This is a genomic window from Bradyrhizobium sp. 482_C4_N1_8, assembly GCF_052075965.1.
Lineage (GTDB): Bacteria > Pseudomonadota > Alphaproteobacteria > Rhizobiales > Xanthobacteraceae > Bradyrhizobium > Bradyrhizobium barranii.
On record NZ_CP197231.1, the window covers coordinates 8559474 to 8615735 of the forward strand.

Sequence of the window (56262 nt, forward strand, 5' to 3'; positions counted from 1 at the left end):
ACGGCCTGCGCGTGGTCGACGAACGCACCTATCAGATCGTGCCCGGCAACAGGCCGGAGCCGGTCTGGCTGCATGAGATGACGATCGAGACCAGCGACGGCCAGCCGATCGAGATCAACCCGGAATTCAGCCATCGCCTGGAAGCCTCGATCATGGCGGTGGTCACAGATCGCGCCGAATCCGACGGATACAACGCCCTGATCCTGCGCACCGCGCTGGGCTGGCGCGAGGTCTCGACGATCCGGGCGCTGTCGCGCTATCTGCACCAGATCCGCGCTCCGTTCACCCAGGATTACATGTGGGAGACCTTGCGCAAGAACGCCGCGATCACGGCCACCCTCGTCGCACTGTTCCAGACCCGCCTCGATCCACGCCTCGTGCTTACCGATCGCGAGCGTTCGGCGCGCGAGACGGCACTCCTTGCCGAGATCGAGGAGCAGCTCAAATCCGTCGCCTCGCTCGATGAAGACCGCATCCTGCGCCGCTTCACCAATCTGGTGCAGTCAACCATCCGCACCAATCTCTGGCAGATCGGCGACGATGGACATCCGCGTCCGGTCATCTCCTTCAAGTTCGACGCGCGGCGGATCGACGATTTGCCGGCGCCGCGGCCTCTCTACGAGATCTTCGTCTCCTCGCCGCGGGTCGAAGGCATTCACCTGCGCTTCGGCAAGGTCGCGCGCGGCGGCTTGCGCTGGTCCGACCGGCCGCAGGATTTCCGCACCGAGATCCTGGGTCTCGTGAAGGCGCAGCAGGTCAAGAACGCCGTGATCGTGCCGGTCGGCGCCAAGGGCGGTTTCGTGCCCAAGCGCCTGCCGCCACCGTCCAATCGCGACGCCTGGCTCGCGGAAGGCACCGCGGCCTATCGCATCTTCGTGCGCTCGCTGCTCGAGCTCACCGACAATCTCGACGGCGACGCCGTCGTGCCGCCCGATTCCACCGTGCGCCATGACGGCGACGACCCCTACCTCGTGGTCGCCGCCGACAAGGGCACCGCCACCTTCTCCGATGTCGCCAACGCGATCTCGGCCGAGAAGAACCATTGGCTCGGCGACGCCTTCGCCTCCGGCGGCAGCCAGGGCTACGACCACAAGAAGATGGGGATCACGGCGCGCGGCGCCTGGGAGGCGGTCAAGCGCCACTTCCGTGAGCTCGGCACCGACATTCAGACCATGCCGTTCACGGCTGCCGGCGTCGGCGACATGTCCGGCGACGTCTTCGGCAACGGCATGCTGCTCTCGCCGGCGACAAGGCTCGTGGCCGCGTTCGATCATCGCGACATCTTCATCGATCCCTCCCCCGACCCTTCGACCAGCTTCGCCGAGCGCAAGCGTCTGTTCGACCTGCCGCGATCGAGCTGGCAGGACTACAACAAGTCGCTGATCTCGCAGGGCGGCGGCGTGTTCTCGCGCACGCTCAAGGCGATCCCGCTCGCACCGGAAGTCCGCAGCCTGCTCGATCTCGACAAGGAGCAGGCCACGCCGTTCGAGGTGATGACGGCGATCCTGAAAGCGCGCACGGACCTGTTGTGGTTCGGCGGCATCGGCACCTATATCCGCGCATCGGCAGAGAGCGACGATCAGGCCGGCGACCGCGCCAACGATCCGATCCGCATCGCAGGCACTGACGTTCGCGCCCGGGTGATCGGCGAAGGCGCCAATCTCGGCGTCACCCAGCGCGGCCGCATCGAAGCGGCACAGAAGGGCGTCAAGCTCAACACCGACGCCATCGACAATTCGGCCGGCGTCAACACCTCCGACGTCGAGGTCAATATCAAGGTCGCGCTGGCGCGCCCCGAACGCGAGGGACGCCTCAGCTTCGCCGATCGCAACAGCCTGCTGGCCGCGATGACCGACGAGGTCGGCACGCTGGTGCTGCGCAACAACTATCTGCAGACGCTGGCGCTCTCGCTGGCCGAGCGCAAGGGCGTGGCCGAGACCGGCTTCCTCACCCGCCTGATGCAGTCGCTCGAGCAGCGCGGCCTGCTCAGCCGCGCCGTGGAGTTCTTGCCCGACGACGCAGCGCTCACCGAGCGGACACGGCGCGGCCAGGCCCTGACACGGCCCGAGCTTGCCGTGCTGCTCGCCTACGCCAAGCTGACGCTCTACGAGGACCTGCTCCTCACCAGCGTGCCTGATGATCCTTACCTCGCTCGCAGACTGTCCCTGTATTTTCCGCGCGAGGTTCCCGATAAATTCCCGGCCGCGGTCGAGCTCCATCGCCTGCGACGCGAGATCATCGCGACCAGTCTCGTCAATGCCGTGATCAACCGCGGCGGCCCGGCGTGTGTCGTCCGCCTGACCGACGAGACCGACGCCGATATCTCCACCATCGTCATGGCGCAGGTGGCGGTGGACGCGATCTACGAGCTCAGGCGGCTCAATGACGCGATCGACGCGCTCGACACCCGGATCGACGGGCAGGTGCAGCTCGGCCTCTGCGCGACGGTCCAGGACCTCCTGATTTCCCGCATGGTCTGGTACGTGCGCAATGTCGATTTCAAGGACGGCCTCGAGGCGGTCATCGGGCGTTTTGGCCCGGGTATCCGCGAGATCGCGGCCTCCCTCGACACCACACTGCCGCCGGACCTGCAGGCCGCGCGCGGCAAGCGGCGCCAGGAACTCACCGATGCCGGCGTCCCGGCCGGCCTCGCCGGCGAGCTCGCCGATCTCGACCCTCTGATTGCGGCACCCGATATCGTGACGGTCGCCGAGCGCACCTCCCGCGCCATCGGCGATGCTGCCGCAACCTTCTTCGCTGCGGAAGCCAATTTCCGTCTCGACCGCATCATCGCCGCCGCGCGCAGCGTGCCGGCAAATGATTATTTCGAACGCATGGCGGTCGATCGCGCCGTCGAGCAGATCGCCAGCGCCGAGAGAAGACTGGCCGCGGATATGCTGGCAACCGGCCAGTCCGGCCAGCAGGCCGTCGAGACGTGGCTTGCGGCTCACCCCGAAGCGGCGCGTATCCGCCGCTCGGTCGAGGAGATTGCGGCCAGCGGCCTGACGCTTGCCAAGCTGACGGTGGCGGCGAACCTGCTGGGGGACCTGGTCAAAGTCTGAGAGCGTGCGAGGCAGCGATGTGAAACTGAGCCGGCGAACGGAGGAACCCCATGATCCACGCCACTTGCCACACCGCCGATAATGTCCGCTGCATCGAGTTCGATGCCACACCGTGGTTCAGCGAGGCTGACGCTCCGAGCATTGTCGATCTGGCCCGACGAGGCTGGACCAGCACGGCGATTGCAGAGTCCCTCGAACACCGGCGAGGCTACGAAGGCTTGCACGACCTCGTCGAATATGCGGCGAAGCGATTGCAATCGGAATCCCTGGAGGACCCGACCTGGGAAACCTTCGCGTGCGTCGTCGATGGACCCGAGGCCGTCGCGTGGCTCAGGGAGAACCGGCCCAACGTTGTGGCAAGGATCCCGTAGGACACGAGAAGCGCAGCAAAAGCCACAATCGATCGGCGGCAAACGAAGCGGAAAGGCGCGCCCGGAACGATCTGAACCCCCGACTCGATTGCCGCATTCGAGCGCGAGGCCTATGCTGGCATCCGGCAATCACGCGGCCGCCCATCGTGCGGCGGGGCAGCCTCACGATGGATGGCTCGCATATCCATCCGAAAGGCTACGCCATGACCATTGCCCCCACGCTCCACCGATACCTGGCTGCCGAGAACATCCAGTATGTCGAGATCCCGCACGTTTTCACCATGTCATCCGCGCGCACGGCGCAGGCCTGCCACGTCTCGGGCGATCGTTTCGCCAAGGCCGTCGTGCTGCGCCATGACGGCGGCTATATGCTCGCGATCGTTCCGGCATCGCACCGTCTCAACTTGCCGGACTTGAAGGAGAAGCTCGGCGCGGATCTCGTGATGGCGAACGAAACCGAGATCAACAGGCTGTTCGCGGACTGCGCGCATGGAGCCGTTCCGGCGGTAGGCCGATGCTACGGGCTCGATCTCATCGTCGATGACAGCATCCGGGCGCAGCCCGAGATCTATATCGAAGCCGGCGACCATGAGACGCTGCTTCACCTGACGCATGCACAGTTTGAACGGCTGACGGCCAATGCGCCGCATGGACGCTTCAGCACGCACGGTTGACGCAGCATGGCGGCGGGATGATTTTTCCTGCGCCTTCGTCGCGGCGCGCGTGCGGTCGCGCCCGGTTCGTAGTATAATCACGTCACGGGGGCTGCGTTCGCAACGGAGGTCCTCCATGAAGGTCAAGGACGTGATGCACAAGGGTGTCGATTGGGTCAGCCCGGACACCCCGATCACCGAGATCGCGAAGTTGATGCAAGGGCACGACATCGGCTGCATTCCGATCGGCGATGACGACCATCTGATCGGGATGGTGACCGATCGCGACATCGTCTGCAAAGGCCTCGCGAGCAAGAACTTCAACGCCGCGCGCATGACGGCGCGGGACGTGATGACCGAAGGCATCCATTGCTGCCGGGAAGACGACGATCTGGCGAAAGCCGTGCATCACATGGAGACGCTGAAAATCCGCAGGCTGCCCGTGATCAACAAGAGCAGGCGGATGGTCGGCATGATCAGCCTGGGCGATGTCAGCCAATTCGCCAGCGTTGATCTGTTGACCCAATGCGTCAAGGGCGTGTCGGCCCATCATTGATGGCGACCGCCACCCGGCGCCCGGAACTTCGTCGCATCGCTCGCAGGACCCCGCTGCCGGCGAACGCGCAGGCTATGATACGCGACCTGCCAAGAAGCTGCTCCGCCGTCTTCTCGTCCCCATTGTCACCTGCGCAGCTAATTCTTCAATTCGTTCCGCAGCTCATTCTTGGCGTTCCGCATCTTGCTCGCTCCCCTGAGCGGGGGCTTCGGCGGCGGAGTCGGATTCGCCCAACCTGCCATCTGCAGGCAGGTGAGTAGATCGACATAGCTTTCTATTCCCCCTGCCGCAGCCTCGCCTTCGCAACTAGCGCGCGCGGGGCCCGGAACAGTCAGCCAGGTCGAGCTCAGCTGTTGCTGCGCAATTGTCTCGTCACGCACGCACTCGCCGGCGTCCTGCGCCAGGGTGAGCCCTGAGGCCTTGTCGTCGGCGGAAACGTCCCGGCAAAGGGCTTCCACATTGAAGATGGGCACACGGTCTGAAATCGGAATCGTGGGCTGGCCAAGAAGCGACAGGACCAAGAGCGCTGCTTTCATAAAATCCTCCCTTGAATCGGGTTGGACGGGAAAGCTCCCGGGAGGTTAGGCCCGGTTTGTTTCCGGCCGGCTTCACCCGGCCTGCAAAGGGTTTCGTCCCTGCCCGGCAGCGCATTGTGGCTTCCCGACGGACGCCGGTCGCGGCGCGTCACGGCCGATGACGAAGCTTACCCGGGTCTTCGCACGTAGAGCGAGATAAACCGGTCGATCATCGGGTTGATCTGCTCCGGCACTTCCAGCGACAGGAAATGCCCGGAGCCGACGGCCTTGGCCGTGACCAGTTGCGGACACAGCTCCGCAAAACGATCCAGATCCGCGAGCCGATGGGCCGCTTCGATGTAGAGCACCGGGACCCGGCACGCCTGGGCGCATTCACGCGCCCGATGCACATCCCAGGGAAACAGACTTGTAAACGTGGACACCAGCACGTGCTGTGGCGTCGCCAGAAAGGTCTGTTCAACATGGGCGCGGCATCGGTCGGTCGGCAGACAGGAGTCCGCCACGATCTTCCGTACCTCGTCCGCAAAATTCGCGCCCCTTAAGCCCTCCAGATACCCGGCGAACACCGTCCCTGCCGAGGCAGGGAAGAGCACCCCTGAGTCGAGCAGCACCAGGCCTGCAGGAAAGTCCGGATAGCGGGCGGCGATTTCGAGCGCCATGTTGCCACCCATGCTCTGACCCACGATGATCGGCTTTGTGATCTGCTGTCGGTTGCACAGAAAGACGAGATCATCGGCGAAGCCTTCGATCGAATACGCCTGTTGCGGCTTGTCGCTCTCACCATGCCCCCGCAGCTCGGCATTCAATGCCCGACCTTGACGGGCGAAATACTCCATCTGCGGCGCAAAATGCGTGCGATCCCCGCCGAGGCCATGGACGAACAGGAATTGAAGCGGTCCCGCGCCGGCAATGTCGAAGGACAGCTGGATTCCGTTATGCGCGAGCTTCATGGGTCATCTCCGTATTCACCGAAATGTCCAGGCGTCTCTGGCCGGTCCTCAATCTAACCGGCGCCACACGGCCGATAAAGATGGGCACTGCCGCTTCGCCGCGGTGCAACTGCCGGAGTGAGCCAGGCGCGAGTAGCGCGCTCCGGCAGCCGCTCGCGACGTAACCGGATTGCGACCCGAGGTGATTTCAGCCGAGGCGGGCCACGATGGCTGCAACGGCCATCATTGCAGCCCCGACTATCACCGTGGCGATGCCGCCATAGGCAACGCCGATCGACCGCCAATGATACTCTGTCTGGAACGTGGCCAGAAGATTCTTCTGGAACGCGAACTCATTCGTTTCGTGCTGAAACAGCAGATTGCAGCCGAAATAGATCACACCGAGTCCCACGACAATCAGCATGATCTGCGAAAAAAGCTTCATTGGTGGAAATCCCGGCCACGCGAAATTTTAGTCACATCAGAAAGCATTTGCAACCATAAGCTACACCATATCTATAATGCGCCCCGCATTGGTTTTTTTGCGCAGTCGATCGAGCAGCTCTGTTGACTGCGTCCGCCGCTGGTCGGGACACGCGAGAGGGGCACCGCGAATGACTGCATTCATCCTGTCTGCCACCATAGCATTCGCGCTGTTCGAGTTGATTGCATTCACGCAATGGCCGCCACAGGGAAGCTTCATAGAATTCAGCGAGGAAACCCTGGGTCTGCAAGGGCCTGCTGCACGGGCGTTGCGCAGGATGGTCCAATTTCTGATTGTCCTTGTAATCCTGCTTGGTGTCCTGACCATCCATGAGGTCTCATCACCATTCAGCACACTCGCGAGGTATGAGGTCAACGTCATCATTGGCTTCATCTTCGGCCCGCTGTTTGCGATCTGGATCAACAGTGTCGTCGTTCACCGCGCCAATGAGGACTTGACCCGCGGCCAGATGTTCGCAGGGGCGGGCTTGGCACTCCTGTTCCTCCTGGGAGTCCTCGGTGGCGAGGGGTCGGGCCTGATCAAGCAGTACGCAAGAAGCTTGTCATCCGTGAAGCTCGGCGTCGCCGAATTGTCGTTTGCATCCAAGGAGCAGGGCAGCCGGGATCGGCTCGCATCGACGACCATTCCGAGCGCCAGCAAGGAAACATATGCGGCCGGGGGACCGAACGGCCTGCAAAATCTCGCGAGGCTTCACCTCATCATCAGACGCGACAAGGACTATTTGACCGAGATATTCACCCGAAGGCCGCAGGATAGGCCGGTTTCGGATATGCCGGTCGACGACTTGCGCAGCAGCGAGACGTTCACGCAGTCCACCATCGCACTTCCGTTGCAGTGTCTGTCCGCCTGGTTCGAGCAATCCGCGGATTCCGGTCCTGTCGAAAGATATCTCGCAAGCTACAGCAACGTATTCCGCCGACTTGAAGCACTCGATCGCCGAGCGGCCGCCCGCGGCCCGGCAATCGACCCGAGGGAGTTCGAAGCCGGATTGAAGCAGGTCAGCTCGGACTTCGTTCATAACGGCCTTCGCATGGCGGTGGATATCGCCTTGTCATCGACGTCTCCAAAAACCTTCGAGGCCTGCAAGCCATGGTATGATATCTATTGCCCTCCTAACGAAAAACCGGCGTCAATCGACGACGACACGTATGCCGGTCGGTGCCTGCGCGAAACGCTGTCCGAGTTCACCCGGTCGGATGGCGCAGCCAGGTCGGACAATGTCCAGGACCGGCTCGACTATGTTTTCCGAAATCTGGAGAAGATGATCACACCACAGCCAGCCAACCGGCGCGGGCTGGAGACGCTGCCTTACTTCGCGATCGGTCGTGCTAGCCTGATGACGCAAGCTGGACAACACGAGGCTGCAGCCGCCGTTCTGGACAACTGGCTCCGAGAACGACGGGAGACAAATTCAAGCGACGAACAACAGCGAAGATATGCGGCCAATCCAATGCTGCAGGTCAGGGACGAATGGTTCGCCCTGCGCATACGCGCGATGCTCGTAACCTATGTGGAAGAATGGCTGGAAGACCAGAACTCACAAGCAGCCACCATCGTCCGGACGGAGCACCTGCAAAATCTCCAGGAGACAATCGACGGCCTCAAGAGCCGGTTGTTGAAGGTCGATTTCTTCCAGGCGTTGAATAAGCAGTGTCCCACGACATGCCCGCTCACCTTCAAGCGGCCGGCAACATGCGAATCGGATGAATCGCAAACACGGATGAAGCTTTGGGGGGGCCTGTACACGTCCTACGTGACCATGGAGTACACCTATATCCACCGGGCACTGGAGCATCCAGACTACGCCGCGAAACTTGCCGAAGCGGTGAACGACGCCGCCCATCGACTCGCCAATTTCGACATGTCGTGCGGCACCAAATTTCCGGAGCGGGAGGTGATCTATGGGCAATCGCTGCTCGGGTTCGCCGAGAACGCCGTTGCCTATACCATGCTGCGCGCCAAGTTGGATGACCAGGTCGCCCAGCAAAAGCGGCTCGACGAAGCCGAGCGCGCCGTCAAACTCGGAATGCAAGTCGTCGATGATCTGGCCAGGATCGATCGCGAACGATCGCATCGGCCATATCTGGAGCGAATCGCACCGAGCCTCGCCGTCTCGGTTCAGGAGTTGCTAAGGCAGCAGCTTTTGAAGATTGAGAAGGCACGAGCCGACCTGAGCGGATAGGCTCACCTGTTCGCGTGGTCCGATCAAGGGCGCAGGCTTACGGAGGCGTCACGGTCGCCAACGCCGGCGACAGAGCAGCCAGCGTCAGAAGCATCCCAAAAGCATAAATTCCGAAGAGGCGCAGCATGGCCCACTCCATTTCCGTAGGCGCACAATATAGGAACGATGCCTTGAACGGCAAATGAATAACGGGCCATTAGAAACTAGGGGGTTCCTGCAGTGGAACAAGACTGCAAATGGCGCGCCCGGAACGATTCGAACGTCCGACCCTCAGATTCGTAGTCTGATGCTCTATCCAGCTGAGCTACGGGCGCGTTTTTCGCAAACAGTGCGGGCTAGGCCCGCAGGCAGCCTCCGGACAGCGCCGGAGGGGTGCGAAAGAGCGCTCTGACTAACCGCTCTTGCCTCGATTGGCAAGGTCTGGATTGGGGAGATTTTGTAGGGAGATGAGGGTTTCGGTGTCATTCCGGGATGGCCCAAAGGGCCAGGCCCGGAATCCATAACCCCGGCTGGTGGTTATGGATTCTCAGGTGCGCAATAGCGCACCATAGCTCGCGACTTCGTCGCGCCCCGGAATGACGGATAGATGAGTGCTCGATACCCGGAATGACGAAAGAGGCTCGGTCGCTGGCCGACTACGCCCTCTGCCGCTCGTTGCGGATGGAGAGGAGTTCCACGGGGCGGTCGGGGATGACGATCCGGAAGGTGGCGCCGATGGTGCCCTCGACCAGATGGATCTCGCCGCCATGGGCACGGACCAGCTCGGCGGCGATCGCCAAGCCAAGCCCGCTGCCGCCGGGGCGGCCGGAGGTCTGGAACGCCTCGAACAGATGGTCCCGGGTCTTCTGCGGGACGCCGGGGCCGGTGTCGGAGACCTCCAGGATGGCGACGGCACCTTCGCGCTTTCCCGTGATCCGGATCTGCTGGGCGCCGCCGTCGCCCGACGAATGGCTTTCCAGCGCCTGGGCGGCGTTGCGGACGAGGTTGAGCAGCACGCGGAAGAGCTGGTCGGGATCGGCATCGACCGCAAGCCCGCGCTCGATCGCGGCGACCCAGGCGATCGAGGCGTCGCTGGCGAGGCCCGCGGTTTCGCGCACCTCCAGCACCACGGGCTCGATCATGATCATGCGGCGGTCGGGGGCCGCTTCCTGGGCGCGGCCGTAGGACAGCGTCGACTGGCAGAAGGCGATGGCGCGCTCGAGCGAGCGCACCAGCTTCGGCGCAAAGCGCTGCACCCGCGGATCGGGCACGCTGGCGAGCTGGTCGGACAGGAGCTGGGCCGACGCGAGCAGATTGCGCAGATCGTGGTTGATCTTGGAGACGGCGAGGCCGAGGGCGGCGAGCCGGCTCTTCTGGTGCAGCATCGACATCAGATCGCGCTGCATGTCCGACAATTCGCGCTCGGCGACGCCTATTTCATCGCTGCGCTGGCTTGGCACGATGATCCGCGCCGAGCTTTCGGGGTTTTCGTGGAAGCCGACCAGGCTCGCGGTCAGCCGCCGCATCGGGCGCACGAAGAGATAATGCAGCACGAGATAGACGAGGCCCGCGGTCAGCACCGCGATGATCAGCGCGACCACCACGACGTTGCGGGAGAAGCGATACATCTGCTGCCGCAGCGGCAGCTCATCGGTCACGATCTCGATGAACTGGGCATTGCCGACGCCGGGCCCGACGATGCGGATGGCCTGGTTGCCGGTCTCCAGCATCATCCGGAACGAGCCGGTGATCGCCTCCCACACCGTCATGTCGCGCAGGTCGATGTCATGCTCGATGGCCGTGGGAAGGTTGTCGCTGGCGAGCAGCCGTCGCTGCTGCCCCATCTTGATGGCGACGGCACGCGCATTGATGCTTTTCAGGATCTCGCGCGACAGCGACTCGGGGACCATGCCGAGCGGGGCGGCGTCGAGCACCAGCGCGGCGGTGTTAGCCGCCGCGACGCGGTCATTGAGCCGGTTGACCCAGAAGTTGGCGATGGCGGGCACGTAGAGCAGGACAGCGGCGATCATCACCAGGGGGACGGTGAGCAGCAGCAGCTTGCCGGATAGCCCGAGCCCGCTGGGCCCACGCGGCCGCATCGCCGGCTGGCCCGGCTGATCCGTATCATGGACCGGCTGGAGGTCTGTCGCTGCCACGAAATTCGCCCCTGTTGGCTTTGTAATAGAGCCTGGCTGATGAAGGATGCGACCCGGCCGGGGGCCGGTCAAATTACGGATCGCTAATCTCTCAAGGTGGGATGTAAGCTCTGATATCGCGAGTCGCCACCTCAAGGGTTAAAAACCCCGCACAAACAGTGATATTCACCGGAACAGCGCGCTCTTGCGACGTTGACGAAAAGAAGACGCTCGCATATAAGCCGCGCAAATTGTCCGCGATGACCCGGTGCGCACGCCGGGAGCGGCTCTCTTGGGGCCGAAAAGGGCCCGTTTTGGGCCGCATCTTCCGGACTTTATCATCAATTCTACAGGCAAATTGCCCGGTCAGCGGAGAAAAACCCGTGAAGCGGACTTATCAACCCAGCAAACTGGTGCGCAAGCGCCGTCACGGCTTCCGTGCCCGTCTCGCCACTGCCGGCGGCCGCAAGGTTCTCGCCGCCCGCCGCGCCCGCGGCCGCAAGCGTCTGAGCGCCTGAGCCGGACCCCCATTTTTGGGATTTCATCATGGATCGGCTGAGGCAGCGAGCGGATTTCCTCGCCGTTGCCAATGGCGCGCGGGCGAATAGTCCCGCGTTCGTCCTGCAAAGCCGCCGCCGCGACGACAGCGGCCCGATCCGGATCGGCTTCACCGTTACCAAAAAGAACGGCAACGCCCCCCAGCGCAATCGCATCCGGCGCCGGCTTCGCGAATTGGTGAAGCGGCTCGACCCGGTGTCGATGCAGCCCCATCATGACTATGTACTGGTCGGCCGAAGGGACGCGCTCTCGCGCGACTTCGCCACCATGCTCGACGATCTGCGCATAGCGTTCACGAAGCCTGCGCGGCATACGCACAAGGGACGCGGCTCAAGAACCGACGGCTCAAGGCCCGGCCCCGCTCCTGCGACCAGCCGCAAACCGGATTGATGACGAGACAATAGTGATGACCGACAATCGCAATACCATCCTCGCCGTCATTCTGTCGGGCCTCGTCCTGATCGCCTGGCAATATTTCTACAATGTGCCGGCGATGGAGAAGCAGCGCGCCCAGCAGCAGGCGCAGGCCGAGCTCCAGAAGAACACGCCGCAGCCGACGGCCTCCGCAACGCCGGGCGCCGCGCCGCAGCCCGGCAGCGCGGCCCAGCCGGCAACACCGGCCGCGAACCAGGCCCAGCCGGTCGTTTCCCGCGAAAGCGCGATTGCAGCCAGCCCGCGCGTGAAGATCGACACGCCGCGGATTGCCGGCAGCATCTCGCTGAAGGGCGGCCGCATCGACGACATTGCGCTGGTGCAATACCGCGAGACGGTCGACCCGAAGTCGCCGCCGATCGTGCTCTATTCGCCCTCGGGCACCGCAGAACCCTATTACGCCGAGTTCGGCTGGGTGCCGGCGACGGGCGTGACGGCCAAGCTGCCGGACGCCCAGACCCTCTGGCAGCAGGACGGCAGCGGCAGCCTGACGCCGACGACGCCGGTGGTGCTGAAATGGGACAATGGCGAGGGCCTCACCTTCCGCCGCACCATCGCGGTCGACGACCATTATCTCTTCACGCTCAAGGACGAGGTGAGCAATGTCGGCAACGCGCCTGTTACGCTCTACCCGTTCGCGCTGATCTCGCGCCACGGCACGCCGCAGGTCTCCGGCTATTACATCCTGCATGAAGGCCTGATCGGCTATCTCGATGGCTTGCAGGAATACGCCTACAAGAAGATCGACGAAGCCAAGGCGGTGAACTTCAAGGCCACCAATGGCTGGCTCGGCATCACCGACAAGTACTGGGCTTCGGCGCTGCTGCCGGACACCAGTGCGCAGCTCCAGGCGCGTTTCTCGTCGAACCCGGTCGGCAACGTCCACACCTACCAGACCGACTATCTGCTCGACCCCGTCACCGTCGCGATCGGCGGCACCGCGACTGCGAACGCGCGGCTGTTCGCCGGCGCCAAGGAAGCCGGCGTGGTCGGCGTGTTCCCGTTCGCCGGCCTCGGCGGCTACAACAAGGAGCTCGGCCTCAACCATTTCGATCTGTTGATCGACTGGGGCTGGTTCTACTTCATCACCAAGCCGATGTTCCTCGGCCTCGACTTCTTCTACCGCTTCTTCGGCAATTTCGGCATCTCGATCCTGCTCGTCACCGTGATCGTCAAGCTGCTGTTCTTCCCGCTGGCCAACAAGTCCTACGCCTCGATGGCGAAGATGAAGTCGGTCCAGCCGCAGCTCCAGGCGCTGAAGGAGCGCTTTCCCGACGACAAGGTGAAGCAGCAGCAGGAGATGATGGAGATCTACCGCAAGGAGAAGATCAATCCGGTCGCCGGCTGTCTTCCCGTGGTGATCCAGATCCCGGTGTTCTTCTCGCTCTACAAGGTGCTGTTCGTCACCATCGAGATGCGGCACGCGCCGTTCTTCGGCTGGATCAAGGATCTCTCCGCGCCCGATCCGACCAACCTCTTCACCTTGTTCGGCCTGATCCCGTTCGATCCGACGACGATTCCGGTGTTCGGCCACTACCTCGCGCTCGGCATCTGGCCGATCATCATGGGCATCACGATGTGGTTCCAGATGAAGCTGAACCCGACGCCGCCGGATCCGACCCAGCAGCTGATCTTCAACTGGATGCCGCTGATCTTCACCTTCATGCTGGCGGGCTTCCCGGCCGGTCTCGTGATCTACTGGGCCTGGAACAACACGCTCTCGGTGCTCCAGCAGAGCTTCATCATGCGCCGCAACGGCGTGAAGGTGGAGCTGTTCGACAATCTCAAGGCGACGTTCGCGAAGAAGGCGACGTAGCGCAGTCATTGTTGGGCGCAAATGCCTCCACATCGTCATGCCCGGGCTTGTCCCGGGCATCCACGTTTTGGAGGGTACCGTGTGGACAGACGTGGATGGCCGGGACAAGCCCGGCCATGACGAGAGGTGAGATCTTCGCATGACCGACGACAAAGATGCGAAGCTGATCGAAACCGGGCGAAAGCTGTTCACCCGCGACTGGCAGTTCATCTGGGCCTCGCCCTCGATTGCGACGCTGCCGCCGATGGACGGGCTGGAGATCGCCTTTGCCGGCCGCTCCAATGTCGGCAAGTCCAGCCTGATCAACGCGCTGACCGGCCGCAACGCGCTTGCGCGCACCTCGCACACGCCGGGCCGCACCCAGGAGCTGATCTTCTTCGAGGTCCCCGGCAAGAAGGACCTGCGCCTCGTCGACATGCCCGGCTACGGCTACGCCAAGGCGCCGAAGACGCAAGTCGCGTCCTGGACCGAGCTGATCCACAAATTCCTGCTGGGGCGCGCCTCACTCGCACGCGTCTACGTGCTGATCGACGCGCGGCATGGCCTCAAGGACGTCGACCTCGAAATCCTGGGGACGCTCGACCGTTCCGCGGTGAGCTACCAGATCGTGCTGACCAAGGCCGACCAGGTGAAGGCGTCCGAGCTTGAGTCCCGCATCACCGAGACCGAGGCCGCGCTGGCAAAACATCCGGCGGCGTTTCCGAACGTGCTCGCGACCTCGTCACGGAGCTCGACCGGCATGGCCGAACTGCGCGCCGCGATGGCGAAGCTGCTGGAAGAGCGAACCTCGTGACGCCTGCATTCCACCTGCTGATTGGGCTTGCCGGTTTGATGGGCGCCGCCGGCGTCGCGCTGGCCGCCGCCTCGGCCCACGGCGCCGACGCCAGCCGGCTCGCCTCCGCCAGCGCCATGCTGCTGTTTCACGCAACTGCCATACTCGCAGGTGTCGCCCTGCTCGCGCGCGGCCTTCTGCACGGCGGAATTGGCCTCATCGCGGCGTTCGGCTTCGTGATCGGCGCCGCGCTGTTCGCGGGCGATCTCACCTTGCGGCAATATGCGGGGCACTCGCTGTTTCCGTATGCCGCGCCGACGGGTGGAACGGTGATGATCCTGAGCTGGCTGGCGGTGACGCTCGCAGCGGTGGTGGCAAAGCGCTGACCTGTAGCCCGGATGGAGCGCAGCGTAATCCGGGGCCGGTGCCTGCGGTAAGAATCCCGGATTACGCTGCACTCCATCCGGGCTACGAGGCTCCGTCCGGGGACACGAGAGCGACATGCCAGTCACACTTTGCGCCGCGCCCGCCAATCGGATAGAACGCGCACCGACAGTCCCGCCAGCGAGATCCGCCTCATGACCGACATCTCCCCGCTCGACCAGGCCCGCATCCTGTCCGAAGCGCTGCCGCACATGCAGCAGTATGACGAGGAAACCATCGTCATCAAATATGGCGGCCATGCCATGGGCGACGAGGAGACCGCGAAGAACTTTGCCCGCGACATCGTGCTGCTCGAGCAGACCGCGATCAACCCGGTGGTGGTGCATGGCGGCGGGCCGCAGATCGCCACCATGCTCAAGCGCCTCGGCATCCAGTCGGAGTTCGCAGCGGGCCTGCGCATCACCGATGCCGCGACCATCGAGATCGTCGAGATGGTGCTGGCCGGCTCCGTCAACAAGCAGATCGTCGGCTACATCAACGAAGCCGGCGGCAAGGCCGTGGGGCTGTCGGGCAAGGACGCCAACATGGTGAAGGCGTCGAAGACGACGCGCACCATCGTCGATCCGGGTTCGAACATCGAGAAGGCGATCGATCTCGGCTTCGTCGGCGACCCCGAGAAGGTCGACCTCACGCTGCTCAACCAGCTGATCGGCTACGAGCTGATCCCGGTGCTGGCGCCGCTCGCGACCTCCAAGGACGGCCAGACGCTCAACGTCAACGCCGACACCTTTGCCGGCGCGGTCGCCGGCGCGCTGAAGGCGAAGCGCCTGCTGCTGCTCACCGATGTGCCTGGCGTGCTCGACAAGTCGAAGAAGCTGATCCCGCAGCTTTCGGTGAAGGACGCGCGAAAGCTGATCGCCGACGGCACCATTTCCGGCGGCATGATTCCGAAGGTCGAGACCTGCATCTACGCGCTCGAACAGGGCGTGGAGGGCGTCGTCATCATCGACGGCAAGATGCAGCACGCGGTGCTGCTCGAGCTCTTCACCAACACGGGCACGGGAACGCTGATCCATAAGTGATGATGAGCGGGCCAAAGCAAGCCGTCATGGCCGGGCTTGTCCCGGCCATCCACGACCTTTCGTCTCGCGCCAAGAACGTGGATGCCCGGCACAAGGCCGGGCATGTCGAGCGAGCGCGTCGTCCCCGCCGCTCGACCCTGACCCGCTTGCTGATGACGCTGCCCGCGGCAGCCGTCTCGTTCTTCTTCTCCTCCGCGCCCGCCCTGGCCGACCTGAAAATCTGCAACCGCATGTCCTATGTTGTCGAGGCCGCGATCGGCATCGACGACAAGGCGGCGACCGCGACGCGCGGCTGGTTCAGGATCGATCCCGCCACCTGCCGCGTCGTGGTGCAGGGCACGCTGACCGCCGACCGCATCCTGCTCAACGCCCGCGCGCTCGGCGTTTACGGCGCCTCGCCAATCCCGCAGAACGGCAGCGACATGCTGTGCGTGGCACAGGACAATTTCGTTATCGCGGCTGCGCGGCAATGCCGCAGCGGCCAGACCCAGGCCGCGTTCACCCAGATCACGCCGACGCAAGCCGCGGACGGCAATTTCACGGCCTATCTCGCCGAGGATTCCGAATATGACGACGAGCAGGCCCGCCTCGCCGGCATCCAGCGGCTGCTGGTGATCGCGGGCTACGACGCGGCGCCGATCGACGGCGTCGACGGGCCGAAGACGCAAGCAGCACTTGCCGCCTTCCTGAAGAGCCGCGGACTGGCGGCGGACATCATGTCGTCGCCGAACTTCTTCAAGACCATGGTCGATGCGGTGCAGACGCCTTCTGCAACCGGCCTCACCTGGTGCAACGACACGCCGCACAAGGTGATGGCGGCGGTCGCCACCGACGACGGCAAGTCCGTGACCAGCCGCGGCTGGTATCGCATCGATCCCAAGACGTGCCTGCACCCCGATGTGACCGGGCAGCCGAAGCAGATCTTCAGCTTCGCGGAGGCCATCGATGCTGACAACCGCGTCATCAAGCTGAAAGACAAGCCGCTGAACTGGGGCGGCGACAAACAGCTGTGCACGCGCGAGACCAAGTTCGAGACCAACGAGCAGGCCGATTGCGGCGCGCGCGGATTCGCGGCGACGGGTTTTGGCGTGGTGGATATGTCGAGCGGCGGCAAGACGCTGCGCTTTGCGATGCCGTGATGGGTCAGACCGCGCCACAAACTCCGCTGTCGTCCCCGCGAACGCGGGGACCCATAACCACAGGCCGCAGTTGTTGGGCACGATGTAACTACGATCCCGCAAACGATTCCTCCCTGTGGTTATGGGTCCCGGATCTGCGCTTACGCTTGTCCGGGACGACAGCGGAGAGTGGGGCGGCGCTTGCACCCAACCGATAGAGATTTGATATGACCTCCTCGCGCACCTTTGCCCATGTCGACACCTGGGTGTTCGACCTCGACAACACGCTCTACCCGCATCACGTCAATCTGTGGCAGCAGGTCGACGCGCGGATCGGGGAGTTCGTCTGCAACTGGCTGAACGTCGGCCCGGAGGAAGCGCGCAAGATCCAGAAGGATTATTATCAGCGCTTCGGCACCACCATGCGCGGCATGATGACCCTGCACGGCGTGCACGCCGACGACTACCTCGCCTACGTCCACAAGATCGACCACTCGCCGCTGGAGCCGAACCCGGCGCTCGGCGAAGCCATAGCAAAACTGTCGGGGCGCAAGCTGATCCTGACCAACGGCTCGGTCGACCATGTCGATGCCGTGCTGGCGCGGCTCGGCCTGGCAACGCATTTCGACGGCGTGTTCGACATCATCGCCGCCGGGTTCGAGCCGAAGCCGTCGCCGCAGACCTATCAAAAATTCCTCGCCGACCATGCGGTCGATCCGACCAAAGCCGCGATGTTCGAAGACCTCGCCCGCAACCTCACCGTCCCGCACGCGCTCGGCATGACCACCGTGCTGGTGGTGCCTGATGGCACCAAGGAAGTGGTGCGGGAGGACTGGGAACTGGAGGGCCGGGACGCGCCCCATGTCGACCACGTCACGGATGACCTGACGGGGTTTTTGGGCAAGCTGTCGCCCAAATAGCCGCCGTCGTCCCGAGGCGCGAAGCGAGCCCGGGACCCATAACCACAGGGAGCGGTTGTGGCGCGAGATCGATTACTCCGAATCCTCGCCAAATGACTGCCCGTGGCTATGGGTCCCGGGCTCGCGCTTCGCGCGCCCCGGGACGACGGCGGAGTATGCCTTGACTCCTCCCCGCCAAATCCCGAAAAAGCGCCCCAATCCGCCAAAATTCTCATTCCCCAGAGGAAATCCCGATGTCCCTGTCCGCCCTCGAATCCACCATCAACAGCGCCTTCGACGCGCGTGACGGCATCTCGACCTCGACCAAGGGCGAGGTGCGCGAGGCCGTGGACCAGGCGCTGGAGATCCTGGACAAGGGCGAGGCACGGGTCGCCGAGCGCGGGGCCGATGGCAAGTGGAAGGTCAATCAATGGCTGAAGAAGGCCGTGCTGCTGTCCTTCCGCCTCAACGACATGGGTGTCATTCCCGGCGGTTCCGGCAAGGCGACCTGGTGGGACAAGGTGCCCTCGAAGTTCGAGGGCTGGGGCGAGAACCGTTTTCGCGATGCCGGCTTTCGCGCGGTGCCGGGTTCGGTGGTGCGCCGCTCGGCCTTCATTGCCAAGAACGTCGTGCTGATGCCGTCCTTCGTCAATCTCGGCGCCTATGTCGATGAGAGCACCATGGTCGACACCTGGGCGACCGTCGGCTCCTGCGCGCAGATCGGCAAGCGCGTGCACATCTCCGGCGGCGCCGGCATCGGCGGCGTGCTCGAGCCGCTGCAGGCCGAGCCCGTCATCATCGAGGACGACTGCTTCATCGGCGCGCGCAGCGAAGTCGCCGAAGGCGTGATCGTGCGCAAGGGCGCGGTGCTGGCGATGGGCGTGTTCCTGGGCGCCTCGACCAAGATCGTCGACCGCGAGACCGGCGAGATCTTCATCGGCGAGGTGCCGGAATATTCGGTGGTGGTGCCCGGCGCGCTGCCCGGCAAGCCGATGAAGAACGGCCAGATCGGCCCGAGCACGGCCTGCGCCGTGATCGTCAAGCGCGTCGACGAGCGCACGCGCTCGAAGACCAGCATCAACGAGCTGCTGCGGGATTGATCGGCGCCACCAGCGCCATTCCCTTACCGTCACCCTGAGGTGGCCGCCCCTTCGGCGGCCCTCGAAGGGCGACGGCCCGGCTGCCGCCACATCCCGGCCGCCCATCCTTCGAGGCTCCCGGCGCGATGCTTTGCATCGCGCCACTCGCACCTCCAGCGACAGCGGCTTCGCCGCTGCGCGGGGATGACGGGTTTGCTACCGTATCGAACCCTCCTTCTCCCCATCGCGACCAATCACCGGACGGCCTCCGCTGCCCGGAACCTTCGCCATGGACTGGACCTGGTATCTTTTTCGCTTCGACGGCCGCATCAATCGCGCCTTGCTGTGGCAGGCGCTGCTGATCGTCGCGTTGCTGGCGGCCCTGCTCGGGGTGATCGGTCAGGTGATCCACCTCATCAACGCCGAGGGGGCGTTGAAGCTATCCCTGAAACTCGATTTCGACTTCGGCCTCGACGACCTCTTCAAGCTGGTCGATCCCCGGGCCTATCGCTCGCTGGCGCCCGTTGATCGCACCAACCTGATCCTGAAGGCGTTCGGCTTGTCGCTGTTCCTCTGGATCTATCTCGCGACGGCGATCAAGCGGCTGCATGATCGCGACAGGAGTGGCTGGTGGCTCGTTCCGTTCTTCTTCCTGCCCGGCCTGTACAACCAGTTCTCGGACCTGCTGCCGAACTCCACCTGGATGCTTCCGTTCTGGCTGGTCGCGTCCATCCCGTGGCTGTGGGGGTTTGTCGAGATGTTCATCGTATCAGGCAGCGTCGGCGATAACCGGTTCGGTCCTGATCCATTGGCCAAGACCGAGGACGGCTCGTCCCCTGCAAAAAGCTGGGACCAGCAAAGCGAGCTCGAATTGGTGCCGCCCAGCGCTAGCCCACCCGGCGGCATGCATGTTAAGCGGGGCGCATGACCGATGCTCTCTCGATTGCCCGCGATCTCATCCGCTGCCCCTCGGTAACCCCGGCCGATGCCGGTGCGCTGGGCGTGCTTGAGAAAGCCCTCAACGCTGCCGGCTTCACTTGCCACCGCGTGACCTTCAGCGAAGCAGGCACAGCCGACGTCGACAATCTCTATGCGCGGATCGGCACTGAGGGCCCGCACATCACCTTCGCCGGCCACACCGACGTGGTGCCGCCCGGCGACGAGAACGCCTGGAGCGTCGGCGCATTCTCGGGCGAGGTGAAGGACGGCTTTTTGCACGGCCGCGGCGCGGTCGACATGAAGGGCGGCATCGCCTGCTCGGTGGCAGCCGTGCTCGAGCATCTCGCCGCCAATGGCGGCGCGCCGCGCGCCGATGGAAAGGGCTCGATCTCGTTCCTGATCACGGGCGACGAGGAAGACGTCTCGGTCAACGGCACCATCAAGCTGTTGAAATGGGCCGCGGAGCGCGGCGAAAAATTCGACCATTGCGTGCTCGGCGAGCCCTCCAATGTCGAGACGCTCGGCGACACCATCAAGGTCGGCCGGCGCGGCTCGCAATCGGGCACGCTGTTCGTCGACGGCGTGCAAGGCCATGTCGCCTACCCGCACCGCGCCGCCAATCCGGTGCCTGACATTTCGCGGCTGATCGTGGCGATCAGTGACGAGCCGCTCGACCATGGCAGTGCGCAGTTCCAGGCCTCCAATCTCGAATTCACCTCGGTGGACGTCGGCAACAAGGCCAACAACGTCATCCCCGGCGAGGCGCGCGCAAAATTCAACATCCGCTACAATGACAACCACACCCAGGCATCCTTGCGCGAGCTGGTCGAGACGCGCCTGACGAAAGCCTGCGGCAACCGCATCAAGGCTCGCATCGTCTGGGAGCCCTCGAACTCGAATGTGTTCGTGACCAAGCCCGGCCCGTTCACCGATCTTGCGGTGTCGGCGATCGAAGAGGTGACGGGGCGCAAGCCGGAACTATCGACCTCAGGCGGCACCTCGGACGCGCGCTTCATCTCGAGCTATTGCCCGGTGATCGAGTTCGGCCTGGTCGGCCAGACCATGCACCAAGTCGACGAGCGCGTGCCGGTGGTGGATCTGGAGAAGCTGACGCAGGTGTATCGGGGGATTTTGGCGCGGTATTTTGGGTAGGGCGCTAATCGCCGCCCAACCCACCGCCGTCATGCCCGGGCTTGTCCCGGGCATCCACGTTCTTCGGCGCTCCTGACAAGAAAGATCGTGGATGGCCGGGACGAGCCCGGCCATGACGATGTGGCGAGAGCTCGGCACGACTTATTGAACAATCGTCTCGTACAGATCCTTCCATTCGGGATTATCCCTGAGGATCAACCTCACCTTCCACGTCCGCGACCAATGCTTGATGTTGTGCTCGCGCTGGATAGCGGTTTGGATATCCTCATAGCGCTCGAAATAGACCAGCAGCTTGACGCCGTACTTCTTGGTGAAGCCGGGAACGAGTCCGTTTCGATGCTCATAGATGCGGCGAATAATGTCGCTCGTCACACCGACATACAAAATGCCGTTTGGCGCGCTCGCCAGGATGTAGACCCATCCACCATGCATGGTTGCATGTTGGCGCACGTGGATGGCCGGGACAAGCCCGGCCATGACGTCTGTGGCGGCAGCGGGCGCTAGTAATCCACCTTCATCAGATACAGCCCGTCAGGCGGCGCGACGATGCCGCACGCCGCGCGGTTGCGGGCTTCGAGCGCTGCGGTGAGATCGTCCGCGGTCCAGCGGCCCTCGCCGACCCAGACCAGCGATCCCACCATCGAGCGCACCTGGCTGTGCAGGAACGAGCGCGCCGAGGTGAGAATCGTGATCTCGCGGCCGTCGCGGTGCACGTCGAGCTGGTCGAGCGTTTTCTCCGGCGACTTGGCCTGGCACTCGGTGTCGCGAAACGTCGTGAAATCGTGCTTGCCAAGCAGGCGTTGTGCCGCCGCATGCATCGCATCGGCATCGAGCCGGCGCGGCACGCGCCAGGCGTGACCGATATCAAGCGCGAGATTGGCGCGGGTGTTGACGACACGGTAGCGGTAGTGCCGCTTCACGGCCGAGAAGCGTGCCTCGAAGGTGTCAAGGACGATCTCGGCCTCCAGCACCGCGATCGGATGCGGGCGCAGATGCGCGTTCAGTCCGTCGCGAAACCGGCCCGGCGGAAACTGCTTGTCGATGTCGACATGCGCGACCTGGCCGCGCGCATGCACGCCGGCATCGGTGCGGCCCGCACCGTGCACGCGCAGATCCGCGCCGGTCATCGCCTTCACCGCCGCTTCGAGCGCGCCCTGCACGGAAGGCAGCGTGTCCTGCACCTGCCAGCCGAAGAACGGCGCGCCGTCATATTCGATGGTGAGCTTGTAGCGGGGCATCAGGCCAGCCGCATCGGCGGCTTCACAGGCACGCCGCGCAGGAAGTCCGTGGCCTGCATCCGCGCCTTGCCCTCGCGCTGAAGCTCGAGGATGCGGATCGCGCCCTCACCGCAGGCAATCGTGAGCTGGTCGTCGAGCACCTCTCCGGGTGCACCGGAGCCCTTCGCCAGCTCGCAGCGCAGGATTTTTACGCGCGCATTCTCAAGCTCTGCCCAGGCGCCGGGAAACGGCGACAGGCCGTGGATGTGGCGCAGCACAGCGCGCGCCGGCCTGGACCAGTCGATCCGCGCTTCGGCCTTGTCGATCTTGGCGGCGTAGGTGACGCCATCCTCGCTCTGCTTCTTGAGCTGGAGCCCGCCGCGGGCGAGCGCGGCCATCGCGCGCACCATCAGATCGGCACCGATCCGGGAGAGGCGGTCATGCAGATCGACCGCGGTCATGTTGTCGGGAATCGCGATGCGCTCGGCCATGGCGACGTCACCGGTGTCGAGACCGACATCCATCTTCATCACCATGACGCCGCTCTCCGCATCGCCTTCCATGATCGCGCGGTTGATCGGCGCGGCGCCGCGCCAGCGCGGCAGCAGCGAAGCGTGCAGATTGTAACAGCCGAGCTTTGGCGCATCGAGGATCGCCTGCGGCAGGATCATGCCGTAGGCGACGACGACGGCGGCATCCGCATCAAAGGCACGAAACTCGTCGAGCGCTTCGGGCGGCTTCAACGACTTCGGCGTCAGCACGGGCACGCCGAGCTTTCGCGCGGCTTCCTCGACCGGAGTCGGCTGCAATTGCAGGCCGCGCCGTCCGCCGGGCTTGGGCGCGCGGGTATAGACCGCCGCGATCTCGTGGCCGTGCGAGACCAGCTCGAGCAGCGTCGGCACGGAGAAATCGGGCGTACCCATGAAGATCAGGCGGAGAGACATATGACGAGACAATCCTCGGGAACGAGCAAGTTACTCGTCATGGCCGGGCTTGTCCCGGCCATCCACGTTCTCGCTGCTCGCGGCGGCAAAGAACGTGGATGCCCGGCACAAGGCCGGGCATGACGGCGGAGGACGTGGCTACTCCGCGCGCTTGGCGGCTTTCTCGAACTTCTTGATCACGCGGTCGCGCTTGAGTTTTGACAGATAGTCGACGAACAGCACGCCGTTGAGATGGTCGATCTCGTGCTGGATGCAGGTGGCGTAGAGGCCTTCGGCGTCCTCCTCGTGCACCTTGCCGTCGAGGTCGGTGAAGCGCACCCGCACCTTCGCGGGCCTTTCGACCTCCTCGTAATATTCGGGAATCGAGAGGCAGCCTTCCTCGTAGACCGACAGATCCTCGGAGGATGCGATGATTTCAGGGTTGATGAAGACACGCGGCTCCGGCTTTGTCTCGCCGTCCGGGTCAGGCTTGGCGAGGTCCATGGTGATCAGCCGCAAGGGCTGCGCGATCTGGATCGCCGCGAGCCCGATGCCGGGCGCGTCGTACATGGTCTCGAACATGTCGTCAGCAAGCTTGCGGATCTCCGTCGTGACCTTCTCGATCGGCTTGGAGACCAGACGCAGCTGCTTGTCGGGCAGGATGATGATTTCTCTGAGGGCCATGGCCGCGATTTAAGCCGCATGCCGGATGCGGTCAATGCGGCGAGGAACTCCGTTAACCCTCCGCTAACCATAAAACTTCAGGTTTCGTTAACCATAAAAATTAGGGGGCTATTAACCATAAGCGTTCGCTATTCGTTCGCGGAGGGTGTCGAATCGGCTACAAGGGCCGCCATGAACGAGATCATTTTCCTGGCTGGCGACTGGCCGGTCCGCACGATCGATGCGCTGATCGGCTTCGGCGCCCTCGTCGTCATCCTGCTGCTGGTGATCGCGGTCGTGATCGCGCGATCCGGGCGGCGCGGCGCGGAACTCGCCATGGCCAATGCCATCCGCGCGGACGAGCTCGAGGAGCGCCTCAGCCAGGTGCTGCACGCCCAGAGCGAGGCTGCCGGCCGAGCCGACGCCATGACCCAGGCGCTGGCCGGCCGCCAGGCTGACATGGCGCGCGCGGTCAACGAGCGGCTGGATTCGGTGACCCATCGGGTCGGCCAATCCATGGAACACTCGACCCGCAACACCATGGAGAGCCTGCGCGCCCTGCACGAGCGGCTCGGCATCATCGACAACGCGCACAAGAACCTCACCGACCTCACCACGCAGGTGACGACCCTGCGCGACGTGCTCGCCAACAAGCAGTCGCGCGGCGCCTTCGGCCAGGCAAGGATGGAGGCGATCGTCCAGGACGGCTTGCCGAAGGGCGCCTACGAGTTCCAGTTCACGCTCTCGACGGGAAAGCGGCCGGACTGCGTGGTGTTCCTGCCCGACCAGCGCCCGCTCTGCATCGACGCAAAATTTCCGCTGGAGGCGATGACCGCGCTGCACGACGCCCGCACCGACGAGGAGAAGCGCATCGCCACGCAGCGGCTGCGCGGCGACGTGATGAAGCATGTCAGCGACATTGCCGACAAATATCTCGTCGCCGGCGAGACCCAGGAGATGGCGCTGATGTTCGTGCCGTCGGAATCGGTCTACGCCGAGATCCATGACGGTTTCGACGACGTGATCCAGAAGGCCTATCGCGCCCGCGTCGTGCTGGTGTCGCCTTCGCTGCTGATGCTCGCGATCCAGGTGATGCAGCAGATCATGAAAGACGCGCGCATGCGCGACGCCGCCGACCAGATCCGCACCGAGGTGATCAAGCTCGGCGACGATTTGGGACGCCTGCGCGACCGCGTGCTGAAATTGCAGAAGCATTTTGCCGACGCCAACGAGGACGTGCGGCAGGTGCTGATCTCCGCCGACAAGATCGAGAAGCGCGCCGGGCGAATCGAGGAGCTCGATTTCAGCAAGACCGATGCGCCGGAGGGGCCGCATCTGGTGGCAACCGGTGCCGCGGAGCTGTTCCCGAGGAAGCTCCAGGCGGGGGAGTGAGTTTTGAGGCACACTGTCGTCGCCCGGCTTGACCGGGCGACGACACCTCACTTGTGGCAGCCAGAATCTGCTAACACCTCCCCATGACCGCACCCGACGCGACCTCCCCTGCCAGCCCCGACACGGCCCCCACGTCCTGGCGCGATGGCCTGGCCGTGTACCTGCAACCGCGGGTGCTGATCGTGCTGTTCCTCGGCTTCTCGTCCGGGCTGCCGCTGGCGCTGTCGGGCTCGACGCTGCTGGTGTGGATGCGCGAGGCCGGGGTCGACCTCAAGACCATCGGGCTGTTTGCGCTGGTCGGCACGCCCTACACGCTGAAATTCCTGTGGGCGCCGCTGGTGGATGCGCTGCATGTGCCGCTGTTCACTCGCGCGTTCGGGCGGCGGCGCGGTTGGCTGCTGTTCTCGCAATTGCTGCTGATCATCGCGATCCTGCTGCTGGCGCTTACCGATCCCGCGCGCTCGCCGTTCTACGTCGCGCTCGGCGCGCTGCTGGTCGCGACGACGTCCTCGACGCAGGACATCGTGGTCGACGCGTTCCGCGTCGAGAGCCTGCCGGAGAGCGAGCAGGCTGCCGGAATGGCTTCCTACGTCGCGGCCTACCGCATCGGCATGCTGGTCTCGACCGCGGGCGCGCTGTTCATCGTGTCCGGCTTCGAGGGCACCGGCATTCCGCGCGCGTCGGCCTGGATGTGGGGCTACGTGGTGATGGCGGCGATGGTGCTGATCGGCACGATCACCGCGCTGGCCGCGACAGAGCCCGAGCAATCGGTGCGGGCGGAAGCCGCGACACAAACCGAGACGGCGTTCGCGCGCGTGCTGCACGCGGCGATCGGAGCCTTCTCGGAATTCCTGTCGCGCAAGGATGCGCTCGCCGCGCTCGCCTTCGTCGTGCTGTTCAAGTTCACCGACGCCTTCTCCGGCACCATGACCGCGCCGTTCGTGATCGACCTCGGCTTTTCCCGCAACGATTATGCGGCGATCGTGAAGGGCGTTGGTCTCGCGGCAACGCTGATCGGCGGCTTTGCCGGCGGCTTCCTCGCGCGGCGCTATTCGCTCGCGACCAGCCTGTGGATCGGCGGCGTGGTGCAGGCGCTCGCCAATCTCTCCTTCTCCTGGCTGGCATTCGTCGGCACCAGCCAATGGGCGCTGGCCTTTGCCATCACCTGCGAGAACTTTACCAGCGCCATCGGCACCGTGATCTTCGTCGCCTATCTCTCCGCGCTGTGTCAGAATCCGCTGCACACGGCGACGCAATACGCGCTGCTCACCGCGCTCGCCGCGGTCGGGCGCACATATCTGTCAGCGAGTGCGGGCTTCGTGGCGGACACGACGGGCTGGCCGCTGTTCTTCGTGATCTGCGTGCTGGTGGCGATCCCGAGCCTGGTGCTACTGGCCTGGCTGCAGAAGCGCGGGCACTTTGAGGCGCTGGGGCCGGTGAGGGTTTAAACTCGGCACGCGCCACGCCCGCGATGCCGTAGGGTGGGCAAAGCGAAGCGTGCCCACCACCTGAATCGTCGCCGGGAGAATGGTGGGCACGGCGCTTTGCGCCTTTGCCCACCCTACGGTAGCTCGGCTGGAGCCGCGCCCCCTACTGCTTCTTGATCAGGCTCCACTTCGTGATCACGGCTTCGCTCATCTGGCCGGGATCGCTGGCGCAGGCGACTTCGTCGACCTTGACCGAGATCGCCTTGCCGACGAAGGATTTCAGCTGCGTGGCCTGCGCGTCGCTCGAAGTGACGAGCTGGAACGTCTCAGGACCGGTCTCGAGATTGCACAGCCCGTTCGGCGCCGGCAGTCGACGCGGCTCCGAGGTGATCTGGTACATCGCAATCCGCTTGCCGGCATTTTTGATGTCGCGCACCTTCATTGCGTTCAATTCGCCCGAGAGCACCTCGCCGGCACTGATCGGCTTGCCGGGCTTCGGCGGCGGCGGCGCCCCGTCGTCCTGCTGCGCGGAGATGGCCGGGGTCGCCAGCATTATCATCGTCGCGACCAAAGCCGATCGTGTGGCGAAAAGTTTCGTCATGTCGTCCGTTCCGTAAGTCTGGATGGCTAGAACAGGGTCCGCTGCCGCATCGCGGCCGATAGCGTACCTTCGTCGAGATAATCAAGCTCGCCACCGACCGGCACACCATGGGCCAGGCGGGTTACTTTTACGTTGGCGTCCTGAAGCAGGTCGGTGATGTAGTGCGCCGTGGTCTGGCCGTCGACCGTCGCGTTCAGCGCCAGGATGATCTCATGCACCTCGGCAGCATGCGCGCGCGCCACCAGCGCGTCGATGGTGAGGTCCTGCGGCCCGACGCCGTCGAGCGGCGACAAGGTCGCGCCGAGCACATGATAGCGCCCCTGGGTCGCATTGGCCCGTTCCAGCGCCCAGAGATCGGCGACATCGGCGACGACGACGATGATTGCATCATCGCGCTTCGGATCGGTACAGACCGTGCAGGGATTTTGCGTGTCGATGTTGCCGCAGGTCTTGCAGACCTGGACCTTGTCGAGCGCGACCTGCAGGGCCGAGGACAGCGGCATCATCAGCGCTTCGCGCTTCTTGATCAGATGCAGCGCCGCACGCCGCGCGGAGCGCGGGCCCAAGCCCGGCAGCCGTGCGAGGAGCTGGACCAGCCGCTCGATTTCGGGACCTGCAACCGAACCCATCTTATTGGCCGAACATACCCGGCGGCAGGCTGAGCCCGCCCGTGAGCGCCTGCATCTTCTCCTGCACGGCCGTCTCGGCCTTGCGGCGGGCATCGCCGAGGGCGGTGACGAGCAGGTCCTCGAGCACCTCGCGCTCTTCCGGCTTCATCAGCGAAGGATCGATCTTGATGCCCTTCACGTCCATCTTCGCGGTCATGCGCACGGCGACGAGACCGCCGCCGGAGATGCCTTCGACCTCGACGTTGGAGAGCTGATCCTGCATCTCCTGCATCTTGGATTGCAGCTGCTGCGCCTGCTTCATCATGCCGAAAATATCGACCATCGGTGCTGTCCTTGGTTGGCGCGATGACTCGTCATCGCGCCTTAACTTTTGGTTTGAGCCTGATCTAATCGGAAAACCGCTTCACACTTTGCGCTACGCGGCCCTTCGGGTCCGGATCATGCTCTAGAGATCGTCGCCGTCGGAACCATCGGGCGGATCGTCACTGCCATAGTCCGCATTCATATTGGTTTCCGGCGCCTCGGGGGCAAGCCTGCGGACCTCGACGACCTTCGCACCGGGAAAACGCGACAGCACCTCCTGCACGCGCGGATCGGCTTCGGCGGAGCGCGCATGTTCCTGCTTCGCCGCGTGGTTCACCGAACGCAGCGTCGGCTGGCCCTGCTCGTTGGAGACGATCACGGTCCAGCGCCGGCCGGTCCAGAGCTCGAATTTTCGCGCGAGCTCGGAGATCATGGTTTTGGAGGCGTTGGGCTCGAGCGCGACTTCCAGCCGGCCCTCCTCGAAACGAACGAGGCGCATGTCGCCTTCGAGCGCGGCCTTGGTCATGAGATCGCGCTTCTGCCCGGCGACTGCGACGAGCTGGGTGAAGCTCGTGATGCGCAGCTGGGGCGCGGCCCCTTGCGGATCCGGCGCGGGCGCCGCCATCTGCGGCCGGGCGGCGCCGCCGCCGAACGCGGACGGTGACGAGGTCGGTGCGCGCATGGGTGCAGCCGAAGCAATCGGCGCCGCGGAGGCCACCGGCGCACCCGGCGTGCCGCTGCGCGCGGCGCTTTCGCCGCCCACGACCGGCGAGCCGCCGCCGTTCTGCTCCAGCATCCTGAGCGCTTCGTCCGGCGTCGGCAGGTCGGCGACATAGGCGATGCGCACCAGCACCATCTCGGCGGCCGCTGCCGGGCGCGTCGCGGCCTGCACCTCGGTGATGCCCTTGAGCAGCATCTGCCACATCCGCGACAGTACGCGCATCGAGATCTTCGAGGCAAAATCCCGCGCGCGCACGCGCTCGGTCTCGCCATAGGCGACGTTGTCGGCGGTCGCCGGCACGATCTTCACGCGGGTGACGAAATTGACGAACTCGGCAAGGTCCGACAGCACGACGATCGGATCGGCGCCGACGTCGTACTGGTCGCGGAACTCCTTGAAAGCGGCAGCGATGTCGCCGCGCGCCAGCGAATCGAAGAGGTCTATGACGCGGGTGCGATCGGCGAGCCCCAGCATCTGCCTGACCGCATCCGCCTTCACGGTGCCCGCCGCGTGCGCGATCGCCTGGTCGAGCAGCGACAGAGAGTCGCGCACCGAGCCTTCCGCGGCGCGCGCGATGATGCCGAGCGCCTCGGGCTCGATCTCGACGTTCTCCTTGGCCGCGATATTGGCGAGGTGCTTCATCAGCACGTCGGCCTCGACCCGGCGCAGGTCAAAACGCTGGCAGCGCGACAGCACGGTGACCGGAACCTTGCGGATCTCGGTGGTCGCGAACACGAATTTGGCGTGCTCCGGCGGTTCCTCCAGCGTCTTCAGGAAGGCGTTGAACGCCGCCGTCGACAGCATGTGGACTTCGTCGATAATGTAGACCTTGTAGCGGGCGCTGGCCGGCGCGTAGCGCACGCTGTCATTGATCTGGCGGACGTCGTCGACGCCGGTGTGCGAGGCCGCGTCCATCTCCAGCACGTCCATGTGCCGGCTTTCCATGATCGCCTGGCAATGCACCCCTAACGTCGGCATGTGGATGGTCGGGCCCTTCACCGATCCATCCGGCATCTCATAGTTGAGCGCACGGGCCAGAATACGCGCGGTGGTGGTCTTGCCGACGCCGCGGACGCCGGTGAGGATCCAGGCCTGCGGAATGCGCCCGGTCTCGAACGCGTTCGAGACGGTGCGGACCACAGCCTCCTGGCCGATCAGGTCGTCAAAGCTGGAGGGCCGGTATTTGCGCGCCAGCACCCGGTAGGGCGTGGTGGCCTGGCCGGCGCTGTCGGGGTTGGGAGGGGCGCCAGCGTCGGTCATCGGTCGATCCGCAATGGAATGTCTTTCGCCCGGCTTTTGCGGAAAGGAGCGCGCTGGCGGGAAGCCCGCCGGCGCAATTCGCTCGGAAAAACAGGTAGGAGACTGACGAGCGACCCGATCCGGACCTCGTTAGGGCTGCTTCCTTCCGGACCTGACCCGGTTGGCGAGTGGCTCGTCCACCGCCAATCTCCCGGTCCCTATTTGGGGCCAAAAGGTCGGGAAAGCAAGCGGGTATCCGTGGGTCCCGCACACCCCGCTGGGCGGCCCCCGCCGGCCCATTTGGACGCGGAAGCCGGCTCAGTGCTGGCGAGCTGGAACCTCCGTGATTCGCGCAAACCGCTTGCGATACTCGGCGGGCGTCACGCCGACGTGACGATTGAACGCGCGACGCAGCGTATCGGCGTCCGCGAAGCCACAATGAAGCGCGACCTGCTTCGGGGCTTCATTGCCAAACTCGAGCAGCCGCCTCGCCGCATTGACGCGGGCTTCCTCGACCCAGGTCGCAGGCGTGACGCCCACCTCGGCGCGGAACAGCCGTGCAAAGTGCCTCGGGCTGAGCTCCATGCGCGTCGCCAGGCTCGCAACGCTGTGGTCGAGCCCGGGATTGGCGGCGACCCAGCGCTGCAGCTCCTGCAGCGCGGCGCGGCCGGCGGGAACAGCCTCGCCCTTGCGGGTGAACTGCATCTGCCCACCCGGACGCTTGAAGAACATCACGAGCTGGCTTGCGACCTTCATGGCCGTATCGCGCCCGAGATCTTCCTCGACCAGTGCCAGCGCCAGATCGAGCCCTGCGGTCACGCCGGCGGCCGTGCGGAGCTTGCCGTCGGTGACGTAGATGGCATCCTTGTCCACGGTGACCGACGGGAATTTGCTGGCCAGCATGTCTGCGACCGCCCAATGCGTCGTGACCCGCCTGCCATCAAGGAGACCGGCGGCGGCAAGGAAGAAGGCCCCGCTGCACACCGAGCCGAATCTGCGGGTCCGCGAAGCCCGCCGCCGCAGCCAGTCGATCACGCTCCCATCCGCCGGGACTTCGGCCGCGTTCGGGCATCCCGCCACCAGCAAGGTGTCGATCGGCTCCTGGAAGTCGCGGTCGACGATTCGGTCGGGCATCAGCTGGATACCTGAGGAACTGCGGATCGGCCCCGGCTCCGCGCCCGCCACGAACAAGGCATAGGCGGGATAGCCGGCCTGGTTGTTCGCCTCAGCGAACACATCGAGCGGCCCTGCGACATCGAGCAGCTGCACGCCTGGCAGTGCCACGATCACAACCGTCCTTGGTTTCGGCTTTGCGCCCATGTCCGCCTCGATCCGGATTTGTCCGTTTTTGACGTGTTACGTTGATTTAAGACAACGTAGCTCGGATTTACAGTAAACGCGATCCAAAATTTCAGGAGCTGCTCATGTCAGAAATCACCGAGGCCGCCGTCATTCCCGACAGCAAGCTGGCGCGTGCCATCACCGAATACATCCGCGACACCGAAACGGATTTGCTCTTCAACCATTCCAGCCGCGTCTACCAGTTCGGCACGATGGCCGGCGTCCGCCGCGGGCTGACATTCGACCGCGAGCTGCTTTACGCCGGCGCCATGTTTCACGACATCGGCCTGATGCCGGGCCATGGCAGCCAGCACGAGCGGTTCGAGGTCGACGGCGCGCACGCCGCGCGCGACTTCCTGCGCAGCCACGGCATTTCGGAAGCCGACGCCTACACGGTCTGGACCGCGATCGCCCTGCACACCACGCCGGGCGTTCCCCAGCACATGCACCCCGTCGTCGCGCTGGTGACCGCGGGCGTCGAGATGGACGTGCTCGGGCTCACCTACGACGAATATTCCGACGCGGAGCGCGAGGCGGTCGTGAAGGCGTTTCCGCGCACGCCGCACTTCAAGGAAGACATCATCCAGGCCTTCTACGACGGCATCAAGCATCGGCCCGATACGACGTTCGGCAACGTCAAGGCCGACGTCATCGCCGACAAGGAGCCGCATTTCCATCGCGGCAATTTCTGCAGCGTCATCCGCAACTCGCATTGGCACGGCTGACCGGCGTTCGCGCAAGGACAGTGCGATCTCGAAATCGACTGCTGTGGACCCATGCGAGCCTGAGATTTCGCACGCGGGCCGCAATAGCCAATGACCCCATATTCAGGAGCATCCCATGGCCGATGAGCCGAAACGTTTGACCCATGCGACGGGCGCGCCCGTCAGCGATAACCTCAACATCATGACCGCGGGCCGCCGCGGGCCCGCATTGTTGCAGGATGTCTGGCTGATCGAGAAGCTGGCTCACTTCGATCGCGAGGTGATTCCCGAGCGACGCATGCACGCCAAGGGATCCGGCGCCTTCGGGACCTTCACGGTCACCCATGACATCTCCCGCTACAGCAAGGCCAGGATCTTCTCGGAGATCGGCAAGGTCACGCCGATGTTCGCGCGCATCTCGACGGTGGCCGGCGAGCGCGGCGCAGCCGACGCCGAACGCGACATCCGCGGCTTTGCGCTGAAGTTCTACACCGAGGAAGGCAATTGGGACATGGTGGGCAACAACACGCCCGTGTTCTTCTTCCGCGATCCCTTGCGCTTTCCCGACCTCAATCATGCGATCAAGCGCGATCCCCGAACCGGAATGCGCAGCGCCGACAACAATTGGGATTTCTGGACGTTGTTGCCGGAGGCTCTGCACCAGGTCACCATCGTGATGAGCGAGCGCGGCCTTCCCAGAAGCTTCAGGCACATGCATGGCTTCGGCAGCCATACCTACAGCTTCATCAATGCCGCCAACGAGCGGACCTGGGTGAAGTTTCACTTCCGGACGCAGCAGGGCATCGAAAACCTGACCGACGCCGAGGCCGAAGCCCTCATCGGCAAGGACCGCGAGACTCACCAGCGCGACCTGTTCGAGAGCATCGAATGCGGCGATTTCCCGCGCTGGACGATGTTCTTGCAGACCATGACCGACGATCAGGCCAAGGCGTTTGCCTTCAACCCGTTCGACCTGACCAAGATCTGGCCGAAGGCGGACTTTCCACTGATCGAGGTCGGCTATTTCGAGCTGAACCGCAATCCGGAAAACGTCTTCGCCGAGGTCGAACAGGCATCCTTCTCGCCGGCCCATGTCGTTCCCGGCATCGGCTTCTCGCCCGACAAGATGCTGCAGGCGAGGCTGTTCTCCTACGGGGACGCGGCGCGCTATCGCCTCGGCGTCAACCATCATCTGATCCCGGTCAACGCGCCGAAATGCCCGTATCACAGCTACCATCGCGATGGCGCAATGCGGACCGACGGCAATCTCGGGAGGACGCCGACCTATTTCCCGAACAGCCGTGGCGAGTGGACGGACCAGCCCGATCTCAACGAGCCGCCGCTCGAGATCGATGGTGCAGCCGCACATTGGGATCACCGCATCGACGACGATCACTATCGGCAGCCCGGCGACCTCTTTCGCAAGATGAACGCAGCCCAGCGGCAGGCCTTGTTCGACAACACGGCGCGTGCTGTCGGCGCCGCTGCCATCCCGATCCAGGAACGGCACATCGCCAACTGCGCCAAGGCCGATCCCGCCTATGGCGCGGGCGTCCGCGACGCGCTGACGCGCCTCGCGACCGTTCGTGCCAAGGGAACGGAAAAGGCCGCAGAATAGGGTCGGTCGATCCGCACCGAGCTCTCGCCGTCTTCGGCGAACGGCGCCGACAGGGCGCCGTTCGCATTTTTAAAGCGAACCGCCGAAACCTATCAATTTTCTCGCGAAAATAGCTCGAGCCGACGCGCCCGCCGGCCGGTGCTGTAGCGCATCGCCGCGGCATTTTTGCCGCGAAGCACAGACGCCGCAATTCGCCTCCGAATGCGTCAAGCCGATAGGCTCCCTGCCTATCTTCGAGGCCCCGCACATCCCTGAGGCAATCGAGTCTTGACAGGGCCCGCCCGGCAGCGCCTTTCTATGAAATCCTGCCGGAACCGAAACAAAGGGTGCGCGAAAATCCGATCCTGAGCATTCTTCAGCCGGCTGACGCCGATTGATGGGCGAATTTTTCGCGCGAGATCAACCACACACCTTCATCCAACCAGAAAAGCGATTCCTCAAAATGGTTACACGTCGTGATGTCGCATCGATTGTCGGACTTGGCGCGATGGCTGCGGCCACGCTGGCCTCACCGGCCGTGGCGCAGACCGCAGCGGATCCCAGCGAATCGACCTTTGCCCGCATTCGCCGCACCAAGAAGATGCGGATCGGCGCGGTCGGCGGCGGCGCGCCCTATTACATGAAGGACCTCGCCAGCGGCCAGTGGAAGGGCTTCTATGTCGACATCGCCAAGGCGCTCGCCGACGACATGGAGGCTGAACTCGAGATCACCGAGACCACCTGGGGCAATTCGGTGCTCGATCTGCAGTCCAACAAGATCGACATCTTCTTCGGCCTCAACCCGACCCCGAAGCGCGCGCTGGTGGTCGACTTCTCGGTGCCGGTCTTCAACAACGCCTTCGGCATCCTCTGCAAGAAGGACTTCAAGCCGAAGAGCTGGGCCGAGCTGAACTCGCCCGACGTCAAGATCGCCGTCGACCAGGGCTCGTCCCACGACCAGGTCGTCAGCCGCCTGACGCCGAAGGCGCAGATCTCGCGACTGAAGACCGCCGACGATGCCACCGCCGCGCTGCAAACCGGCCGCGTCGACGCACAGTGCCTGATCACCATGCTGTCGCTGACCGTGCTGAAGAAGAATCCCTCGCTCGGCCAGTTCGTGCTGCCGACGCCGATCTTCGCCACCACGTCGAATGCCGGCTTCCGCCGCGAGAACGACAAGACCTTCCGCGACTACGTCAACACCTGGATCGACTTCAACAAGGGCCTCGGCTTCATCCGCAACGCGATCATCACCAACATGGAGCTGGTGGGCGTGACCGAAGCGGACATTCCGCCGGGCGTTTCGCTGTAAGGTGTGATGAGCACCTGAAGTATCCACATCGTCATGGCCGGGCTTGTCCCGGCCATCCACGTCTGACCCGCGGCACCAAGAACGTGGATGCCCGGGACATAGGCAAGCGGAAGCGACGCCGTCCTTCGGACGGCTACGCCCGGGCATGACGACGAATTTCTGGGCGACATCGGGTACGAGTAAGAACACGCATGTATCAGTGGGACTTCGGCATCCTCTGGAGCTATCGCTGGCTCTTTCTCAACGGGCTCGGCGTCACCGTCGGCTTCACCGTGGTCATCGTCGTGCTCGGTCTCGTCTTCGGCCTGTTCGGCGCGTTCGGCAGCCTGTCGCGCTTCAAGGCGGTGCGTCTGATCGCCCTCACCTTCATCGAGGCGTTCCGCTGCACGCCGATCCTGGTGCAGCTGATCTGGTTCTATTACGCGCTGCCGATCCTGGCCGGCGTCGAGATGACGCCGATCACGGCCTCGGCGCTCGCGCTCTCGCTCTATGGCGGCTCGTTCTATTCCGAGATCATCCGCGGCGGCATCATCTCGATCGACAAGGGCCAGTCCGAAGCCGGCGCCGCGCTCGGCATGACACCGGGCCAGAGCATGCGGCGCATCGTGCTGCCGCAGGCGATCAAGCGCATGATCCCGGCGCTGATGAACCAGTCGATCATCCAGTTCAAGAACACCTCGCTGGTTTCGGTGCTCGCCGTGCCCGACCTCGTCTACCAGAGCCAGGTCGCCGCCCATGACAGCTACCGGCCGCTGGAGACCTACACCGCGGTCGCGGTCGCCTATGCGGCGATCCTGATTCCCCTGACCATCATCGTCCGCCGCGGCGAGAAGCGACTGGCGGTCAGCGAATGAGCGAGCCATCCAAGAACGCTTCGAAGATCGAGATCCGCAGCCTGCGCAAGAGCTTTGGCAGCAACGAGGTTTTGAAGAACATCAGCCTCGACGTGGTCAAGGGGGGCGTGGTGGCGCTGATCGGCCCATCCGGCTCCGGCAAGTCGACACTGCTCCGCTGCATCAATCTGCTGGTCGTACCCGACGGCGGCAGCGTCCGCGTCGGCGACACAAGCTTCCAATTCGGCGAAGGCGCGAGGCTTCCGGACGTGAAGACACTCGCAAAATTCCGCACCACCACCGGCATGGTGTTCCAGCATTTTAACCTGTTCCCGCACATGACGACGCTTCAGAACGTCATGGAGGGACCGGTCACGGTGCGCCGCATGGCCAAGGCGGACGCCGAGAAGCTCGCGCGGGCGCAACTTGCCAAGGTGGGCCTCGCGGAGAAGGCCGACCAATATCCGGCGACGCTGTCCGGCGGGCAAAAGCAGCGCGTCGCGATCGCGCGTGCGCTCGCGATGGAGCCGGACGTGATGCTGTTCGACGAGGCCACCTCGGCGCTCGATCCCGAGCTCGTCGGCGAGGTGCTCGCCGTCATGCAGCGGCTGGCCTCGGAAGGCATGACCATGGTGATCGTCACCCATGAGATCGCCTTCGCCCGCGAAGTCGCCGACCGCCTCATCTTCATGCGCGACGGCGTCGTGGTCGAGGAAGGTCCGGCGCGGCAGGTGATCGACAATCCGCAGCAAGCCGCGACGCGCGCCTTCCTCAGCCATTTCCACCGCACCGGCGCGTTGCCGCCGGCCAACGTAGCACCGTGATGCCTGATATCGATCGCACCTATCTCGTCACCGGTGCCGCCAGCGGCATCGGCCGCGCCACCGCAAAACTGCTCGCGGCCCCCGGCACCGCGCTTCTGCTCCACACCCGCTCGAACGTGGAAGGTCTCGATGCCACCGCGGCCGAAGCCGAAGCGAAAGGCGCCGCGGTGGCAAAATGCCTCGGCGATCTCGCCGAGGAAGCAGTCGTCACCGACGCCGCCGCCGCCGCGCAACGCGCTTTCGGACGGCTCGATGGATTGATCCTGGTCGGCGGTCATGCCCGTCGCGGCAGCGCGATCGGCACGCCGGCGGATCAGTTCCGGCAGGCGATGGACGAATCGGCGCTGGCGTTCACGCGGCTGGTCGACGCCGCGCTGCCGCTGCTGCGTGACGGGCGCGATGCGCGGATCGTGGCGGTGTCCTCTTTCGTCGCGCATGCGATCCGGCCGGAATTCGCACCGTTTGCCGCAACGGCGGCAAGCCGCTCCGCGCTCGAAGCGCTGGTGCGTCTCACCGCGATCGAGCTCGCCAAAGACGGCATCACCGTCAATGCGGTGTCACCCGGCCTCATCATCAAGGACAAGCCGAGCGAGAGCCGGCTCTCGCCCGAGCAGATCGCCACCACCGAGGCACTGATCCCGATGCGCCGTCGCGGGCGGCCGGAAGAAGTGGCCGAGATCATCGTCTTCCTGGCATCACCGAAGGCGTCCTACGTCACCGGCCAGGTCTGGCACGTCAATGGAGGCCTGACATGACCGAAGCAACCATCGAACGCATCAGGCTGTTCCTGATCGAGAGCCCGATCAAGATGGCGCGCCTCCAAGGCGTCGGCAACGTCAAGGGCACGGTGAAGCGCGTGCTGATCGAGCTCACCGCGAGCGACGGCGTGATCGGCTGGGGCGAGGCGGCACCGTGGGAAGTGTTCACGGGAACGCCGGAAGCGGCCTTCTCCGCGCTCGACATCTATCTGCGGCCGATCGTGCTCGGCAAACCCGTGCGCCGCATTCGCGCGCTGATGGCCGAGCTCGACCGTACGCTGGTCGGTCATGCCGAGGCCAAGGTCGGAATCGAGATGGCGCTGCTCGACATCGTCGGCAAGTCGTCAGGATTATCGGTCGCCGACCTGCTCGGCGGCCGCGTGCGCGACACGATTCCCCTCTCCTTCTCCATCGCCGATCCCGATTTCGCCGCCGATCTCGAACGCATGCGAAAAATGGTTCCGGACGGCAACGTCATCTACAAGGTCAAGACCGGCGTAAAACCGCATCGCGAGGACCTCGATCATCTCGAAGCGATCCGCAAGGAATTCGGCGACAAGGTCGACCTGCGCGTCGATTACAACCAGGCGCTGGCGCCGTTCGGCGCGATCAAGATTTTGCGCGATGTCGAAGAGTTTGCGCCGACCTTCATCGAACAGCCGGTGCCGCGCAAATATCTCGACGTGATGGCGCAGCTCACCGCGGCGCTGGAAACACCCGTTCTCGCCGACGAAAGCTGCTTCGACCGCCGCGACATGATGGAGGTGGTGCGCCGCGAGGCGGCCGATGCCGTCTCGATCAAGCTGATGAAAGCCGGCGGCCTGTTCGAGGCGCAGGCGATCATGGCGATCGCCGACATCGCCGGCCTGCCCGGCTATGGCGGCACGCTGTGGGAGGGCGGCATCGGGCTTGCCGCCGGGACGCAGCTGATCGCGGCAACGCCGGGCATCTCGCTCGGCTGCGAATTCTACATGCCGCATCACGTGCTGACCGAGGACGTGCTGGAAGAGCGCGTTGCCAACCGAGCCGGCCATGTCGTGGTGCCCGACGGCCCGGGCCTCGGCATCCGCGTCAGCGAGGCCTCCGTCCGCGCCAATGCGCGGGTGCTTGCGGAGGCGTAATTCCGCCATTCCGGGGCGCGCGCAGCGCGAGCCCGGAATCCATAGCCACAGGAAGTGGTTGTCGCGCGAGCTGGTCACCACGCATCTTCGCCAAACTTCTCCCTGTGGTTATGGGTCCCGGGCTCGCGCTTTGCGCGCCCCGGGACGACAGCGGAGCATGCCGCCCCCGCGGCCCCTAACCTTCCCCTCAGGGACTCCCTATCGTATGGTCCGGCCAAACACGCCCGCCCCATCGGGCTATCCGGAAACGCATATGTCTGATCCCGCCTGGTCGCTGCACTCCCGCCTGAAAGAGGACACCATCGACATCGGCGACCTGCCGCTGTCGAAGGTCCTGGTCATCAAGGACGCGCATTATCCCTGGCTGCTGCTGGTGCCGCGGCGGCCCGATGCGGTCGAGATCATCGATCTCGACGAGGTGGAGCAGGCGCAACTCATGACGGAGATCTCCCGCGTCTCGCGCGCGCTGAAAGAGATCACCAAATGCGACAAGCTCAATGTCGCCGCGCTCGGCAACCTCGTGCCGCAGCTTCATGTCCACATCATCGCACGCCGGACCAGCGACGCTGCATGGCCGCGGCCGGTCTGGGGCGTGATGAAGCCCTTGGCGCATGACGCCACCGAGGTGCAGACTTTCATCAGCGCGCTTCGCCGCAAGATCTGGTTGGGTTGAGAACAAGAAATGTCAGCATTCGACTCGTTTCCGCTGGGACAGCCGGCTTTCGTCACCAACATCCTCGATCGCGCCGCGCATCTGCGCCGCGACGACGAGAAGCTGTTCGCGATGGAGCAGAAGCCATCGTCACGCGCCTATGTCGTCTACCGCGACTCGCTGCTGGTGAAGCGCGAGGGCGACAAGGCGCGCGCGCTGCTGGGAGTAGACGAGGCGCTGAAATGCGGCGCCAACCCCGGCACGATCTTCTTAGGGTTGCGCGACGGCGCCGCGGTGTTCGGCATGGGGATGTCGCAGGCGGCGGCCGAGAAGCTGATCGGCCGCGAGGACTACACCGTCACCGAGCTGCGCGGCATGGCGATGCAGGGCGCGATTCCGCCCGACGAGCTCTCGGCGATCGCGATGGCGAAGTCGATGGTGAGCTGGCACCAGCGCCATGGCTATTGCGCCAATTGCGGCACGCGGAGCGCGATGAAGGAAGGCGGCTGGAAGCGCGAGTGCCCTGCTTGCAAGGCCGAGCATTTTCCGCGCACCGATCCCGTCGTGATCATGCTGGTCGCCTCGGGCGAGAAGTGCCTGCTCGGCCGCCAGAAGCAGTTTCCGCCGGGCATGTATTCCTGCCTCGCCGGCTTCGTCGAGGTCGCCGAGACCATCGAGGACGCGGTACGCCGGGAAATCCTCGAAGAATCCGGAATCCGCTGCACCGACGTGCAGTATTACATGACGCAGCCTTGGCCCTATCCATCGTCGCTGATGATCGGCTGCAGCGCGCGGGCGCTCAACGAGGACGTCGTCGTCGATCATTCCGAGCTAGAGGACGCGCGCTGGTTCACCCGCGAGGAGGCCGCGCTGATGCTGACGCGGACGCATCCGGACGGGCTCGCCGGCCCGCATCCGTTCGCGATCGCCCACCACCTGCTCGGCCGCTGGGTGCACGACAAGACCGGCGCGTAAGCTGGGGCCGCCGGTGGCCACATCACGGACCGCGCCACACACCCTTTGCATCGGCATTCCCGTGCGCGACCTCACCTTTCGCGTCGAGGCCGTGCCCGCGCGCGGCAGCAAGGCCAACGCCACGCATCTCGCCGAGATCTGCGGCGGCAACGCGCTCAATGCTGCGATCGCCATCGCGCGGCTCGGTGGCCGGGTCTCCTTCGCAGGACCGATGGGTGATGCACGGGAAGCGTCGAGCGGCTTCATTCTCGAACAGATGGCCAGTGAAGGCATCGACACGACGCACGTCGTGCGCATGCCCGGCCTGACCACGCCGGTCTCCGCGATCCTGATCGAGCCCTCGGGCGAGCGGACGCTGACGATCTATCGCGATCCCGCTCTGTGGGGCGTGAAGCTGCCAGACGGTGACGCACTGCTCGCCGATTGCCGGGCGGTCCTCGTCGAGAGCCGCTGCGGCGCCCTTTGTATCGATCTCTGCGCCGAGGCGCGACGACGCGGCATTCCCGTCATCGTCGGCGTCGATCGCGCGATGTCGTTGCAGGACGGCCTGCTCACGGCCGCCTCGCACCTGCTGTTCGCCAGCGACCAGGTGCAGGAGACGGCCGGTGTCGCCGATGACGGCGAGGCATTGAAGCGCCTGGCAGGGCTGACGCCGGCCTTCCTCGCCGCCACGCGCGGCCCGCGTGGCACGATCTGGCTGGACGAGGCGGGCGAGCTGGAGGAGACACCGGCCTTCCCGGTTCAGGCGGTCGATACGCTCGGGGCCGGCGACGTCTTCCATGGCGCCTTCACGCTTCGCCTCGCCGAGGGCGAGGAGGTGCGGGAGGCGCTGCGATTCGCCGCGGCCGCCGCAGCGCTGAAATGCACCCGCCACGGTGGCGGCATGGCCGCCCCACAACGCGTTGAAGTTGAAGAGCTTTTGCGAGGCCGACTCTAGAGCGGTTCCACCACGGAGCCGAGATTATGGGCTTGCCGTGGAAAGATTTTCTCTATATCAGGGAAATCAGCCCCTGAAATGGAACAAAGTTCTTCAAATGACTGACCTCGCCGTGCAACTCCCCGAGACCAGCCGCCGCCTCGATGCCATCGACCGCAAGATTCTGATGGTGCTCCAGGAGGATGCCTCCCTCTCCGTCGCCGAGATCGGCGACCGCGTCGGGCTGTCCTCGACCCCCTGCTGGAAGCGCATCCAGCGCCTCGAGGCCGACGGCGTGATCCTGAAGCGGGTCGCCCTGGTCGACCAGAACAAGATCGGGCTCGGCATCTCCGTGTTCGTGTCAGTCGAGAGCGCCGACCATTCGGACGCCTGGCTGAAGAAGTTCGCCGAGGCCGTGAGTGCCATGCCCGAGGTGATGGAATTTTACCGCATGGCCGGCGACGTCGACTACATGCTGCGCGTCGTGGTCGCCGACATGCAGGCCTATGACGTGTTCTACAAGAAGCTGATCAGCGCCGTGCCGCTGAAGAACGTCACCTCGCGCTTCGCGATGGAGAAGATCAAGTCGGTCACCGCGCTGCCGATCCCGGCGGTGGTGGCGGCTTAGAGGCTTAGTTCTCAGGTCTCACCACAAGGAAGCTGTCATCGCCCGGCCTTGACCGGGCGATCCAGTATTCCAGAGGCGGCGATTGGATACGGAGAAGCTGCGGCGTACTGGATGCCCCGGTCAAGCCGGGGCATGACAGCGGAGATTTGCTGCGCGGGTTGTGCTCCCTGATGCCGCTCAAATCGTCTGATTGTACGCGCCGACTTCGGGATGCGTGCGGAGCACGCTGTTCACCATCTCGAACATGTCGTGCATGCGCTGCTCGGAGACCGGGCTCTCGACCACGACGACGAGCTCGGGCTTGTTGGAGGACGCGCGCACCAAGCCCCAGCTGCCGTCCTCGACCGTGACGCGTACGCCGTTGACGGTGACGAGATCGCGGATCGCCTGGCCGCCGATCTTGGCGCCCTTGGCCTGCAAGCCTTCAAAATGCTTCACCACCTGGTCGATGACGCCGTACTTGGTCTCGTCGGCGCAATGCGGTGACATGGTCGGCGACGACCAGGTTTTCGGCAGCGCGTTCTTCAGATCGGCCATCGACTTGCCCGGCGCGCGGTCGAGCATGTCGCAGATCGCGAGCGCCGACACCAGGCCGTCGTCATAGCCGCGTCCATACGGCTTGTTGAAGAAGAAGTGGCCGGACTTCTCGAAGCCCGCGAGCGCACCCGTCTCGTGGGTGCGGCGCTTCATGTAGGAATGGCCGGTCTTCCAATAGGCGACCTTCGCGCCCTGCTTCTGCAGCACGGGATCGGTGACGAACAGGCCGGTCGACTTCACATCGACGATGAAATGTGCGTCCTTGTGGATCGCCGACATGTCGCGGGCCAGCATCACGCCGACCTTGTCGGCGAAGATTTCCTCGCCGGTGTTGTCGACGACACCGCAGCGATCGCCGTCACCGTCGAAGCCGAGACCGACATCGGCCTTGTGATGCAGCACCGCGTCGCGGATCGCGTGCAGCATTTCCATGTCTTCCGGGTTCGGATTGTATTTCGGAAAGGTGTGGTCGAGCTCGGTGTCGAGCGGGATCACCTCGCAGCCGATCGCCTCCAGCACCTGCGGCGCGAACGCGCCGGCCGTGCCGTTGCCGCAGGCGGCGACGACCTTGAGCTTGCGGGTCAGCTTCGGACGGCCGGTGAGATCGGCGATGTAGCGCGCCGGATAATTCTCGTGGAACTGGTAGGAGCCGCCGGCCTCGTTCTTGAATTCGGCGTTGAGCACGATCTCCTTCAGCCGCGTCATCTCGTCGGGGCCGAAGGTCAACGGGCGGTTGGCGCCCATCTTCACGCCGGTCCAGCCATTGTCGTTGTGCGAGGCCGTGACCATGGCGCAGCAGGGCACGTCGAGATCGAACTGCGCGAAATAGGCCATCGGCGTCACCGCGAGCCCGATGTCGTGCACCTTGCAGCCCGCAGCCATCAGGCCGGAAATCAGCGCATATTTGATCGAGGCCGAATAGCCGCGGAAATCATGGCCGGTGACGATCTCCTGCTTGACGCCGAGCTCCGCAATCAGCGCGCCCAGCCCCATGCCGAGCGCCTGGATCCCCATCAGGTTGATTTCCTTCTGGAACAACCAGCGCGCGTCGTATTCGCGAAAACCCGTGGCCTTCACCATCGGCTCGGATTCGAAGGCATAGGTGTTGGGCAACAAGACGGATTTCGGCTTGGGGAACATTGAGACGGTCTCGTGAAAATGGCGGGAATTGATGCAGCCTTAGCGAATGCCGGGCCGCAGCGGAAGGCGGGAATGGCAGCTTATGGCTTATAATTGCGGCAGTTTGGTAACGGGAAAACGCGGCCCGGCGCGAGACTTCCGCCAATGCCGTCCTGAAAAAAATCCGTGCGAACGACCGTTCGTCGGCGCGGCGAGAGCCTTTTGAGGCGGCTTACTGCTCCAGCACCATCTGGCCGTTGGCGTATTCGAAGCGCTTGAGGCGGGACAGGAAGGAGAGGCCGAGCAGGTTCTCCGACAGAGCCTCGTCCGGCAGCACCATGGCGTCGACGTCGCGCACGACGAGGCCGCCGACCTCGAGCATGGCGATGCGCGTGCGCGCGGCCTTAATGGTGCCGTTGGCGGTCGAGACGGTGGCGTTGTACTCGCCGCGCGAGGGACGCAGGCCAAAGCGGGCGGCCGAGCTCTCGTTCAGCGCGACCACGGAGGCGCCGGTGTCGATCATGAAGCCGATCCGCTGGCCGTCGATGCGGCCTTCGGCCTGAAAATGGCCACGGCCATCGCGGGAGATGGCGAGGCTGCGCCCACCGGCCGGCGCCGTCGCAGCAACCGCAATCGTCGTGCGCGGCGCTGACGTCGCGGAGGCAGAACTCATCCTGTCCGCCATCTGCGCCATGAACGTGCCGAGGCCGATCATGATGGCCGCGAGGATCATTATGTTACGCATCACACCACTTCCGAGCCGGAAAGCTCGATTTCACCACGCGACACGTCTGGCCGCGAGCGACGCTGCGGTCAGAGCGCCGCTATTTTGACGAAAAGGATGAGCGGAGGGTTAATACGCCTTCGTGGCTTCTCACGTCCCGCGCGGCTTGACCCGCCGGGTCGGCAGCGCACTCGCCGGATCCTCCGGCCAGGGATGGCGCGGGTAGCGGCCACGCAGGTCGGAGCGCACCGCGGCGTAGCTGCCGCGCCAGAAACCGGGGAGGTCGCGCGTCACCTGCACCGGGCGCTGCGCCGGCGACAGTAATTCCAGCACCAGCGGCACCTTGCCGGCGGCGATCGACGGATGGGTGTTGAGCCCGAACAATTCCTGCAGCCGCACCGCAATGGTCGGCCCCTGCTCGGCCTCATAGTCGATCGCAAGCACGCTGCCGGTCGGCGCCTCGAAATGCGTCGGCGCCTCGCGATCGAGCCTTGCGCGCATCTCCCAGGGCAACAGCGCCATCAGCGCGTCGGAGAGATCGCCGGCCGAGATGTCTTTCAGTGCGATCTTGTCGTAGAGCGCCGGCACCAGCCAGTCGTCGCGCCGCGCGATCAGTCCGTCGTCGGACAAATCGGGCCAGCTGTCGCCCTCGGCCTTGCGCAGAAACATCACGCGGTCGCGCCACTGCTTTGCGGCCTTCGACCAGGGCAACCGGTCGAGACCTGCGGCAATCAGCCCATCTGCGAAGATCCGCGCGGTCTCCTCCGAAGGCGACACCGCGAGTGTCGCCTCAGACAGCGTGATCGCATGCAGCGCGCGCTTGCGCCGCGCGCGCAGCGCCATCGCGCCGCGGTCGAAGGAGATCTCGTCGACGGTCTCGATATGCTCGGCAAAATGCCGCTCGATGTCGTCCTCGCCGATCGGCGCCGCCAGCAGAACGCGGCCGCTCGCCGCCGTGCCCGTCATCTCGCCGATCGCGATGTAGGGTGCGCGGGCGAGCGACGAGGTCTGCTCCACCGCGGCGCCGCGACCATTGGCGAGCACGAAGGTGCCATTGCCGCGATTGCGCGCGACGCGGTCCGGGAAGGCGTAGGCGAGCATCAGGCCGGTCGAGAGATCATCCTGTCCGGTTACGGCCTTCTCCGACGCCGCCACCTGCGAAGCCCAGCGCCGCGCGAGATCGCGCGCGCTCGCGGCGCGCGGCGAGCGATCGCGGCGGAACTGATCGCGCCGGTACTCGAGATCGACGCTGTCGCCGCCGAGCCCGCGCTCGGTGACGATGGCCGCGATCTCGGCGGCGGCTTCGCCGCTGCCCACGCGATGCGAATCCACGATCATGCGCGCCAGCCGCGGCGGCAGCGCCAGCGCGCGCAGGCTTTTGCCTTCGGCGGTGATGCGGCCGTCGCCATCGAGCGCATTGAGCTCGGAGAGAAGGCTTTTCGCCTCTTTCCAGGCGGGCAGCGGCGGCGGATCGAGGAATGACAGCGCCGAAGGATCGGCGACGCCCCATTGCGCGAGGTCGAGCACCAGCGAGGAGAGGTCGGCGCTGAGGATCTCCGGCTGGGTGTACGGCGCGAGCGAGGCCGTCTGCGGCTCGTCCCAGAGCCGGTAGCAGACGCCCGGTTCGGTGCGGCCGGCGCGGCCGCGGCGCTGATCCACCGCCGCACGCGCAGCGCGCACGGTCTCGAGCCGCGTCAGCCCAATGTCGGGCTCGTAGCGCGGCACGCGGGCGAGACCAGAATCGACCACGATGCGCACGCCCTCGATGGTGAGCGAGGTCTCCGCGATCGAGGTCGCCAGCACCACCTTGCGCGTGCCTTTCGGCGCGGGCGCGATCGCGCGGTCCTGCACGGCAGCGTCGAGCGCGCCGAACAGCGGCACGATCTCGATGCTGGCATCCTGGACGCGTTCGCTGAGGAAATTCTGGGTGCGGCGGATTTCGGCGGCGCCGGGCAGGAACGCCAGTACCGAGCCGCCGTCGGCGCGCAGCGCGGACGCAATCGCATCCGCCATCTGCCGCTCCACCGGCGCATCCGCCTTGCGGCCAAGATAACGCGTCTCGACCGGAAAGGCGCGGCCTTCGCTCTCGACAACGGGCGCTTCCCCGAGCAGCCTTGCCACGCGCGCGCCGTCGAGCGTTGCCGACATCACGAGGATGCGCAGATCCTCGCGCAGGCCGGTTTGCGCGTCGCGCGCCAGCGCGAGGCCCATGTCGGCATCGAGCGAGCGCTCGTGGAATTCGTCGAACAGGACGGCCGCGATGCCGGAGAGCTCGGGATCGTCGAGGATCTGGCGGGTGAAGATCCCCTCGGTCACCACCTCGATGCGCGTCGCGCGCGAGATCTTCGAGCCGAAGCGGACGCGGTATCCGACGGTTTCGCCGGCCCGCTCGCCAAGCGACTTGGCCATGCGCTCGGCGCTCGCCCGCGCAGCGATACGCCGCGGCTCCAGCACGATGATCTTCTTGCCCGCGGCCCAAGGGGCATCCAGCAGCGCCAGCGGCACCCGCGTGGTCTTGCCTGCGCCGGGCGGCGCCACCAGCACAGCCGAATTATGCGCCTCCAGCGTGCGCGAGAGGTCGTCGAGCACGGCGTCGATCGGGAGGGGCGTGTCGAAGCTGCGGGGCAAGGCCTATCCATTCGTCATGCCCGGCCTTGTGCCGGGCATCCACGTCTTCGACTAGAAACAGACGTGGATGGCCGGGACAAGCCCGGCCATGACGAAATCGTTGCGGCAGTGGTCCCTCAGCCCTGCACCGGCGGACGCCCGATGCTCTCGTAGGTGAAGCCGGCGGCTTCCATGTCTTCGGGCCGGTAGACGTTGCGGAGGTCGACGACGACGGGCTGCGTCATGGTCGCCTTCAGCCGGCCGAGATCGAGCGCGCGGAACTGCACCCACTCGGTGACGATAACGAGCGCATCGGCGCCTTGCGCGCACGAATAGGCGTCCTCGCAATAGGTGATGTTCGGCAACTCACCCTTGGCCTGTTCCATGCCGACGGGATCGAAGGCCTTGACCGTCGCGCCCATGTCGATCAGGCCGGTGACGAGCGGGATCGACGGCGCATCGCGCATGTCGTCGGTGTCGGGCTTGAAGGTGAGGCCGAGCACGGCGATGGTCTTGCCGCGCAAGCTACCGCCGAGCGCCTGGCTGACCTTGCGCGCCATCGCGCGCTTGCGGTTCTCATTGACGGCCAGCACGGCTTCGACGATGCGCAAGTTCACGTCATAGTCCTGCGCGATCTTGATCAGCGCCTTGGTGTCCTTCGGGAAGCAGGAGCCGCCGAAGCCCGGACCCGCATGCAGGAACTTGGTGCCGATGCGGTTGTCGAGGCCGATGCCGCGCGCGACCTCCTGCACGTCGGCGCCGACCTTTTCCGAGAGATCGGCGATCTCGTTGATGAAGGTGATCTTGGTCGCGAGGAACGCGTTCGCGGCGTATTTGATCATCTCGGCGGTGCGGCGCGCCGTGAACATCAGCGGGGCCTGGTTCAGCGACAGCGGGCGATAGACGTCGCCCATCACCTTGCGGCCGCGCTCGTCGGAGGTGCCGACGACGACGCGGTCGGGATACTTGAAGTCGCGGATCGCCGCGCCCTCGCGCAGGAATTCGGGGTTGGAGGCGACGACGACGTCGGCCGCAGGGTTGGTCTCGCGGATGATGCGCTCGACCTCGTCGCCGGTGCCGACCGGGACGGTCGACTTGGTCACGACGACGGTGAAGCCCGACAGCGACTGCGCGATCTCGCGCGCGGCGGCGTAGACATAGGACAGATCGGCGTGACCGTCGCCGCGGCGCGAGGGCGTGCCGACCGCGATGAAGACGGCATCGGCGTCCGCGACCGGCTTCGACAAATCGGCGGTGAAGTCGAGCCGCTTGGCCTTCACGTTGGTCGCGACCAGCTCGTCGAGGCCGGGCTCGTAGATCGGAATCTCGCCGCGATGAAGCGCCGCGATCTTCTTCTCGTCCTTGTCGACGCAGGTGACGTCGTGACCGAAATCCGCAAAGCAGGCGCCGGACACCAGTCCCACATAGCCCGTTCCGATCATCGCGATTCGCATGAAAAACCCTGTTCCAGCTTGGTTAACGAAACCCCAACTCGAGCGGTTTAGCATTTTCCTGAGGGGAGAGAACAGCCCGGATGCAAAAACCGGCACGCGAATTGTACCGGTAAAGAAACCTTAAACCGCAAGGCTTCACACTGCGCCACGTCCGCACAGAGCCGGGCGGACCGCGCCTCGAAACGGGACACCATGGCACTATCAGGCACAATCGCCGCGAGCGGGCTTTCCAAAGCCCCCCCGGCCGCGCGTGTCGACTGGATCGACTATGCCAAGGGCGTCTGCATCGTCATGGTCGTGATGATGCACTCGGTGCTGGGGGTGGAGATCGCGGCCGGCCAGACCGGTTTCATGCATGTCGCCGTGGCCTTCGCAAAGCCGTTCCGGATGCCGGACTTCTTCCTGATTTCGGGCCTGTTCCTGCCATTGGTGATCGATCGGGACTGGCGAACCTATCTCGACCGCAAGGTGGTGCATTTCGCCTATTTCTATGTCGTCTGGGTGACAATCCAGTTCGGCTTCAAGGCACCGGCATTCGCGGCGGAGACGAGCTGGCGCGAGGCCGGCCTGCTGTATCTGGAATCCTTCGTCGAACCGTTCGGCACGCTCTGGTTCATCTACCTGCTGCCGATCTTCTTCGTCGTCACAAAACTGACACGGCGAGTCCCGCCGCTGGCGATCTGGCTCATCGCTGCCGCGCTGGAGACGGCGCGCATCTCGACCGGCTGGACCGCGATCGACGAATTCTGCGCGCGCTTCGTCTATTTCTATTCGGGATATCTGTTCGCGCCTTACGTGTTCGCGCTGTCCGATCGCGCGCGCAAGCATCCCGCACTTGCGCTGGCGGCGCTTGCGACCTGGGCGCTGATCAATGCGGGCCTCGTCGCGCTTGGCGCCAGCGAATGGAAGATCGTCTCGCTCGTGCTCGGCTTCGCCGGCGCCTGCGCTATCATCACGATGGGCACGCTGCTCGCCCGCGCACAATGGCTGAACTTCTTCCGCTCCTGCGGCGAGCATTCCATCGTGATCTACCTCGCCTTCTTCCTGCCGATGGCGGCGACACGAACGCTACTGCTGCGCACCGGCGTCATTCCCGACATCGGCACGGTATCGCTGATCGTCACCATCGTTGGCGTGCTCGGGTCGCTCGCGATCTGGCAGACCGCCCTGCGGCTGCACGCCGACTTCCTGTTCGAACGGCCAGAGACATTCTGGATCGCGCCGAAGAAGTCGGGCGTGCGGTTGCAGGCCGCGGAATAGGTCGATCAGGGCACCAAATAGAGAGCCCCGGCGGTGCGCCCGGCCTCGAGGTCGGCCTGCGCCCGCGCAGCATCACGGAGGCCGTAGGCAATGCCGGTCGACCGCAGGACGCCATCCGCCAGCGCAGCGAGCACGCGCTCGGCCGCACGCCGGTATTCCGCGGCATCGTTGACATAGGCCATGACGCTTGGACGCGCCAACATCAGGCTGCGACGTGGCCCGAGGTCGTTGACATCGATCGGCGCAATCGGACCGCCGGACTGACCGATGCTCGCCACCACACCGAATGGCCTCACGCAGCCAAGCGTCCTTTGCAAGGTCGTTCCGCCGATGCCGTCATAGGCGACGTCGACCCCACGCCCACCGGTGATATCCGCGACTGCGGCAGCGAAATCGGCATCCCGCCCAACGATGGTGTGATGCGCACCAGCGCCTCGGGCGATTTCGGCTTTGGTCTGCGATCCCACCGTCCCGATCACCACGGCACCTAGTGCACTGGCCCAGCGGGTCAGCAACTGACCGAGCCCGCCGGCGGCGCTGTGGACGAGAATCGTTGTGCCACGACCGACAGGAAAGACACGATCGAGCAGCATGTGCGCCGTGATCCCCTTGAGGAACGCTGCAGCCACCGCTTCGTCGGCTACCGTCTCAGGCAGCTTCACGCAACGGCAGGCCGGCAGGTTTCGTTCGGATGCATAGGCGCCGACCGGCGCTCCCGCGTAGGCGACGCGGTCGCCGACCTTGAGACCCGTTACATCCTCGCCGAGCGCCGCAACAACTCCGATCGCCTCGACGCCGGGAACGGCTTCGGCTGGAAGCGCGTAGAGGCCCATACGCTGATAGATGTCGATGAAGTTGACGCCGATTGCGGTCTGCCGGAGCCGGACCTCGCCCCGCGCCGGCGGTCCCAGAGCGACCGTTGCCAGTTCGAGCTGCTCCACGCTTCCTGGTGCCTTCAACCTGATGATCTCGGCCATGACTCGTCCCTTTCGTTGCCAATAAAAGAGACTATGGGATCAATCCAAATTCTGCGAAACTGCTCAAAGTTGAAGTTGTCTTGTGATATTTTGCACAATGCTCGATTGGTCCGACCTGCATCATTTCCTGGCTCTGGCGCGCGAGGGAAGCCTGTCGGCGGCGGCAAGGGGTCTCGGCGTCGACCATGTGACGGTAGCCCGCCGCGTCGCCGCGCTGGAAGCATCCATTTCGCTCAAGCTCGTCGATCGCCGACCACGCAGTTACGTTCTCACCGAGGACGGCAAGCGGATTGCGGCGATTGGCGCGCAGATGGAGGAGATCGCCTTCGCGGTGGAGCGCGCGGCACGGGCAGCGAAGCCGGAACTCGACGGGGAGATCTCGATCAGCGCGCCGCCCTCGCTCGCCAATATCCTGATTGCTCCAAAGCTGATGCAGTTGCGCGAGCAGTATCCAGGCATCCTCATCAAGCTGATCGGTGAGAAGCGAACGGCTTCGCTCAGCCGCCGCGAGGCCGATCTGGCGCTTCGCCTCTCTCGTCCGACACAGGCCGGGCTGATAGCCCGCAAGATCGGCCATTTCGAGTTTGGCCTTTACGGCGCGCCGTCCTATCTGAAGGAGACGCCACCTTATGCGTTCGCCTTTATCGCTTATGATGCCAGCATGGATGACACTCCGCAGCAGCAATGGCTGACGGATATCGCGGGCACCCGCCAGATCGTGCTGCGGACCAATGACCTCGAAAATCAGGCCGCTGCGGCCCGGGCCGGCGTTGGGCTTGCGGCGTTGCCGCGGTTTCTAGGCGACCGCGATCGACAGCTCGAACGTTGCAACACCGACCGCAAGCCTGTCAGTCGCGAGGTCTGGCTCATCGTCCATAACGACTTGCGCCGCGCGCCAGCGGTGCGCGCTGTCGCAGGCTTCCTCGAAGGCTGCCTGCGATAACTGCACCGCAAAGCGCGGCGCTGCCAGGATTTGCCTGTGCGCGCCTGCAAAATCAGGCCGGTGGAGGCTGTCTTTTGCCGCAAAAATTCATACATTGCGGCCATGCCCAAAAGCTCCCCAACGACATCCCCGAAGACCGCCGCCAAAGCCGACACCAAGCCCGCTGCTGACAAGCCTGCTGCCAAACCGGTCGCGGCGAAGGTGGCCGGCAAGGGCGACCACATCTTCCTGGTCGACGGTTCCGGCTACATCTTCCGCGCCTATCACGCGCTGCCGCCACTGAACCGCAAGTCCGACGGCTTGCAGGTCAACGCCGTGCTCGGCTTCTGCAACATGCTGTGGAAGCTGTTGCGCGACATGCCCGCGGACAACCGCCCGACGCATCTGGCGATCGTGTTCGACAAGTCGGAAGTCACCTTCCGCAACAAGATCTATCCCGAGTACAAGGCGCACCGGCCGCCCGCGCCCGATGATCTGATCCCGCAATTCGCGCTGATCCGCGAAGCCGTGCGCGCCTTCGATTTGCCTTGCCTGGAACAGGGCGGCTTCGAGGCCGACGATCTCATTGCGACCTATGCGCGACAGGCCAGCGACCGCGGCGCCCACACGACCATCGTGTCCTCCGACAAGGATCTGATGCAGCTCGTGAACGACAAGATCATGATGTACGACACCATGAAGGATCGCCGTATCGGCATTCCCGAGGTGATCGAGAAATTCGGCGTGCCGCCCGAGAAAGTGGTCGAAGTGCAGGCGCTGGCCGGCGATTCCACCGACAACGTGCCCGGTGTACCCGGCATCGGCATCAAGACCGCCGCGCAGCTGATCGTCGAATATGGCGACCTCGAACAGCTTCTGTTCCGCGCCACCGAGATCAAACAGCCGAAGCGGCGCGAGGCGCTGATCGAGAATGCCGAGAAGGCGCGGATTTCGCGCAAGCTGGTGCTGCTCGACGACAAGGTCGAACTCGAGGTGCCGCTGGACGACCTCGCGGTGCACGAGCCCGACGCGCGCAAGCTGATCGCCTTCCTGAAGGCGATGGAATTCACCACGCTGACGCGTCGCGTCGCCGACTATTCGCAGATCGATCCCGCCAATGTCGATGCCGATGCGTCGAACAGGAGCGGCGCAGGGGCTGGCGGCGACGCCGCCAAGGCAAAGACGTCAGAGACCTCCGGCGATCTGTTCGCCGCTCCAGCCGCGACCGCAACAGGCGGCGACAAGGGCGACAAGTCGGCCGGTCTCAAGGGCGCGCCGATTTCACTGGCCGCCGCGCGCGAAGAGGCGCTGCGCAAGCTGCCGGTCGACCGCAGCAAATACCAGGCGATCAAGACGCTCAAGGAGCTCGACGCCTTCGTCGCGCGCATCCACGACGCCGGTCATGTCGCGATCGAGACGAGAGCCAACTCCATCGATCCGATGCAGGCCGATCTGTGCGGCATCGCGCTGGCGCTGGCGCCGAACGAGGCCTGCTACGTGCCGCTCGCGCACAAGCAGTCCGGTGGCGGCGCCGGCCTGTTCGACGCGGGTCTCGCGCCGGACCAGGTCAAGCATGCGGACGCGATCGAAGCGCTGCGGCCGGTGCTGGAATCGGCGGGCATTCTCAAGATCGGCTTCGACGTCAAGTTCACCGCCGTGATGCTGGCGCAGCACGGCATCACGCTGCGCAACGCCGACGATGCGCAGCTGATCTCCTATGTGCTCGATGCCGGCCGCGGCTCGCACGCGATCGAAGCGCTCGCGGAGCGCTGGTTCGGCCACGCCATGCTGAAGGAGAGCGAGCTGCTCGGCAGCGGCAAGGGCAAGATCACCTTCGACCAGGTGCCGATCGACAAGGCCGCGCCGCTGTCGGCGGAAGGCGCCGACATGGCCTTGCGCGTGTGGCGCGTGCTGAAGCCGCGCCTCGTCGCCGAGCACATGACCGCGGTCTACGAGACGCTGGAGCGGCCGCTGGTGTCGGTGCTCGCGCGCATGGAGCGGCGCGGCATCTCGATCGACCGCCAGGTCTTGTCGCGGCTATCAGGCGACTTCGCCCAGACCGCGGCGCGCGTCGAAGCCGAGATCCAGGAGATCGCGGGCGAGCCCGTCAATGTCGGCAGCCCCAAGCAGATCGGCGACATCCTGTTCGGCAAGATGGGATTGTCCGGCGGCACCAAGACCAAGACAGGCGCATGGTCGACGACCGCGCAGGTGCTCGACGAACTTGCCGAGCAGGGCCACGACTTCCCGAAGAAGATCCTGGAGTGGCGCCAGGTTTCGAAACTGAAATCGACCTATACCGACGCGCTGCCGACCTACGTCAACCCGCAGACCCATCGCGTCCACACCACCTACGCGCTGGCCGCGACCACGACGGGCCGGCTGTCGTCGAACGAGCCGAATCTGCAGAACATCCCGGTGCGCACCGAGGACGGCCGAAAGATCCGCCGCGCCTTCATCGCGACACCCGGGCACAAGCTCGTCTCCGCCGACTATTCGCAGATCGAGCTGCGGCTGCTCGCCGAGATCGCCGACATTCCCGTCCTCAAGCAGGCGTTCAAGGACGGGCTCGACATTCACGCGATGACGGCCTCCGAAATGTTCGGCGTGCCGATCGAGGGCATGCCGAGCGAAATCCGGCGCCGCGCCAAGGCGATCAATTTCGGCATCATTTACGGCATCTCGGCATTCGGCCTCGCCAACCAGCTCGGCATCGCGCGCGAGGAAGCCTCCGCCTACATCAAGAAGTATTTCGAGCGCTTCCCCGGCATCCGCGCCTACATGGACGAGACGCGCGACTTCTGCCGGAGCAAAGGCTATGTCACCACGCTGTTCGGCCGGAAGATGTATTATCCCGACATCAAGGCTTCGAATGCCTCGGTGCGCGCGTTCAACGAGCGTGCCGCGATCAACGCGCGGCTCCAGGGCACCGCCGCTGACATCATCCGCCGCGCCATGACGCGGATGGAGGACGCCCTGGTCCAGAAGAAGCTGACGGCACAGATGCTGCTCCAGGTGCACGACGAACTGATCTTCGAGGTGCCCGACGCGGAAGTCGAGGCGACGCTGCCGGTGGTGCAGCACGTGATGCAGGACGCACCGTTCCCGGCCGTGAACCTGTCGGTGCCGCTGCATGTCGATGCGCGCGCGGCGAAGAATTGGGACGAGGCGCATTGAGGCTACCTCTTAACCTCGCCCCGCTTGCGGGGAGAGGTCGGAATTCGCGCGAAGCGCGGATTCCGGGTGAGGGGGTACAGGTCTCTCGACGATCGCACGTGGGGAGAGAGCCCCTCACCCCAACCCTCTCCCCGTAAGAACGGGGCGAGGGAGCGCACCGATCGCGCCGGCGAGTGGAATTGTCCTCCGTGCAATTGCGCGATGGCTCCGCCGCGCGGCGCATATTAGAATCGTGCCGTCCCCACACCGGTTCACCCATGCCCCACACCTCCGCCCTGCTCGGCTTCGCCCTCGTCTGCCTTGGTCTCGTGCTCACGCCGGGGCCGAACATGATCTATTTGATCTCGCGCTCGATCACGCAGGGACCGGCGGCGGGCATCGTCTCGCTCGGCGGGGTGGCACTCGGCTTCGTGTTCTACATGCTGTGCGCGGCGTTCGGCATCACCGCGCTCTTGCTCGCCATTCCCTTTGCCTATGACGCGCTGCGCTTCGCCGGCGCGGGCTATCTGCTGTGGCTGGCCTGGCAGGCGGTGAAGCCGGGCGGACGTTCGCCGTTCCAGGTGAAGCAGCTTGCGATCGACAACCCGCGCAAATTGTTCGCGATGGGTTTTGTCACCAATCTGCTCAATCCGAAGATCGCGATGCTGTATCTGGCACTGCTGCCGCAGTTCATCGATCCCACCGCCGGCAGCGTTCTGACGCAGTCGGTGGTGTTGGGGGCGATCCAGATCGCGATCAGCGTCAGCGTCAACGCGATGATCGCGCTTGCCGCAGGGTCGATCGCACTGTTCCTGGCGAGCCGGCCGAGCTGGATGCTGGTGCAGCGCTGGCTGATGGGCACGGTGCTGGCCGGGCTTGCGGTGCGGATGGCAGTGGAAGCGAAGAAGGTGTGATTATTTTTCTTCCTTCTCTCCTTGTGGGAGAAGGTGGCGCGAAGCGCCGGATGAGGGGTCTTTCTCCGCGCATTCGAAGACAGCTGGACTCGCGGAGACAGACCCCTCACCCGTCTCGCCGCTGCGCGGCGAGCCACCCTCCCCCACAAGGGGGGAGGGAAAAAGGCCGCTCAATCCAGCTTCGCGTCCATGCCCCGCTTCACCGCGGGACGCGCCATCAGCGCCTCATACCAGCGCTTGACGTTGGGAAAATCGGCCAACTCAACCTTGTGGCGAGGGTGGCGCCAGGCCCAGCCCAGGATGGCAAAATCGGCAACCGAGAGGTCGCCGGCGACGAAGTCGTGGGCCTCTAACCGGCGGTCCAGCACGCCGTAGAGCCGGCGCGTCTCCGCCATGTAGCGCTTCAGGCCATAGGCGCGATCCTGCTCGTTCTCGAGCGCGATGAAATGGTGCACCTGGCCGGGCATCGGGCCGAAGCCGCCCATCTGCCACATCAGCCATTCATAGACGGGGATGCGCCCGGCGAGCGATTTCGGCAAGAATTTGCCGGTCTTTTCGCCGAGATAGAGCAGGATCGCACCGGACTCGAAGATGCTGACGGGCTTGCCGTCCGGCCCCTCGGGGTCGACGATCGCGGGGATCTTGTTGTTGGGGCTGAGCTTCAGGAATCCCGGCGC

The 56262-nt window shown here is 64.8% G+C and carries 52 protein-coding genes, 1 tRNA gene and 1 other RNA gene (2 of these 54 running past the window's edge); 33 read left to right on the forward strand and 21 right to left on the reverse strand.

The window, feature by feature from the left end; translation table 11 throughout:
- The 4 genes from AB7Z56_RS40605 to AB7Z56_RS40620 all read left to right on the forward strand — a co-directional run.
- On the forward strand, positions 1-3062 hold the 3' portion of the coding sequence (locus AB7Z56_RS40605) for an NAD-glutamate dehydrogenase (protein WP_063979801.1). It extends 1765 nt beyond the left edge of the window; only the last 3062 of its 4827 coding nucleotides appear in the window; the start codon falls outside the window, past its left edge; it ends in the stop codon at positions 3060-3062.
- A 50-nt stretch (positions 3063-3112) separates the two neighbouring features.
- Positions 3113-3433, forward strand: coding sequence for a hypothetical protein (locus AB7Z56_RS40610; protein ID WP_063979802.1), 321 nt, complete (start codon positions 3113-3115; stop codon positions 3431-3433).
- Positions 3388-4107 (forward strand): aminoacyl-tRNA deacylase, encoded by a 720-nt coding sequence (locus AB7Z56_RS40615; RefSeq protein ID WP_354102151.1) that lies wholly within the window; start codon positions 3388-3390, stop codon positions 4105-4107. The genes AB7Z56_RS40610 and AB7Z56_RS40615 overlap by 46 nt, the downstream gene beginning before the upstream one ends.
- A 115-nt stretch (positions 4108-4222) precedes the next feature.
- Positions 4223-4642, forward strand: coding sequence for a CBS domain-containing protein (locus tag AB7Z56_RS40620; RefSeq protein ID WP_063979803.1), 420 nt, complete (start codon positions 4223-4225; stop codon positions 4640-4642).
- A 137-nt stretch (positions 4643-4779) separates the two neighbouring features.
- Here AB7Z56_RS40620 and AB7Z56_RS40625 read toward each other — a convergent pair whose 3' ends face one another.
- From AB7Z56_RS40625 to AB7Z56_RS40635, 3 genes are all read right to left on the reverse strand, one after another.
- Entirely contained in the window at positions 4780-5178 is a 399-nt protein-coding gene (locus tag AB7Z56_RS40625; protein WP_063979804.1) for a hypothetical protein, read from the reverse strand.
- A 167-nt stretch (positions 5179-5345) separates the two neighbouring features.
- Entirely contained in the window at positions 5346-6128 is a 783-nt protein-coding gene (locus AB7Z56_RS40630; RefSeq protein WP_063985911.1) for an alpha/beta fold hydrolase, read from the reverse strand.
- 187 nt (positions 6129-6315) lie between these two features.
- Positions 6316-6552 (reverse strand): hypothetical protein, encoded by a 237-nt coding sequence (locus AB7Z56_RS40635; protein WP_063985912.1) that lies wholly within the window; start codon positions 6550-6552, stop codon positions 6316-6318.
- A 169-nt stretch (positions 6553-6721) separates the two neighbouring features.
- Here AB7Z56_RS40635 and AB7Z56_RS40640 point away from each other — a divergent pair, with 169 nt between their 5' ends.
- A complete protein-coding gene (locus tag AB7Z56_RS40640) occupies positions 6722-8794 on the forward strand; it encodes a hypothetical protein (RefSeq protein WP_063985913.1) in 2073 nt (690 codons plus the stop codon).
- A gap of 237 nt (positions 8795-9031) precedes the next feature.
- On the opposite strand, the gene AB7Z56_RS40645 is transcribed toward AB7Z56_RS40640, so the two are convergent.
- Positions 9032-9108 (reverse strand) — tRNA-Arg (locus tag AB7Z56_RS40645).
- Positions 9109-9429: 321 nt separating this feature from the next.
- Positions 9430-10929 (reverse strand): ATP-binding protein, encoded by a 1500-nt coding sequence (locus AB7Z56_RS40650; protein ID WP_094183985.1) that lies wholly within the window; start codon positions 10927-10929, stop codon positions 9430-9432.
- Between the two features lie 362 nt (positions 10930-11291).
- On the opposite strand from AB7Z56_RS40650, the gene rpmH reads away from it, so the two are divergent.
- The 11 genes from rpmH (at position 11292) to dapE (ending at position 21139) form a co-directional block, all read left to right on the forward strand.
- Positions 11292-11426, forward strand: a complete 135-nt coding sequence (gene rpmH / locus AB7Z56_RS40655; protein ID WP_008542748.1) for a 50S ribosomal protein L34 — start codon at positions 11292-11294, stop codon at positions 11424-11426.
- Between the two features lie 28 nt (positions 11427-11454).
- Positions 11455-11856, forward strand: coding sequence for a ribonuclease P protein component (rnpA, locus tag AB7Z56_RS40660; protein ID WP_063979808.1), 402 nt, complete (start codon positions 11455-11457; stop codon positions 11854-11856).
- Between the two features lie 16 nt (positions 11857-11872).
- On the forward strand, positions 11873-13714 hold the full coding sequence (gene yidC / locus AB7Z56_RS40665; protein WP_063979809.1) for a membrane protein insertase YidC: 1842 nt from the start codon (positions 11873-11875) through the stop codon (positions 13712-13714).
- A 139-nt stretch (positions 13715-13853) separates the two neighbouring features.
- The gene (gene yihA, locus AB7Z56_RS40670; RefSeq protein WP_063979810.1) at positions 13854-14507 is read left to right on the forward strand and encodes a ribosome biogenesis GTP-binding protein YihA/YsxC; all 654 of its coding nucleotides are present in this window, start codon (positions 13854-13856) and stop codon (positions 14505-14507) included.
- A gap of 38 nt (positions 14508-14545) precedes the next feature.
- Positions 14546-14872 carry a DUF423 domain-containing protein gene (locus AB7Z56_RS40675; RefSeq protein ID WP_063985914.1) on the forward strand — a complete coding sequence of 109 codons (327 nt, stop codon included), beginning with the start codon at positions 14546-14548 and terminating at the stop codon, positions 14870-14872.
- 192 nt (positions 14873-15064) lie between these two features.
- Positions 15065-15952, forward strand: a complete 888-nt coding sequence (gene argB, locus AB7Z56_RS40680) for an acetylglutamate kinase (RefSeq protein WP_063979811.1) — start codon at positions 15065-15067, stop codon at positions 15950-15952.
- Positions 15953-16104: 152 nt separating this feature from the next.
- The gene (locus AB7Z56_RS40685; protein ID WP_063985919.1) at positions 16105-17091 is read left to right on the forward strand and encodes a DUF1036 domain-containing protein; all 987 of its coding nucleotides are present in this window, start codon (positions 16105-16107) and stop codon (positions 17089-17091) included.
- Between the two features lie 206 nt (positions 17092-17297).
- The gene (locus AB7Z56_RS40690) at positions 17298-17990 is read left to right on the forward strand and encodes a pyrimidine 5'-nucleotidase (protein WP_063979812.1); all 693 of its coding nucleotides are present in this window, start codon (positions 17298-17300) and stop codon (positions 17988-17990) included.
- A gap of 233 nt (positions 17991-18223) precedes the next feature.
- A complete protein-coding gene (gene dapD / locus AB7Z56_RS40695; protein ID WP_063979813.1) occupies positions 18224-19069 on the forward strand; it encodes a 2,3,4,5-tetrahydropyridine-2,6-dicarboxylate N-succinyltransferase in 846 nt (281 codons plus the stop codon).
- Between the two features lie 268 nt (positions 19070-19337).
- Positions 19338-19976: a DUF805 domain-containing protein gene (locus AB7Z56_RS40700; RefSeq protein ID WP_063979814.1), complete on the forward strand. Its 639-nt coding sequence runs from the start codon at positions 19338-19340 to the stop codon at positions 19974-19976.
- The gene (gene dapE / locus AB7Z56_RS40705) at positions 19973-21139 is read left to right on the forward strand and encodes a succinyl-diaminopimelate desuccinylase (RefSeq protein ID WP_063979815.1); all 1167 of its coding nucleotides are present in this window, start codon (positions 19973-19975) and stop codon (positions 21137-21139) included. Before AB7Z56_RS40700 ends, dapE begins: the two co-directional genes overlap by 4 nt.
- 141 nt (positions 21140-21280) lie before the next feature.
- Here the strand turns inward: dapE and AB7Z56_RS40710 are convergent, their stop codons facing one another.
- The 4 genes from AB7Z56_RS40710 to def form a co-directional block, all read right to left on the reverse strand.
- Positions 21281-21616 (reverse strand): GIY-YIG nuclease family protein, encoded by a 336-nt coding sequence (locus tag AB7Z56_RS40710; protein ID WP_063979816.1) that lies wholly within the window; start codon positions 21614-21616, stop codon positions 21281-21283.
- A 23-nt stretch (positions 21617-21639) separates the two neighbouring features.
- Entirely contained in the window at positions 21640-22377 is a 738-nt protein-coding gene (gene truA, locus AB7Z56_RS40715) for a tRNA pseudouridine(38-40) synthase TruA (protein ID WP_231143687.1), read from the reverse strand.
- Positions 22377-23300 (reverse strand): methionyl-tRNA formyltransferase, encoded by a 924-nt coding sequence (gene fmt, locus AB7Z56_RS40720; protein WP_063979818.1) that lies wholly within the window; start codon positions 23298-23300, stop codon positions 22377-22379. Before fmt ends, truA begins: the two co-directional genes overlap by 1 nt.
- 138 nt (positions 23301-23438) lie before the next feature.
- On the reverse strand, positions 23439-23963 hold the full coding sequence (gene def / locus AB7Z56_RS40725) for a peptide deformylase (protein ID WP_063979819.1): 525 nt from the start codon (positions 23961-23963) through the stop codon (positions 23439-23441).
- 171 nt (positions 23964-24134) lie between these two features.
- On the opposite strand from def, the gene AB7Z56_RS40730 reads away from it, so the two are divergent.
- Together AB7Z56_RS40730 and AB7Z56_RS40735 are read left to right on the forward strand one after the other, a co-directional pair.
- Positions 24135-25334 carry a DNA recombination protein RmuC gene (locus AB7Z56_RS40730; protein ID WP_063979820.1) on the forward strand — a complete coding sequence of 400 codons (1200 nt, stop codon included), beginning with the start codon at positions 24135-24137 and terminating at the stop codon, positions 25332-25334.
- An 83-nt stretch (positions 25335-25417) separates the two neighbouring features.
- A complete protein-coding gene (locus AB7Z56_RS40735; protein ID WP_063979821.1) occupies positions 25418-26782 on the forward strand; it encodes an AmpG family muropeptide MFS transporter in 1365 nt (454 codons plus the stop codon).
- A 142-nt stretch (positions 26783-26924) separates the two neighbouring features.
- On the opposite strand, the gene AB7Z56_RS40740 is transcribed toward AB7Z56_RS40735, so the two are convergent.
- The 6 genes from AB7Z56_RS40740 to AB7Z56_RS40765 form a co-directional block, all read right to left on the reverse strand.
- Positions 26925-27362, reverse strand: coding sequence for a hypothetical protein (locus AB7Z56_RS40740; protein ID WP_063979822.1), 438 nt, complete (start codon positions 27360-27362; stop codon positions 26925-26927).
- Positions 27363-27388: 26 nt separating this feature from the next.
- On the reverse strand, positions 27389-27991 hold the full coding sequence (recR, locus tag AB7Z56_RS40745) for a recombination mediator RecR (protein ID WP_063979823.1): 603 nt from the start codon (positions 27989-27991) through the stop codon (positions 27389-27391).
- Between the two features lies 1 nt (position 27992).
- Positions 27993-28313, reverse strand: coding sequence for a YbaB/EbfC family nucleoid-associated protein (locus tag AB7Z56_RS40750; RefSeq protein ID WP_028148995.1), 321 nt, complete (start codon positions 28311-28313; stop codon positions 27993-27995).
- Between the two features lie 123 nt (positions 28314-28436).
- Positions 28437-30275, reverse strand: coding sequence for a DNA polymerase III subunit gamma/tau (locus AB7Z56_RS40755; RefSeq protein ID WP_063979824.1), 1839 nt, complete (start codon positions 30273-30275; stop codon positions 28437-28439).
- Positions 30276-30369: 94 nt separating this feature from the next.
- Positions 30370-30466: signal recognition particle sRNA small type (gene ffs, locus AB7Z56_RS40760), an RNA gene on the reverse strand.
- 106 nt (positions 30467-30572) lie between these two features.
- Complete coding sequence (locus AB7Z56_RS40765; protein ID WP_063985915.1) at positions 30573-31574, reverse strand: GlxA family transcriptional regulator; 1002 nt, start codon at positions 31572-31574, stop codon at positions 30573-30575.
- Positions 31575-31678: 104 nt separating this feature from the next.
- Here AB7Z56_RS40765 and AB7Z56_RS40770 point away from each other — a divergent pair, with 104 nt between their 5' ends.
- From AB7Z56_RS40770 to AB7Z56_RS40820, 11 genes are all read left to right on the forward strand, one after another.
- Positions 31679-32320: an HD domain-containing protein gene (locus tag AB7Z56_RS40770; RefSeq protein ID WP_071909180.1), complete on the forward strand. Its 642-nt coding sequence runs from the start codon at positions 31679-31681 to the stop codon at positions 32318-32320.
- Between the two features lie 115 nt (positions 32321-32435).
- Positions 32436-33917: a catalase gene (locus tag AB7Z56_RS40775; RefSeq protein WP_231143688.1), complete on the forward strand. Its 1482-nt coding sequence runs from the start codon at positions 32436-32438 to the stop codon at positions 33915-33917.
- Positions 33918-34359: 442 nt separating this feature from the next.
- Positions 34360-35208, forward strand: coding sequence for a transporter substrate-binding domain-containing protein (locus tag AB7Z56_RS40780; RefSeq protein WP_063979827.1), 849 nt, complete (start codon positions 34360-34362; stop codon positions 35206-35208).
- Between the two features lie 191 nt (positions 35209-35399).
- Positions 35400-36062: an amino acid ABC transporter permease gene (locus tag AB7Z56_RS40785; protein WP_063979828.1), complete on the forward strand. Its 663-nt coding sequence runs from the start codon at positions 35400-35402 to the stop codon at positions 36060-36062.
- On the forward strand, positions 36059-36865 hold the full coding sequence (locus AB7Z56_RS40790) for an amino acid ABC transporter ATP-binding protein (RefSeq protein ID WP_063979829.1): 807 nt from the start codon (positions 36059-36061) through the stop codon (positions 36863-36865). The genes AB7Z56_RS40785 and AB7Z56_RS40790 overlap by 4 nt, the downstream gene beginning before the upstream one ends.
- Positions 36865-37620 carry an SDR family NAD(P)-dependent oxidoreductase gene (locus AB7Z56_RS40795; protein WP_063979830.1) on the forward strand — a complete coding sequence of 252 codons (756 nt, stop codon included), beginning with the start codon at positions 36865-36867 and terminating at the stop codon, positions 37618-37620. Before AB7Z56_RS40790 ends, AB7Z56_RS40795 begins: the two co-directional genes overlap by 1 nt.
- Positions 37617-38744, forward strand: coding sequence for a muconate cycloisomerase family protein (locus AB7Z56_RS40800; RefSeq protein WP_063979831.1), 1128 nt, complete (start codon positions 37617-37619; stop codon positions 38742-38744). Before AB7Z56_RS40795 ends, AB7Z56_RS40800 begins: the two co-directional genes overlap by 4 nt.
- A 253-nt stretch (positions 38745-38997) precedes the next feature.
- The gene (locus tag AB7Z56_RS40805) at positions 38998-39417 is read left to right on the forward strand and encodes an HIT domain-containing protein (RefSeq protein WP_063979832.1); all 420 of its coding nucleotides are present in this window, start codon (positions 38998-39000) and stop codon (positions 39415-39417) included.
- A gap of 9 nt (positions 39418-39426) precedes the next feature.
- Positions 39427-40371 (forward strand): NAD(+) diphosphatase, encoded by a 945-nt coding sequence (nudC, locus tag AB7Z56_RS40810; protein ID WP_063979833.1) that lies wholly within the window; start codon positions 39427-39429, stop codon positions 40369-40371.
- Between the two features lie 13 nt (positions 40372-40384).
- Positions 40385-41308 carry a sugar kinase gene (locus tag AB7Z56_RS40815; RefSeq protein ID WP_231143690.1) on the forward strand — a complete coding sequence of 308 codons (924 nt, stop codon included), beginning with the start codon at positions 40385-40387 and terminating at the stop codon, positions 41306-41308.
- 97 nt (positions 41309-41405) lie between these two features.
- Complete coding sequence (locus AB7Z56_RS40820) at positions 41406-41915, forward strand: Lrp/AsnC family transcriptional regulator (protein WP_014491365.1); 510 nt, start codon at positions 41406-41408, stop codon at positions 41913-41915.
- 177 nt (positions 41916-42092) lie between these two features.
- On the opposite strand, the gene AB7Z56_RS40825 is transcribed toward AB7Z56_RS40820, so the two are convergent.
- From AB7Z56_RS40825 to AB7Z56_RS40840, 4 genes are all read right to left on the reverse strand, one after another.
- Complete coding sequence (locus AB7Z56_RS40825) at positions 42093-43592, reverse strand: phosphomannomutase/phosphoglucomutase (protein ID WP_063979835.1); 1500 nt, start codon at positions 43590-43592, stop codon at positions 42093-42095.
- A 211-nt stretch (positions 43593-43803) separates the two neighbouring features.
- Entirely contained in the window at positions 43804-44316 is a 513-nt protein-coding gene (locus tag AB7Z56_RS40830) for a TIGR02281 family clan AA aspartic protease (protein WP_071909170.1), read from the reverse strand.
- 129 nt (positions 44317-44445) lie between these two features.
- Positions 44446-46923 carry an ATP-dependent helicase HrpB gene (gene hrpB / locus AB7Z56_RS40835; protein WP_063979837.1) on the reverse strand — a complete coding sequence of 826 codons (2478 nt, stop codon included), beginning with the start codon at positions 46921-46923 and terminating at the stop codon, positions 44446-44448.
- A gap of 116 nt (positions 46924-47039) precedes the next feature.
- Positions 47040-48356, reverse strand: coding sequence for a UDP-glucose dehydrogenase family protein (locus AB7Z56_RS40840; protein ID WP_231143693.1), 1317 nt, complete (start codon positions 48354-48356; stop codon positions 47040-47042).
- 192 nt (positions 48357-48548) lie between these two features.
- On the opposite strand from AB7Z56_RS40840, the gene AB7Z56_RS40845 reads away from it, so the two are divergent.
- On the forward strand, positions 48549-49616 hold the full coding sequence (locus AB7Z56_RS40845; protein ID WP_063979839.1) for an acyltransferase family protein: 1068 nt from the start codon (positions 48549-48551) through the stop codon (positions 49614-49616).
- A 5-nt stretch (positions 49617-49621) separates the two neighbouring features.
- On the opposite strand, the gene AB7Z56_RS40850 is transcribed toward AB7Z56_RS40845, so the two are convergent.
- Positions 49622-50593 (reverse strand): quinone oxidoreductase family protein, encoded by a 972-nt coding sequence (locus AB7Z56_RS40850; protein WP_063979840.1) that lies wholly within the window; start codon positions 50591-50593, stop codon positions 49622-49624.
- Positions 50594-50690: 97 nt separating this feature from the next.
- On the opposite strand from AB7Z56_RS40850, the gene AB7Z56_RS40855 reads away from it, so the two are divergent.
- From AB7Z56_RS40855 to AB7Z56_RS40865, 3 genes are all read left to right on the forward strand, one after another.
- Positions 50691-51536: a LysR family transcriptional regulator gene (locus AB7Z56_RS40855; RefSeq protein WP_063979841.1), complete on the forward strand. Its 846-nt coding sequence runs from the start codon at positions 50691-50693 to the stop codon at positions 51534-51536.
- A gap of 102 nt (positions 51537-51638) precedes the next feature.
- The gene (gene polA, locus AB7Z56_RS40860; protein WP_231143694.1) at positions 51639-54692 is read left to right on the forward strand and encodes a DNA polymerase I; all 3054 of its coding nucleotides are present in this window, start codon (positions 51639-51641) and stop codon (positions 54690-54692) included.
- Positions 54693-54949: 257 nt separating this feature from the next.
- Positions 54950-55585 (forward strand): LysE family translocator, encoded by a 636-nt coding sequence (locus AB7Z56_RS40865; protein WP_063979843.1) that lies wholly within the window; start codon positions 54950-54952, stop codon positions 55583-55585.
- 170 nt (positions 55586-55755) lie between these two features.
- On the opposite strand, the gene AB7Z56_RS40870 is transcribed toward AB7Z56_RS40865, so the two are convergent.
- On the reverse strand, positions 55756-56262 hold the 3' portion of the coding sequence (locus tag AB7Z56_RS40870; RefSeq protein ID WP_038959906.1) for a glutathione S-transferase family protein. Its footprint extends 120 nt past the window's final position; only the last 507 of its 627 coding nucleotides appear in the window; its start codon lies off the right edge, out of view; it ends in the stop codon at positions 55756-55758.

Excerpts from the sequence above, each read along its gene's own strand:
- AB7Z56_RS40610 (WP_063979802.1), top strand. The coding sequence starts at position 3,113 with ATGATCCACGCCACTTGCCACACCGCCGATAATGTCCGCTGCATCGAG.
- AB7Z56_RS40620 (WP_063979803.1), top strand. The coding sequence starts at position 4,223 with ATGAAGGTCAAGGACGTGATGCACAAGGGTGTCGATTGGGTCAGCCCG.
- AB7Z56_RS40625 (WP_063979804.1), bottom strand. The coding sequence starts at position 5,178 with ATGAAAGCAGCGCTCTTGGTCCTGTCGCTTCTTGGCCAGCCCACGATT.
- AB7Z56_RS40630 (WP_063985911.1), bottom strand. The coding sequence starts at position 6,128 with ATGAAGCTCGCGCATAACGGAATCCAGCTGTCCTTCGACATTGCCGGC.
- AB7Z56_RS40635 (WP_063985912.1), bottom strand. The coding sequence starts at position 6,552 with ATGAAGCTTTTTTCGCAGATCATGCTGATTGTCGTGGGACTCGGTGTG.
- AB7Z56_RS40640 (WP_063985913.1), top strand. The coding sequence starts at position 6,722 with ATGACTGCATTCATCCTGTCTGCCACCATAGCATTCGCGCTGTTCGAG.
- rnpA (WP_063979808.1), top strand. The coding sequence starts at position 11,455 with ATGGATCGGCTGAGGCAGCGAGCGGATTTCCTCGCCGTTGCCAATGGC.
- yidC (WP_063979809.1), top strand. The coding sequence starts at position 11,873 with ATGACCGACAATCGCAATACCATCCTCGCCGTCATTCTGTCGGGCCTC.
- yihA (WP_063979810.1), top strand. The coding sequence starts at position 13,854 with ATGACCGACGACAAAGATGCGAAGCTGATCGAAACCGGGCGAAAGCTG.
- AB7Z56_RS40675 (WP_063985914.1), top strand. The coding sequence starts at position 14,546 with ATGGGCGCCGCCGGCGTCGCGCTGGCCGCCGCCTCGGCCCACGGCGCC.
- argB (WP_063979811.1), top strand. The coding sequence starts at position 15,065 with ATGACCGACATCTCCCCGCTCGACCAGGCCCGCATCCTGTCCGAAGCG.
- AB7Z56_RS40685 (WP_063985919.1), top strand. The coding sequence starts at position 16,105 with ATGACGCTGCCCGCGGCAGCCGTCTCGTTCTTCTTCTCCTCCGCGCCC.
- AB7Z56_RS40690 (WP_063979812.1), top strand. The coding sequence starts at position 17,298 with ATGACCTCCTCGCGCACCTTTGCCCATGTCGACACCTGGGTGTTCGAC.
- dapD (WP_063979813.1), top strand. The coding sequence starts at position 18,224 with ATGTCCCTGTCCGCCCTCGAATCCACCATCAACAGCGCCTTCGACGCG.
- AB7Z56_RS40700 (WP_063979814.1), top strand. The coding sequence starts at position 19,338 with ATGGACTGGACCTGGTATCTTTTTCGCTTCGACGGCCGCATCAATCGC.
- dapE (WP_063979815.1), top strand. The coding sequence starts at position 19,973 with ATGACCGATGCTCTCTCGATTGCCCGCGATCTCATCCGCTGCCCCTCG.
- AB7Z56_RS40710 (WP_063979816.1), bottom strand. The coding sequence starts at position 21,616 with ATGGCCGGGCTTGTCCCGGCCATCCACGTGCGCCAACATGCAACCATG.
- truA (WP_231143687.1), bottom strand. The coding sequence starts at position 22,377 with ATGCCCCGCTACAAGCTCACCATCGAATATGACGGCGCGCCGTTCTTC.
- fmt (WP_063979818.1), bottom strand. The coding sequence starts at position 23,300 with ATGTCTCTCCGCCTGATCTTCATGGGTACGCCCGATTTCTCCGTGCCG.
- def (WP_063979819.1), bottom strand. The coding sequence starts at position 23,963 with ATGGCCCTCAGAGAAATCATCATCCTGCCCGACAAGCAGCTGCGTCTG.
- AB7Z56_RS40730 (WP_063979820.1), top strand. The coding sequence starts at position 24,135 with ATGAACGAGATCATTTTCCTGGCTGGCGACTGGCCGGTCCGCACGATC.
- AB7Z56_RS40735 (WP_063979821.1), top strand. The coding sequence starts at position 25,418 with ATGACCGCACCCGACGCGACCTCCCCTGCCAGCCCCGACACGGCCCCC.
- AB7Z56_RS40740 (WP_063979822.1), bottom strand. The coding sequence starts at position 27,362 with ATGACGAAACTTTTCGCCACACGATCGGCTTTGGTCGCGACGATGATA.
- recR (WP_063979823.1), bottom strand. The coding sequence starts at position 27,991 with ATGGGTTCGGTTGCAGGTCCCGAAATCGAGCGGCTGGTCCAGCTCCTC.
- AB7Z56_RS40750 (WP_028148995.1), bottom strand. The coding sequence starts at position 28,313 with ATGGTCGATATTTTCGGCATGATGAAGCAGGCGCAGCAGCTGCAATCC.
- AB7Z56_RS40755 (WP_063979824.1), bottom strand. The coding sequence starts at position 30,275 with ATGACCGACGCTGGCGCCCCTCCCAACCCCGACAGCGCCGGCCAGGCC.
- AB7Z56_RS40765 (WP_063985915.1), bottom strand. The coding sequence starts at position 31,574 with ATGGGCGCAAAGCCGAAACCAAGGACGGTTGTGATCGTGGCACTGCCA.
- AB7Z56_RS40770 (WP_071909180.1), top strand. The coding sequence starts at position 31,679 with ATGTCAGAAATCACCGAGGCCGCCGTCATTCCCGACAGCAAGCTGGCG.
- AB7Z56_RS40775 (WP_231143688.1), top strand. The coding sequence starts at position 32,436 with ATGGCCGATGAGCCGAAACGTTTGACCCATGCGACGGGCGCGCCCGTC.
- AB7Z56_RS40780 (WP_063979827.1), top strand. The coding sequence starts at position 34,360 with ATGGTTACACGTCGTGATGTCGCATCGATTGTCGGACTTGGCGCGATG.
- AB7Z56_RS40785 (WP_063979828.1), top strand. The coding sequence starts at position 35,400 with ATGTATCAGTGGGACTTCGGCATCCTCTGGAGCTATCGCTGGCTCTTT.
- AB7Z56_RS40790 (WP_063979829.1), top strand. The coding sequence starts at position 36,059 with ATGAGCGAGCCATCCAAGAACGCTTCGAAGATCGAGATCCGCAGCCTG.
- AB7Z56_RS40795 (WP_063979830.1), top strand. The coding sequence starts at position 36,865 with ATGCCTGATATCGATCGCACCTATCTCGTCACCGGTGCCGCCAGCGGC.
- AB7Z56_RS40800 (WP_063979831.1), top strand. The coding sequence starts at position 37,617 with ATGACCGAAGCAACCATCGAACGCATCAGGCTGTTCCTGATCGAGAGC.
- AB7Z56_RS40805 (WP_063979832.1), top strand. The coding sequence starts at position 38,998 with ATGTCTGATCCCGCCTGGTCGCTGCACTCCCGCCTGAAAGAGGACACC.
- nudC (WP_063979833.1), top strand. The coding sequence starts at position 39,427 with ATGTCAGCATTCGACTCGTTTCCGCTGGGACAGCCGGCTTTCGTCACC.
- AB7Z56_RS40820 (WP_014491365.1), top strand. The coding sequence starts at position 41,406 with ATGACTGACCTCGCCGTGCAACTCCCCGAGACCAGCCGCCGCCTCGAT.
- AB7Z56_RS40825 (WP_063979835.1), bottom strand. The coding sequence starts at position 43,592 with ATGTTCCCCAAGCCGAAATCCGTCTTGTTGCCCAACACCTATGCCTTC.
- AB7Z56_RS40830 (WP_071909170.1), bottom strand. The coding sequence starts at position 44,316 with ATGCGTAACATAATGATCCTCGCGGCCATCATGATCGGCCTCGGCACG.
- AB7Z56_RS40840 (WP_231143693.1), bottom strand. The coding sequence starts at position 48,356 with ATGCGAATCGCGATGATCGGAACGGGCTATGTGGGACTGGTGTCCGGC.
- AB7Z56_RS40845 (WP_063979839.1), top strand. The coding sequence starts at position 48,549 with ATGGCACTATCAGGCACAATCGCCGCGAGCGGGCTTTCCAAAGCCCCC.
- AB7Z56_RS40850 (WP_063979840.1), bottom strand. The coding sequence starts at position 50,593 with ATGGCCGAGATCATCAGGTTGAAGGCACCAGGAAGCGTGGAGCAGCTC.
- AB7Z56_RS40855 (WP_063979841.1), top strand. The coding sequence starts at position 50,691 with ATGCTCGATTGGTCCGACCTGCATCATTTCCTGGCTCTGGCGCGCGAG.
- polA (WP_231143694.1), top strand. The coding sequence starts at position 51,639 with ATGCCCAAAAGCTCCCCAACGACATCCCCGAAGACCGCCGCCAAAGCC.
- AB7Z56_RS40865 (WP_063979843.1), top strand. The coding sequence starts at position 54,950 with ATGCCCCACACCTCCGCCCTGCTCGGCTTCGCCCTCGTCTGCCTTGGT.